At 53.2% G+C, this 56633-nt stretch carries 57 protein-coding genes and 1 other RNA gene (2 of these 58 cut by a window edge); 26 read left to right on the top strand and 32 right to left on the bottom strand.

The window, feature by feature from the left end; translation table 11 throughout:
* The 3 genes in view from ACOXYR_RS01470 to ACOXYR_RS01460 are tightly spaced (at most 2 nt apart) and all read left to right on the top strand, a layout consistent with a single transcriptional unit that may run on beyond the window.
* Positions 1 to 150, top strand: the 3' portion of a protein-coding gene (locus ACOXYR_RS01470; RefSeq protein WP_015962914.1) for an ElaB/YgaM/YqjD family protein. It extends 156 nt beyond the left edge of the window; 150 of the gene's 306 nt are visible here — the last part of the coding sequence; its start codon lies beyond the left edge, outside the window; its stop codon occupies positions 148 to 150.
* Positions 151 to 152: 2 nt separating this feature from the next.
* Positions 153 to 551, top strand: coding sequence for a phage holin family protein (locus ACOXYR_RS01465; RefSeq protein ID WP_421355405.1), 399 nt, complete (start codon positions 153 to 155; stop codon positions 549 to 551).
* Complete coding sequence (locus tag ACOXYR_RS01460) at positions 544 to 825, top strand: YqjK-like family protein (RefSeq protein ID WP_108475145.1); 282 nt, start codon at positions 544 to 546, stop codon at positions 823 to 825. The genes ACOXYR_RS01465 and ACOXYR_RS01460 overlap by 8 nt, the downstream gene beginning before the upstream one ends.
* Positions 826 to 937: 112 nt before the next feature.
* Here the strand turns inward: ACOXYR_RS01460 and ACOXYR_RS01455 are convergent, their stop codons facing one another.
* Entirely contained in the window at positions 938 to 1090 is a 153-nt protein-coding gene (locus ACOXYR_RS01455) for a hypothetical protein (RefSeq protein ID WP_373300366.1), read from the bottom strand.
* A 261-nt stretch (positions 1091 to 1351) separates the two neighbouring features.
* On the opposite strand from ACOXYR_RS01455, the gene ACOXYR_RS01450 reads away from it, so the two are divergent.
* From ACOXYR_RS01450 to ACOXYR_RS01440, 3 genes are all read left to right on the top strand, one after another.
* Entirely contained in the window at positions 1352 to 1744 is a 393-nt protein-coding gene (locus ACOXYR_RS01450) for a DoxX family protein (RefSeq protein ID WP_015962910.1), read from the top strand.
* Positions 1745 to 1812: 68 nt separating this feature from the next.
* On the top strand, positions 1813 to 2799 hold the full coding sequence (locus ACOXYR_RS01445) for a glutathione S-transferase family protein (RefSeq protein WP_421355406.1): 987 nt from the start codon (positions 1813 to 1815) through the stop codon (positions 2797 to 2799).
* A 127-nt stretch (positions 2800 to 2926) separates the two neighbouring features.
* A complete protein-coding gene (locus ACOXYR_RS01440; RefSeq protein ID WP_108475028.1) occupies positions 2927 to 3292 on the top strand; it encodes a DUF805 domain-containing protein in 366 nt (121 codons plus the stop codon).
* Between the two features lie 166 nt (positions 3293 to 3458).
* Here the strand turns inward: ACOXYR_RS01440 and ACOXYR_RS01435 are convergent, their stop codons facing one another.
* Entirely contained in the window at positions 3459 to 4355 is an 897-nt protein-coding gene (locus ACOXYR_RS01435; RefSeq protein WP_015962907.1) for a LysR family transcriptional regulator, read from the bottom strand.
* A 105-nt stretch (positions 4356 to 4460) separates the two neighbouring features.
* Here ACOXYR_RS01435 and ACOXYR_RS01430 point away from each other — a divergent pair, with 105 nt between their 5' ends.
* Entirely contained in the window at positions 4461 to 5162 is a 702-nt protein-coding gene (locus ACOXYR_RS01430) for a pirin family protein (protein ID WP_108475027.1), read from the top strand.
* A 24-nt stretch (positions 5163 to 5186) separates the two neighbouring features.
* The gene (locus tag ACOXYR_RS01425) at positions 5187 to 5348 is read left to right on the top strand and encodes a hypothetical protein (RefSeq protein ID WP_167405934.1); all 162 of its coding nucleotides are present in this window, start codon (positions 5187 to 5189) and stop codon (positions 5346 to 5348) included.
* Between the two features lie 31 nt (positions 5349 to 5379).
* Here ACOXYR_RS01425 and ACOXYR_RS01420 read toward each other — a convergent pair whose 3' ends face one another.
* The 14 genes from ACOXYR_RS01420 to garP all read right to left on the bottom strand — a co-directional run bounded on the left by ACOXYR_RS01420 (position 5380) and on the right by garP (position 22612).
* Positions 5380 to 6693 carry an L-cysteine desulfidase family protein gene (locus tag ACOXYR_RS01420; protein WP_113858932.1) on the bottom strand — a complete coding sequence of 438 codons (1314 nt, stop codon included), beginning with the start codon at positions 6691 to 6693 and terminating at the stop codon, positions 5380 to 5382.
* A gap of 23 nt (positions 6694 to 6716) precedes the next feature.
* Entirely contained in the window at positions 6717 to 8048 is a 1332-nt protein-coding gene (locus ACOXYR_RS01415; RefSeq protein WP_113858931.1) for an SLC5/6 family protein, read from the bottom strand.
* Positions 8049 to 8355: 307 nt separating this feature from the next.
* Entirely contained in the window at positions 8356 to 9720 is a 1365-nt protein-coding gene (tdcG, locus tag ACOXYR_RS01410) for an L-serine ammonia-lyase (RefSeq protein ID WP_407731647.1), read from the bottom strand.
* A gap of 67 nt (positions 9721 to 9787) precedes the next feature.
* Positions 9788 to 10183 (bottom strand): enamine/imine deaminase, encoded by a 396-nt coding sequence (locus ACOXYR_RS01405; RefSeq protein ID WP_108475023.1) that lies wholly within the window; start codon positions 10181 to 10183, stop codon positions 9788 to 9790.
* 14 nt (positions 10184 to 10197) lie between these two features.
* On the bottom strand, positions 10198 to 12492 hold the full coding sequence (gene pflB / locus ACOXYR_RS01400; protein ID WP_189624197.1) for a formate C-acetyltransferase: 2295 nt from the start codon (positions 12490 to 12492) through the stop codon (positions 10198 to 10200).
* 33 nt (positions 12493 to 12525) lie between these two features.
* Positions 12526 to 13734, bottom strand: a complete 1209-nt coding sequence (tdcD, locus tag ACOXYR_RS01395) for a propionate kinase (RefSeq protein WP_421355407.1) — start codon at positions 13732 to 13734, stop codon at positions 12526 to 12528.
* 31 nt (positions 13735 to 13765) lie between these two features.
* Positions 13766 to 15097 (bottom strand): threonine/serine transporter TdcC, encoded by a 1332-nt coding sequence (gene tdcC / locus ACOXYR_RS01390; RefSeq protein ID WP_108475020.1) that lies wholly within the window; start codon positions 15095 to 15097, stop codon positions 13766 to 13768.
* Positions 15098 to 15190: 93 nt separating this feature from the next.
* Entirely contained in the window at positions 15191 to 16180 is a 990-nt protein-coding gene (gene tdcB / locus ACOXYR_RS01385) for a bifunctional threonine ammonia-lyase/L-serine ammonia-lyase TdcB (protein ID WP_108475019.1), read from the bottom strand.
* A 112-nt stretch (positions 16181 to 16292) separates the two neighbouring features.
* Positions 16293 to 17216: a transcriptional regulator TdcA gene (gene tdcA, locus ACOXYR_RS01380; protein ID WP_108475018.1), complete on the bottom strand. Its 924-nt coding sequence runs from the start codon at positions 17214 to 17216 to the stop codon at positions 16293 to 16295.
* Between the two features lie 689 nt (positions 17217 to 17905).
* An RNA gene (rnpB, locus tag ACOXYR_RS01375) (RNase P RNA component class A) lies at positions 17906 to 18286 on the bottom strand.
* Between the two features lie 32 nt (positions 18287 to 18318).
* Positions 18319 to 19464: a glycerate 2-kinase gene (gene garK, locus ACOXYR_RS01370; protein ID WP_108475017.1), complete on the bottom strand. Its 1146-nt coding sequence runs from the start codon at positions 19462 to 19464 to the stop codon at positions 18319 to 18321.
* 96 nt (positions 19465 to 19560) lie between these two features.
* Positions 19561 to 20451: a 2-hydroxy-3-oxopropionate reductase gene (garR, locus tag ACOXYR_RS01365; RefSeq protein ID WP_108475016.1), complete on the bottom strand. Its 891-nt coding sequence runs from the start codon at positions 20449 to 20451 to the stop codon at positions 19561 to 19563.
* A 30-nt stretch (positions 20452 to 20481) separates the two neighbouring features.
* Positions 20482 to 21252, bottom strand: coding sequence for a 2-dehydro-3-deoxyglucarate aldolase (gene garL, locus ACOXYR_RS01360; RefSeq protein WP_421355408.1), 771 nt, complete (start codon positions 21250 to 21252; stop codon positions 20482 to 20484).
* 28 nt (positions 21253 to 21280) lie between these two features.
* The gene (gene garP, locus ACOXYR_RS01355; RefSeq protein WP_108475015.1) at positions 21281 to 22612 is read right to left on the bottom strand and encodes a galactarate/glucarate/glycerate transporter GarP; all 1332 of its coding nucleotides are present in this window, start codon (positions 22610 to 22612) and stop codon (positions 21281 to 21283) included.
* Between the two features lie 415 nt (positions 22613 to 23027).
* Between garP and garD the strand changes: the two genes are divergently transcribed.
* Complete coding sequence (gene garD / locus ACOXYR_RS01350; RefSeq protein ID WP_108475014.1) at positions 23028 to 24599, top strand: galactarate dehydratase; 1572 nt, start codon at positions 23028 to 23030, stop codon at positions 24597 to 24599.
* A 50-nt stretch (positions 24600 to 24649) separates the two neighbouring features.
* On the opposite strand, the gene ACOXYR_RS01345 is transcribed toward garD, so the two are convergent.
* Positions 24650 to 25456 (bottom strand): DeoR family transcriptional regulator, encoded by an 807-nt coding sequence (locus ACOXYR_RS01345; protein WP_108475013.1) that lies wholly within the window; start codon positions 25454 to 25456, stop codon positions 24650 to 24652.
* Between the two features lie 243 nt (positions 25457 to 25699).
* On the opposite strand from ACOXYR_RS01345, the gene kbaZ reads away from it, so the two are divergent.
* The 8 genes from kbaZ (at position 25700) to kbaY (ending at position 33035) form a co-directional block, all read left to right on the top strand.
* Positions 25700 to 26986, top strand: coding sequence for a tagatose-bisphosphate aldolase subunit KbaZ (kbaZ, locus tag ACOXYR_RS01340; RefSeq protein WP_421355409.1), 1287 nt, complete (start codon positions 25700 to 25702; stop codon positions 26984 to 26986).
* Between the two features lie 27 nt (positions 26987 to 27013).
* Positions 27014 to 27487: a PTS N-acetylgalactosamine transporter subunit IIB gene (gene agaV, locus ACOXYR_RS01335; RefSeq protein WP_108475011.1), complete on the top strand. Its 474-nt coding sequence runs from the start codon at positions 27014 to 27016 to the stop codon at positions 27485 to 27487.
* An 11-nt stretch (positions 27488 to 27498) separates the two neighbouring features.
* Positions 27499 to 28278 carry a PTS N-acetylgalactosamine transporter subunit IIC gene (gene agaW / locus ACOXYR_RS01330; RefSeq protein WP_108475010.1) on the top strand — a complete coding sequence of 260 codons (780 nt, stop codon included), beginning with the start codon at positions 27499 to 27501 and terminating at the stop codon, positions 28276 to 28278.
* The gene (gene agaE / locus ACOXYR_RS01325; protein WP_421355410.1) at positions 28268 to 29146 is read left to right on the top strand and encodes a PTS N-acetylgalactosamine transporter subunit IID; all 879 of its coding nucleotides are present in this window, start codon (positions 28268 to 28270) and stop codon (positions 29144 to 29146) included. The genes agaW and agaE overlap by 11 nt, the downstream gene beginning before the upstream one ends.
* Positions 29147 to 29161: 15 nt before the next feature.
* Positions 29162 to 29596: a PTS galactosamine/N-acetylgalactosamine transporter subunit IIA gene (gene agaF / locus ACOXYR_RS01320; protein ID WP_421355411.1), complete on the top strand. Its 435-nt coding sequence runs from the start codon at positions 29162 to 29164 to the stop codon at positions 29594 to 29596.
* Positions 29593 to 30723 (top strand): N-acetylglucosamine-6-phosphate deacetylase, encoded by a 1131-nt coding sequence (gene nagA, locus ACOXYR_RS01315; RefSeq protein WP_421355412.1) that lies wholly within the window; start codon positions 29593 to 29595, stop codon positions 30721 to 30723. The genes agaF and nagA overlap by 4 nt, the downstream gene beginning before the upstream one ends.
* A 278-nt stretch (positions 30724 to 31001) precedes the next feature.
* The gene (locus ACOXYR_RS01310) at positions 31002 to 32156 is read left to right on the top strand and encodes an SIS domain-containing protein (RefSeq protein WP_113858921.1); all 1155 of its coding nucleotides are present in this window, start codon (positions 31002 to 31004) and stop codon (positions 32154 to 32156) included.
* A gap of 12 nt (positions 32157 to 32168) precedes the next feature.
* Complete coding sequence (kbaY, locus tag ACOXYR_RS01305; protein WP_189624208.1) at positions 32169 to 33035, top strand: tagatose-bisphosphate aldolase subunit KbaY; 867 nt, start codon at positions 32169 to 32171, stop codon at positions 33033 to 33035.
* A 193-nt stretch (positions 33036 to 33228) separates the two neighbouring features.
* Here the strand turns inward: kbaY and rsmI are convergent, their stop codons facing one another.
* On the bottom strand, positions 33229 to 34092 hold the full coding sequence (rsmI, locus tag ACOXYR_RS01300; protein ID WP_113858919.1) for a 16S rRNA (cytidine(1402)-2'-O)-methyltransferase: 864 nt from the start codon (positions 34090 to 34092) through the stop codon (positions 33229 to 33231).
* Positions 34093 to 34155: 63 nt separating this feature from the next.
* Here rsmI and ACOXYR_RS01295 point away from each other — a divergent pair, with 63 nt between their 5' ends.
* Genes ACOXYR_RS01295 through dolP form a run of 4 tightly spaced genes read left to right on the top strand, consistent with a single transcriptional unit; the run spans position 34156 to position 37792 of the window.
* Positions 34156 to 36243 carry a penicillin-binding protein activator gene (locus ACOXYR_RS01295; RefSeq protein WP_421355413.1) on the top strand — a complete coding sequence of 696 codons (2088 nt, stop codon included), beginning with the start codon at positions 34156 to 34158 and terminating at the stop codon, positions 36241 to 36243.
* Complete coding sequence (locus ACOXYR_RS01290) at positions 36201 to 36587, top strand: YraN family protein (RefSeq protein WP_108475002.1); 387 nt, start codon at positions 36201 to 36203, stop codon at positions 36585 to 36587. Before ACOXYR_RS01295 ends, ACOXYR_RS01290 begins: the two co-directional genes overlap by 43 nt.
* A 29-nt stretch (positions 36588 to 36616) precedes the next feature.
* The gene (diaA, locus tag ACOXYR_RS01285; protein ID WP_015962885.1) at positions 36617 to 37207 is read left to right on the top strand and encodes a DnaA initiator-associating protein DiaA; all 591 of its coding nucleotides are present in this window, start codon (positions 36617 to 36619) and stop codon (positions 37205 to 37207) included.
* A gap of 9 nt (positions 37208 to 37216) precedes the next feature.
* Positions 37217 to 37792: a division/outer membrane stress-associated lipid-binding lipoprotein gene (gene dolP / locus ACOXYR_RS01280; protein ID WP_108475001.1), complete on the top strand. Its 576-nt coding sequence runs from the start codon at positions 37217 to 37219 to the stop codon at positions 37790 to 37792.
* A 51-nt stretch (positions 37793 to 37843) separates the two neighbouring features.
* On the opposite strand, the gene ACOXYR_RS01275 is transcribed toward dolP, so the two are convergent.
* Positions 37844 to 38488 carry an NAD-dependent epimerase/dehydratase family protein gene (locus ACOXYR_RS01275; protein ID WP_108475000.1) on the bottom strand — a complete coding sequence of 215 codons (645 nt, stop codon included), beginning with the start codon at positions 38486 to 38488 and terminating at the stop codon, positions 37844 to 37846.
* A gap of 102 nt (positions 38489 to 38590) precedes the next feature.
* Between ACOXYR_RS01275 and ACOXYR_RS01270 the strand changes: the two genes are divergently transcribed.
* Complete coding sequence (locus ACOXYR_RS01270) at positions 38591 to 39109, top strand: type 1 glutamine amidotransferase domain-containing protein (protein WP_108474999.1); 519 nt, start codon at positions 38591 to 38593, stop codon at positions 39107 to 39109.
* On the opposite strand, the gene ACOXYR_RS01265 is transcribed toward ACOXYR_RS01270, so the two are convergent.
* Positions 39089 to 39532 (bottom strand): YhbP family protein, encoded by a 444-nt coding sequence (locus ACOXYR_RS01265; RefSeq protein WP_421355414.1) that lies wholly within the window; start codon positions 39530 to 39532, stop codon positions 39089 to 39091. The two genes, ACOXYR_RS01270 and ACOXYR_RS01265, sit on opposite strands and share 21 nt — an antisense overlap.
* A 54-nt stretch (positions 39533 to 39586) precedes the next feature.
* Between ACOXYR_RS01265 and ACOXYR_RS01260 the strand changes: the two genes are divergently transcribed.
* Positions 39587 to 39871, top strand: a complete 285-nt coding sequence (locus tag ACOXYR_RS01260; protein WP_189624211.1) for a GIY-YIG nuclease family protein — start codon at positions 39587 to 39589, stop codon at positions 39869 to 39871.
* Here the strand turns inward: ACOXYR_RS01260 and ACOXYR_RS01255 are convergent.
* Both ACOXYR_RS01255 and ubiT read right to left on the bottom strand, forming a co-directional pair.
* Positions 39858 to 40361, bottom strand: coding sequence for a GNAT family N-acetyltransferase (locus tag ACOXYR_RS01255; protein ID WP_108474996.1), 504 nt, complete (start codon positions 40359 to 40361; stop codon positions 39858 to 39860). The two genes, ACOXYR_RS01260 and ACOXYR_RS01255, sit on opposite strands and share 14 nt — an antisense overlap.
* Entirely contained in the window at positions 40355 to 40879 is a 525-nt protein-coding gene (gene ubiT / locus ACOXYR_RS01250; protein ID WP_108474995.1) for a ubiquinone anaerobic biosynthesis accessory factor UbiT, read from the bottom strand. The genes ACOXYR_RS01255 and ubiT overlap by 7 nt, the downstream gene beginning before the upstream one ends.
* A 205-nt stretch (positions 40880 to 41084) precedes the next feature.
* On the opposite strand from ubiT, the gene ubiU reads away from it, so the two are divergent.
* The 3 genes from ubiU to ACOXYR_RS01235 all read left to right on the top strand — a co-directional run bounded on the left by ubiU (position 41085) and on the right by ACOXYR_RS01235 (position 44119).
* Complete coding sequence (gene ubiU, locus ACOXYR_RS01245) at positions 41085 to 42080, top strand: ubiquinone anaerobic biosynthesis protein UbiU (RefSeq protein WP_015962877.1); 996 nt, start codon at positions 41085 to 41087, stop codon at positions 42078 to 42080.
* Positions 42081 to 42088: 8 nt separating this feature from the next.
* Positions 42089 to 42967, top strand: a complete 879-nt coding sequence (locus tag ACOXYR_RS01240; protein ID WP_421355415.1) for a U32 family peptidase — start codon at positions 42089 to 42091, stop codon at positions 42965 to 42967.
* A gap of 144 nt (positions 42968 to 43111) precedes the next feature.
* Entirely contained in the window at positions 43112 to 44119 is a 1008-nt protein-coding gene (locus ACOXYR_RS01235) for a luciferase-like monooxygenase (RefSeq protein WP_108474993.1), read from the top strand.
* 80 nt (positions 44120 to 44199) lie between these two features.
* Here the strand turns inward: ACOXYR_RS01235 and mtr are convergent, their stop codons facing one another.
* The 10 genes from mtr to nusA all read right to left on the bottom strand — a co-directional run.
* Complete coding sequence (gene mtr, locus ACOXYR_RS01230; protein ID WP_421355416.1) at positions 44200 to 45444, bottom strand: tryptophan permease; 1245 nt, start codon at positions 45442 to 45444, stop codon at positions 44200 to 44202.
* Between the two features lie 145 nt (positions 45445 to 45589).
* Positions 45590 to 47524: a DEAD/DEAH family ATP-dependent RNA helicase gene (locus ACOXYR_RS01225; protein ID WP_421355417.1), complete on the bottom strand. Its 1935-nt coding sequence runs from the start codon at positions 47522 to 47524 to the stop codon at positions 45590 to 45592.
* Positions 47517 to 47597 (bottom strand): protein YrbN, encoded by an 81-nt coding sequence (gene yrbN, locus ACOXYR_RS01220; protein WP_100249910.1) that lies wholly within the window; start codon positions 47595 to 47597, stop codon positions 47517 to 47519. Before yrbN ends, ACOXYR_RS01225 begins: the two co-directional genes overlap by 8 nt.
* A 105-nt stretch (positions 47598 to 47702) precedes the next feature.
* Positions 47703 to 48587, bottom strand: coding sequence for a lipoprotein NlpI (gene nlpI / locus ACOXYR_RS01215; RefSeq protein WP_015962872.1), 885 nt, complete (start codon positions 48585 to 48587; stop codon positions 47703 to 47705).
* Between the two features lie 111 nt (positions 48588 to 48698).
* Positions 48699 to 50834 (bottom strand): polyribonucleotide nucleotidyltransferase, encoded by a 2136-nt coding sequence (gene pnp, locus ACOXYR_RS01210; RefSeq protein WP_108474990.1) that lies wholly within the window; start codon positions 50832 to 50834, stop codon positions 48699 to 48701.
* Positions 50835 to 51180: 346 nt separating this feature from the next.
* Positions 51181 to 51450, bottom strand: a complete 270-nt coding sequence (gene rpsO / locus ACOXYR_RS01205) for a 30S ribosomal protein S15 (protein WP_015962870.1) — start codon at positions 51448 to 51450, stop codon at positions 51181 to 51183.
* Between the two features lie 149 nt (positions 51451 to 51599).
* Entirely contained in the window at positions 51600 to 52544 is a 945-nt protein-coding gene (gene truB / locus ACOXYR_RS01200) for a tRNA pseudouridine(55) synthase TruB (RefSeq protein WP_108474989.1), read from the bottom strand.
* Complete coding sequence (rbfA, locus tag ACOXYR_RS01195; protein WP_049848849.1) at positions 52544 to 52945, bottom strand: 30S ribosome-binding factor RbfA; 402 nt, start codon at positions 52943 to 52945, stop codon at positions 52544 to 52546. Before rbfA ends, truB begins: the two co-directional genes overlap by 1 nt.
* A gap of 160 nt (positions 52946 to 53105) precedes the next feature.
* Positions 53106 to 55793, bottom strand: a complete 2688-nt coding sequence (gene infB, locus ACOXYR_RS01190; RefSeq protein ID WP_108474988.1) for a translation initiation factor IF-2 — start codon at positions 55791 to 55793, stop codon at positions 53106 to 53108.
* 24 nt (positions 55794 to 55817) lie between these two features.
* Positions 55818 to 56633, bottom strand: partial view of a transcription termination factor NusA gene (gene nusA, locus ACOXYR_RS01185; protein WP_108474987.1) — the 3' portion only. It continues 672 nt past the right edge of the window; only the last 816 of its 1488 coding nucleotides appear in the window; the start codon falls outside the window, past its right edge — the gene reads right to left on this strand; the stop codon is at positions 55818 to 55820.

Raw genomic sequence — 56633 nt, 5'->3', positions numbered from 1 at the left:
CGTCTGGGTGAAACCAGCGATGCGCTGGCTAAACAGACCCGCGAAGCCGCCGCGCGTGCCGATGGCTACGTGCGTGAAAACCCGTGGACCGGCGTCGGCATTGGCGCGGCGGTTGGTCTGGTTCTGGGTGTGCTGCTGACGCGTCGCTAATAATGGCGGATTATCAACACACACAAGGCCCAGGGAAAAATATCCTCGGCATCGGCCAACGCCTGGTGACCGTACTGGTGCAAATGGTGGAAACGCGGGTGCGCCTGGCGGTGGTGGAGCTGGAAGAAGAGAAAGCGAATATCTTCCAGCTACTCCTGCTGGTTGGCTTAACGTTGCTGTTTGCCACTTTCGGCCTGATGAGCCTGCTGGTGCTCATTATCTGGGCAGTCGATCCGCAGTATCGGCTGAACGTGATGATTGGCACCACCGTGACCTTACTGGTGCTGGCATTAATCGGCGGGCTCTGGACGCTACGAAAAGTGCGGCACTCAACCCTGCTGCGTCATACGCGCCATGAGCTGGCCAATGACCGGGCATTGCTGGAGGATGACCGTGAGTAACCGAAAGGAGCGTGAGGCGCGTAAGGCGTATTTGCTGAGCCAGATTCAGCAACAGCGGCTGGACTTAAGTGCGGGCCGACGCGACTGGCTGGAACTCACTCAGGTCTACGACCGCAAATGGGCGATGCTGCTCAGCCTGCGAACCTGGGCGCTGGCCGGTAGCGGCGTGTTCGCCGTCTGGGGCCTGCGCCAGCCGAACAGACTGGTTCGCTGGGCTCGGCGCGGGTTCAGTCTCTGGAGCGCATGGCGACTGGTGAAAACGACGCTACGTTAATCTGATACAGGCCCGGTACACAATACCGGGCCTTGTTTTCAGGCGAGTGCTTCTATCTCGGCAACAGTCAGGCCGGTGGTTTTGGCGATGATTGGCACGTCGATATCGCTGGCTAATAGTGCCTGGGCGATTTGGCGTTGCGTTCGCCCTTAGCAAACCCTTTATCAAGACCTTTACTGAAACCTTCGCGGCGGCGAATATGCTTTTGCAGAAATTCCAGCACCGCCATTCGCCTATGCGTGGCGATCTCATCGTCTGACAGCACCGTGATTTCCTGCGCCAGGTATCCTGCCGATTGCCCTCGACGTCAGCAGGCAATTCACCACTCCCCCGATCCGCCTCGACAAAAATATTCATCTTGCATTGCATTACTCAGAATTTTTGAAGAAATTCGACAGTTTTCCTTGCTAACAATTGATCCAGGCCGCGGGTATTCTTCTTTCCATCGACAGCAGGCACACGGCATCAACGTGTATTTGCACAATAAATAACATTGTTCGCCCGATGGGTTTCCTGGAGTTTTAAGATGAAAAAATTAGAAGATGTTGGTGTACTGGTAGCGCGCATTCTGATGCCAATTCTGTTCATTACCGCAGGTTGGGGAAAAATCACCGGTTATGCGGGTACACAGCAATATATGGAAGCGATGGGCGTCCCTGGCTTTATGCTGCCGCTGGTTATCCTGCTTGAGTTTGGCGGCGGTCTGGCAGTGCTGTTTGGCTTCCTGACCCGTACCACCGCGCTGTTTACCGCGGGCTTTACCATCCTGACCGCATTCCTGTTCCACAGTAACTTTGCGGAAGGCGTAAACTCGCTGATGTTCATGAAAAACCTCACCATCGCAGGCGGTTTCCTGCTGCTGGCCATCACTGGCCCGGGCGCATTCAGCATCGACCGTGTGCTGAATAAAAAATGGTAATCGCACTATACTGAATGAATTAAAGCGAGGAGACATCTCCTCGCTTTTGCTATCTGAAGGAGAGAAAAATGGGACAACTGATTGACGGCGTCTGGCATGATACCTGGTATGACACCAAATCCACCGGGGGAAAATTTCAACGTTCGGTCTCGGCATTCCGTAACTGGCTCACTGCGGATGGCGAAGCAGGCCTATCGGGCGTCGGCGGGTTTGCCGCTGAGAAAGATCGCTATCACCTGTACGTGTCGCTCGCCTGTCCGTGGGCGCACCGCACGCTGATTCTGCGCAAGCTGAAAGGCCTGGAACCGTTTATCTCCGTGTCCGTGGTCAACCCGCTGATGCTGGAAAATGGCTGGACTTTCGATGACAGCTTCCCGGCGGCAACCGGCGATGCGCTGTATCAGCATGAATTCCTTTATCAACTCTACCTGCACGCCGACCCGCACTACACCGGTCGTGTCACCGTGCCGGTTCTGTGGGATAAGAAAAATCATACTATCGTCAGCAACGAATCCGCTGAAATCATTCGTATGTTCAATACGGCCTTCGATGGTCTGGGCGCGAAAGCGGGTGACTACTACCCCGTTGCCCTGCGTGAACAGATTGACGAACTGAACGGCTGGATCTACGACACCGTGAATAATGGCGTCTACAAGGCCGGTTTTGCCACCAGCCAGGAGGCCTACAGCGATGCGGTAGAGAAAGTGTTTACCTCGCTGGAACGTCTGGAACAGATCCTCGGCCAGCATCGTTACCTGACAGGCAATCAGCTTACTGAAGCCGATATTCGCCTGTGGACGACGCTGATCCGCTTTGATCCGGTTTATGTGACGCACTTTAAGTGCGACAAACACCGCATCAGCGATTACCTGAATCTGCACGGTTTTATGCGCGATATCTATCAGATGCCGGGGATTGCCGAGACGGTGAATTTCGACCATATCCGCAACCACTATTTCCGCAGCCATAAAACCATTAACCCAACGGGAATCATTTCCATTGGGCCGTGGCAGGATCTTGACGAGCCGCACGGGCGTGATGAGCGCTTCCGCTAATGACACAGGGCATCCTCCGGGATGCCCTATTAATTGGTGACACCAATATTTACCACCATTTCATTCACGGCTATTCTTAATTCGATCGCTTAGAAAACAAGTGATTAACGCATAGCTGAGGCAAAAAATGGATTGGTATCTCAAAGTTCTACGAAATTACATCGGTTTTGGGGGCCGCGCGCGCCGTAAAGAGTACTGGATGTTTATTCTGGTCAACGTCATCTTTACGCTGGTGCTGGGTATTCTTGATAAGATGCTGGGCTGGCAACGCGCCAGCGGTGAAGGCATTCTGACAACAATTTATGGTGTGCTGATTTTCCTGCCCTGGTGGGCCGTTCAGTTCCGCCGTCTGCATGATACCGACCGTTCGGCATGGTGGCTGTTGCTGCTGATCATCCCGATTATCGGCTGGCTGGTGATTATCATTTTCAACTGCCAGTCAGGCACGCCGGGTGAAAACCGCTTTGGGGCGGATCCGAAGTTGAATTCGTAGGGCGATTTTCCCCCTCACCCCGGCCCTCTCCCACAGGGAGAGGGAGAAAACCAGAGCAGGGGCCCTCTCCCACAGGGAGAGGGAGAAAACCAGAGCAGGTTTTTCAGTTCTGCACGGTCAGTTCCCTCTCCCTGAGGGAGAGGGTTAGGGTGAGGGGGGGAAAACACTACTTAACCGCCAGCAGCTTCTGAATTTCCCGCAGACACCACGACTTCGCTTCGCCCATGCTGTCGCGACGCCACGCCATGATGATTTCCACTTCGTTGGTATATTCCGGGCTGACTACCCGTAAACGCCCCTCGGCAATATCTTTTTCCACCAGCGGATACGGCATCGTTGCCACGCCTAAACCGGCCAACAACGCCTGGCGCTTATCTTCCATCGACGTGACCGTCAGGCGGGGCTGTTTATCCAGCAACTGCACCGTCAGCACCGGGCGTTCACGCGCGGTATCGGCCACCGCTACGCCGCGGTATTTCACGCGCGTCACTTCAGAGAGCGGTTCAGGCTCCTGATGAATCGGGTGATCCGGCGCGGCAACGTAAACATTCATCACCGAATAGAGTTTGCGTGAGTTAATTTCCGACGACGAACGGAAATGCATATCCGGCGCAATCACGATATCCGCCCGCCCCTGCTCCAGACGCTCCCACGCGCCGGCCAGCACTTCGGTGATAATTGACAGTTGTGTGTTCGCTTTCGCCGCCAGCTTTTCAATCAGTGGATAGAGCGTGGGTGTCGGAATGAGCGCTTCGGTGACAATCGTCAGATGCGTTTCCCAACCGCGTGCCAGCGCCTCGGCATCCGTCGTCAGTTTATCCGCCGCTTCCAGCAGTACGCGCCCGCGTTCAAGAAGCATGCGCCCGACATTGGTGAATTTTGTTCGATGACCTGAGCGGTCGAACAGCACAACGTCCAGTTCTTCTTCCAGTTTTTGCATGGTGTAGCTTAATGCCGACGGAACACGTCCAAGCTCATCAGCCGCAGCGGCAAAGCTGCCGCGACGGTCGATTGCATCCATCACCCGCAGGGCTTCCAGCGTTAATGCTCTCTCTTTAGCCATCGTTTTATCATTCAGGAAATTTGAATATACCGGGCAGAATATCTGGCTAACAATGCAGCGTCCATACCTTTACCATTGATTTAGTGTAAAGAGAGGTCAAAAACTATGATTACTACCCGAACAGCCAAACAGTGTGGAAAGGCGGACTTCGGCTGGCTACAGGCTCGCTACACTTTCTCCTTTGGACACTACTTTGACCCAAAACTGCTGGGATACGCCTCTTTGCGTGTCCTGAACCAGGAAGTGCTGGCACCAGGGGCCGCCTTTCAGCCGCGAACTTACCCGAAAGTGGATATCCTCAATATCATTCTCGAAGGGGAAGCGGAGTACCGTAACAGCGAAGGCCATCATGTCCAGGCGAAAGCAGGCGAAGCGCTGCTGATTTCGACCCAGCCGGGCATCAGCTACAGCGAACATAATGTCAGTAAGGATAAGCCGCTCACCCGAATGCAGCTCTGGCTGGATGCCTGCCCGGAACGCGAAAATCCATTGATTCAGAAAGTGGACATTGCAGATACATCGCGACAACTGCTTGCTTCACCTGATGGCGCAGACGGTAGCCTGCAACTGCGTCAAAAGGTATGGATCCACCATATTGAGTTGAAAAAAGGCGAGAAAGCCAGTTTTCTCATCAATGGCCCGCGCGCTTACCTGCAGTCGATCCACGGAACCGTGCATGCCGAGACGCAGGCGCTGGAAAAAGGGGCGCTCACCTGCGGCGATGGCGCATTTATTCGTGACGAAGATAACATAACGCTGGTTGCCGATACGCCACTACGCGCTTTGCTGATAGATTTACCAGTGTAATTTCAGGATGAAAAGAGTGAGCAGATGAGTAAGAAAAGCCAGAAGAAGCCACAGGCGAAAAAGCCGTTAACCCCTCAGGCCGTCACTTCAACGCCGGTGAATTTCGGATTTGAAGAGATGCTAGGCGAACTCGAAGCAATTGTCGCAGATGCCCAAACCCGCCAGTCGGAAGAGGAAGCGGCATAAAAAAATCCCCGGTGATACCGGGGATTTTTGTTTAAACGGTCGCCTTGTGGGACATAATCTCAATGATTTGTCGGTCTGTATGCTGCATTGCATGACGCGCCAACGCACAGAGATTCGCGATTGAATGCTCGACGTCACATCCCACAATGCCATCGTTGCCACTCACCGCCGAACCATCTAATGCCAACAAAACGGCTTTCCACGCAGATGACACGCTGGTAGAGACCTTCATCGCGCAGCTGTTAGAAGCCCCATCGCAAATCATTCCGCTTACGTCTCCTATCATGCTGGCGATAGCCATTGAGATCACGGCGTAATCGCCCCCCGCAAGCAAGGCCATCCCCGCCGCAGCACCCATGGCCGCCGTCGTGGTCGCACAAAGCGCGGAAAGTCGCGGGAGTTGGTTATGAATGTATATGGCGCTAAGGTGCGACAGTATTAACGCTCGCGCCAGCTTCTCATCATCTACCGCAAAATGCTCCGCAACCGTTAACACCGGAAGCGTAGCCGTAATCCCCTGATTACCTGAGCCAGAATTGGTCATAGCAGGAAGCGACGCGCCCCCCATTCGGGCATCTGACGCCGCGCTGGTGCGGATTAAAATAGCCGTCGAAATATCATCAGCCAACAATCCACGATGCTGCTGTTTTTCCAGCGTTCGGCCAATATGTAATCCCCATTCGCCTTGCAAGCCCAGCCTGGAGAGTGCATCGTTCATCTGGCCTGCTTCGAGGATAAAGCGAATCGCCTCAAAGGGAACCTGTACAGCGAAATCGACAATCTCTTCAAGGGTAGCCGATGCCAGACTTTCCAGAGGATTGGGTGAAAGCGTTTCGCGACTGTTTTCAGCAAGGGAAAACAGAATGCCATCCTGCGTTTCAATGCTGACGATGCGCGTGTGCTCGCCAACAATGGTCACGCTGCACCACCGTTCGCCAGCGCTAAGCCTGGCCTTTGCGTAGAGAATATCTTCGCACGGCGATTGCAACACGATGCGTACCTGCCCATTCTCCAGCATCGCTTTCGCAGCCGTAAGGTGGTGCACGGCGCTGTTTTTCAGTACTTCCAGCCCAGCCTTAGGGTCACCCCCCAGAGCCCCCAACGCCGCTGCGATAGGTAAGCCCACCATCCCGGTTCCCGGAACGGTCACGCCCATGCCATTTTTCATCAGATTAGGCGAAACCCACGCGTCAATACGTTCAATGTTTTCCTGTAAATACGACGCCGCAACAGCCGCTGCCAGTGCCAGAGAGACAGGCTCAGTACAACCAAGCGCCGGTTTTACCTCCTGCTTTACCGCAGCGAGAAAAACATCCCATTTGGGGTTTATTTCATTCTCAAACATAACAACAACCTTTTATAACGATATCAGGCAAATGCCAGGAATGGCGAAACACATAGCAGAAGGCCGGTGACAATAATGATCCACAGGGATAATCCCTTATATTTATGCAACGCAGGCACTTTATAGACCAGCCAGGCCGGAATTAAACATCCAACCATGCCGAAAATAGGACTACAAATTGAGGTGAAACTGAGCACCGGTGCATTAAGTACAATGGCACTCCATGCCAGGAGAACCGCAAAAATCATGATGCCGCGCTGTACCATTTTTTCATTGATAGCATCAGCAGAAAACTTACGCCGCAGCACGTTCATGACAATACCCTGAGTTGCTTCACGGAAGCCTAAATAGACGCCAAAGAAGGCAGTCATCACCGCGAATATATTCAGAATCACACTGACAATCTTCACCCATCCCGCCCCTGCACCACTAATAAACTGTGCAGCAATAGCCAGTGCGGATATATTCTGCTCATAGGCTTTAACAGCCTCGTCATGCCCCATCGCCAATGTAAATGAGACGGCATAAAAGAAAACGGTGACAAACAGAATCCCAAATGCAATATTCATTGCCCGCAATGCTTTGTAGCGTGCAACTTCAATTGATTTTTCCCGTGAGCGATAGGAAATCACCATCGGACTCAGCGTTTGTATAAAGAGAATGGAGGTCAGTGTAAAAGGTAACGTAATGATCGCATTTTTAACCAGCAGGCCTAATGGAGGTAATGCGCCAATATTATAGAGACGCCACATGCCTATCATCGAAAGCCCCAATGCGGCGACAACCAGAAGCTTAGTCAGCACCATCCCGGTTGAGATCTTAAACAGCATTTTCTCTCCACGCGAGGAGATAGCTACTAACACGCAAATAAGCACGAGCCCATAAAAGGGATTCTCGGAGAGCAGCCCATCCGTAACGCCGAAAGTTTGCAAATAAGAGGCGCTATCATTTGTAATAGCAGTGGAATAGACAAACATCCAAATGACTAACATCACAAAATAGAGAGCGCCCAACAGGATCCCCCAGTTTTTACCCAGATAGCCGCTAATCACGCTGGGATAGTCTTTACATTCTGGTGATTCAGCGAGGGTATTAATAAACAGTCGCTGAAAGAGATACATCGCCGGATAACCAATAATCGAGGAGAGTAAAAAAACCCAGAGGCCCATTAACCCAACCTGTACGGGTAAAAAAACGATGCCCGCACCAATTGCCATACCGATACTCATTATAACCCATCCAGTATCGGTACTATCGAACTTGATGGCTTCTTTCCAGGCTTGCTCACTCATATTTTTCCGAGAAAGAGGTACAGCACTTTCCCGAGCAACACTATTTGTTGTCACCGTTTCCATAACGTAATCACTCTGTATATAGGTAAGATGTTTATTATTTATCTCGTCGCTACAAAGGCGATATGCAACGTATTTTTGGGCAGGCTTATTATTAATATGAAGGCATCATACTCGTGGAGAGAGAGAAATATTTCACAATATTCAGATGAATAGAGGATGTTATTGGTAAAAATTTTCTCCAACAGGGAAAATAAAAAGAAAAATATACTACCAGAAATGTATGTTTGAACACCATCACATTTTTATTCAGGGATAAAAGGATAAAAAAAAGCTCCGGCATGCGGAGCTTCTTCATTACTGGAGAGGGTTAACTGCACACTACCTTTATCGCCAGCCCGCCGCGGGACGTTTCACGATATTTGTCGTTCATATCTTTACCCGTTTCATACATTGTCTCGATCACTTTATCGAGGGAGACGCGTGCTTCGCTGGTACGCTGAATCGCCATGCGCGCCGCGTTGACCGCTTTCACCGCGTTGATAGCGTTACGTTCGATACAGGGGATTTGCACCTGCCCGCCGACCGGATCGCAGGTCAGGCCCAGGTTATGCTCCATGGCGATTTCCGCCGCCATGCACACCTGCTGCGGGCTGCCGCCAAGCAGCTCCGTCAGCCCTGCCGCCGCCATTGAGGCCGCAACCCCCACTTCCCCCTGGCAGCCCACTTCCGCACCGGAAATCGAGGCATTCTGTTTATACAGGCCGCCAATTGCCCCGGCAGTCAGTAAGAAACGCGCCACGGAGTTGCCATTCACCGTACGACGGAATTTGTCGTAATAGGCCAGCACCGCCGGGACGATGCCGCAGGCGCCGTTGGTGGGTGCGGTGACGACACGCCCACCCGCCGCATTCTCTTCACTGACTGCCAGGGCGAACATGTTGATCCAGTCGATCACGTTCATCGGATCGCTGGAGGTGCTGTCACTGGAGACGAGGATCCGTCTTAATGCCACCGCGCGACGCGGAACATTCATCGGCCCTGGCAATACGCCCTCCGTATTCATGCCGCGTTCGATCCCCGTGCGCATAACGTGCCAGATCCGCGCGAACCCTGTATCGATCTCTTCTCTGCTCCTGAGCGCCAGCTCGTTTTGCATCATCAGGCCCGAGATAGACAACCCGTTTTCCGTACACTGTTTCACCAGCTCACTGGCAGAGCGGAACGGAAACGGTACCGGTTGTTCGACCTCATGCGCCTGGCCGAACTTTTCCTCTTCGACAATAAAACCGCCGCCCACCGAATAGTAGGTTTTACTCAGTAAAATCTGGTCGCCCTGACGCGCGGTGAAGCGCATGCCGTTCTCGTGGCGCGGCAGGGTTTCATCATGAAATACCACATCATCAGTGACAGAGAATGGCACCACGGCGGTGCCCTGCGCCACCGGTAGACGCCCGCTGCGCTGAACGGCGCGAATAAAGGCTGGAATGGCATCGATATCGACGCTATCCGGGCGATTGCCCGCCAGCCCCATAATGACCGCAACATCCGTTGCGTGGCCTTTACCAGTGAGAGAAAGCGAACCGTAAAGATCGACCGTCAAACCGGTCACAAGCGGTAGCGCCCCACTCTGCTGGAGTTCATCAATAAAGGATTTCCCGGCATTCATCGGCCCAACCGTGTGCGAGCTGGATGGCCCAACGCCGATTTTGAACATATCGAATGTGCTAATCATATCCGTGACCTCGATACGACTTCAGAGACGGGCTGCCGGATAGCAGCCCGGTGTGGCTACAAGCGAATTACAGGCTATCTCCCCGAACGGCAATCGCTTCAATTTCCAGCTTCACATCCTTCGGCAATCTCGCCACCTGTACGCAACTGCGCGTCGGATAGGTAGCATGATGATCGTCGAAGAACTGCTGATAAACCTGGTTGATGGTCGCAAAATCATTCAGATCGGTAATAAAGACCGTCGTTTTCACGATACTGCCCACCTCAAGACCCGCCGCGGTGATAATCGCTTTAACATTTTCCAGGCTCATGCGCGCCTGATCCGCCACATCCGCCGGGATCTCGCCGTTTTGTGGATTCACCGGGATCTGCCCGGAAGTGAAGATCATTTTGCCTAAATCGATCCCTTGCACATAGGGGCCAATCGCCCCCGGTGCACGGGTGGTTTCAATTAACTTTTTCATACTCTCTCCAGTTCTCAAAGGGCCTGGGTAAAGGTTCGGGAAATCACGTCCTGCTGTTGCTCACGCGTCAGCGCATTAAAGCGCACCGCGTAGCCCGAGACGCGAATGGTTAAGTTCGGGTAATTTTCCGGATGCGCGATGGCGTCCAGCAGCATGTCGCGGTTCATCACGTTGACGTTAAGATGCTGCCCACCTTCCACCGAGGCTTCATGATGGAAGTAACCATCGAGCAGGCCGACGAGATTGGTCTTGCGCACCGCATCCTCTTTACCGAGCGCTGCCGGAACAATCGAGAAGGTGTAGGAAATCCCGTCTTTGGCATAGGTGAACGGCAGCTTCGCCACTGATGTCAGCGAGGCAACCGCACCTTTGCGATCGCGCCCGTGCATCGGGTTGGCACCCGGCGCAAACGGCGTGCCCGCGCGGCGACCGTCCGGGGTATTCCCGGTTTTCTGGCCGTACACCACGTTCGAGGTGATGGTCAGAATCGACTGGGTCGGCACGGCGTTACGATAAGTTGGCAGCACTTTAATTTTCTTCATAAAGCGCTCAACCAGATCGCAGGCAATGCTGTCGACACGTTCATCGTTGTTGCCGTATTGCGGATATTCACCCTCGATTTCAAAATCGACCGCCAGCCCGTTTTCATCACGAATCGGTTTTACGCGGGCATATTTGATAGCCGACAGGGAATCTGCCGCCACCGACAGCCCGGCCATACCGCAGGCCATCGTGCGATAAACATCGCGGTCGTGCAGCGCCATCAGCGAGGCTTCGTAGCTGTATTTGTCATGCATGTAATGAATGACGTTCAGCGCACTGATGTACTGCACCGCCAGCCAGTCCATAAAGTGGTCGAGGCTTTCCATAACGGTGTCGTAGTCCAGCACGTCATCCATCAACGGCGCGGTTTTCGGCCCGACCTGGATTTTCAGCTTCTCGTCCACCCCGCCATTGATAGCGTACAGCAGCGTTTTGGCGAGGTTGGCGCGTGCACCGAAGAACTGCATCTGCTTGCCAATGACCATCGGGCTGACGCAGCAGGCGATAGCGTAGTCATCACTGTTAAAATCGGCACGCATCAGGTCGTCGTTTTCATATTGCAGTGATGAAGTGACGATTGAGACCTGCGCCGCATACTGCTTGAAGGCTTTTGGCAACGCTTCCGACCACAGAATAGTCAGGTTAGGTTCCGGTGCCGGGCCCATCGTGTGCAGGGTATGCAGGTAACGGAATGAGTTTTTGCTTACCAGCGTGCGGCCATCCAGCCCCATTCCGCCGATCACTTCCGTCGCCCAAATCGGATCGCCAGAGAAGAGCGAGTCGAATTCCGGGGTTCGCAGGAAGCGCACCATGCGGATCTTCATAATGAAATGGTCGATCAGCTCCTGCGCCTGCTGCTCCGTTAGTTCGCCGGCTTGCATATCGCGCTCAATATAGATATCAAGGAACGTCGCCGTACGGCCCAGCGACATCGCGCCGCCGTTCTGCGATTTCACCGCCGCCAGATAGGCGAAATAGAGCCACTGCACCGCCTCCTGCGCATTACGCGCCGGGCGTGAGATATCGCAACCGTACTTCGCCGCCATCTCCTGCATTTGCAGCAGCGCGCGACGATGCTCGGCCAGCTCTTCGCGCAGACGAATGGTGGCTTCCAGGTTTTCTCCCCACTCCAGTTTGTTTTGTAAGTCCGCGAACTGCAGCTCGCGCTCGCGCACCAGATAACGGATGCCGTACAGTGCCACGCGACGGTAATCGCCGATAATACGCCCGCGCCCGTAGCCATCCGGCAGGCCGGTCAGCACGCCCGATTTGCGGCAGCGCAGCATATCCGGCGAATAGGCATCAAATACGCCCTGGTTATGGGTTTTACGCAGTGACGTGAACTGGTATTCGAAATCCGCATCCATTTCGCGGCCATAGGCTTCGAAGGAGCTTTTGATCATATTGATGCCGCCGAACGGATGCAGCGCGCGTTTCAACGGCTTATCCGTTTGCAGACCGACGATTTTTTCCAGATCTTTCTCGATATAACCCGCATCATGCACGGTAATGGTGGTCGCGACATTAGTATCAAAATCGACCGGGGCATGGGTGGCATTCTCGGTACGAATACCTTCCATCACTTTTTCCCACAGTGCGGTCGTCGCCGATGTCGCTTGTGCAAGGAAAGATTCATCACCTTCATACGGCGTGTAGTTCTGTTGAATAAATTCGCGAACGTTAATTTCATCTTTCCATTCGCTACCGTTAAAACCGCGCCATGCATCGGCAAAATGCATATCGTTAAGATCGATATTTACCTTCATGAAACTCTTCTCTCAATTTTAAAAGCGATTAACTCAGGCGTATTCCGCTACCGTATTAATATTTCCTAAACGGATAGCGTCCAGTGCAATCATTTTTTCTTCATTGGTCGGAATAACGGCGCAGACGACATGAGAACGTTCGTCAGAAATAATACGTTCGCCGCAGGAATTAGGCTGGTTATTCATTTCACGACTCATCACCACGCCCAGTACGCGTAAATGTTCCATCACCATTTGCCGGATAAGCACCGAGTTTTCACCGATACCGCCGGTGAAAATGATGCCATCCAGTCGGGTCAGGGATGCCGCGTGCCCGGCAATATGGCGCGCAATGCGATGGACAAAGGTTTTGATCGCCAGCTGCGCGCGCACATGCCCCTCGTGCCACGCTTTTTCCAGGGTGCGCAGGTCTGAAGACAACCCAGAAATACCCAGCAGGCCAGACTCTTTATTGACGATGCGCTCCAGGTCGCTCATCGTCTGGTGAGTCTGACTGGCAATCCACGCCATCGCGCCAAAATCAACGTCACCGCTGCGGGTGCCCATCATCAGGCCCTCCAGTGGCGTCATGCCCATCGAGGTATCCACGCTCTGCCCGTTGTGTACCGCGCAAATAGATGCCCCGTTGCCCAGGTGCGCAATCACCAGCCCGGAGTCGGCTTCCTGTAACCCCAGCAGTTCATACGCCTGTTTTGCAACATAACGATGAGAAGTGCCGTGGAAACCGTAGCGCCGTACGCCCAGTTCTTCAGTGTATTTCCATGGTAAACCATAGAGATACGCCTCTGGCGGCAGCGTCTGATGGAAGCTGGTGTCAAACACCGCTACCTGCTGTACCCCCGGGAAAAGCTGGCGGGCGGATTCTATTCCGCTCAGATTGGCGTAGTTATGTAACGGTGCCAGCGGCGAGACTTTACGGATACTGTCAATGACCTCATCGGTAATTAAAACAGACTGGGTAAAGATATCGCCACCGTGGGCGATACGGTGGCCAATTAAGGCCACGCTGTCCATTAAATCGCGTTTTTCAAGTTCAAAAGAGATAGCACTTAATGCCGCTTCATAAGTGGGTTGGGACAGCGGCGAAATATCGCCGCCGTTGACCGTTAAACTCGCCTGCTCAGTATTAATACCCTCCGCGATACCCACCAGTAATACATCACAGGTATCAACATCCAGTACTGAAAATTTAATAGACGATGAACCGCTATTAATCACCAATACAACCGGGAACTCATTCATATTACGACTCCGCTCATCCTGAGCATATTAATTAAAACAGTTTGTAGACGATGTTCAGAATGGTCAGCAGACCAATCGCGGTAACGAAGACGTTATCCAGCTTGCCACGGTATTTCGCCAGCGACGGCGCTTTACGGATGGCATACATCGGCAGCAGGCAGAGCAGAGACGCAATAATCGGCGCGCCCATGGCTTCAATCAGATCCAGAATGTTCGGGTTGGCGTAGGCCACGACCCAGGTGGAACCCATGATGAAGATCATGCTGATAGTATTCAGCTTGCCGGTGGAAACTTTGGTTTTGTCGCCTTTGTAGCCGAACTTCAGAATCAGGCCGTTCAGCCCTTCCAGCGTGCCCAGGTAGTGGCCGAAGAAGGATTTGAAGATAGCAACCAGCGCGATGATGGAGGCCCCATACTCAAGCGTGGTGGCAAACGTCGATTTCTGACCCGCCATTGAAGAGAAGTGGTTCGCCAGATAAGACAGTACCGGAATGTTCTGCGCTTTCGCTTCCGCCATGTTGGCCGGAGAGAGCGTGAACAGGCAGCTGAAGGCGAAGAACATCACCACTGCAACCATCAACATACTGGCGCGGGAGATAATTTTAGAGCACTTACGCTCGGTGAAATCACGGCCAAATTCGCCTTCATACTCTTCACGTTTGGAGACCACGAAGGAAGAGACAATCGGTGAGAAGTTAAAGGAGAACACCATGATGGAAATCCCCAGCCATACGGTGACCAGAATGCCATCGTGGCCTGTCAGCGAAATATCGCTCAGGCTGACCTGGTCAATGACCGCTGAGTTCCAGTAAGGGATCAGAGAAAGCGAAATCAGCACCAGGCTCGCGATGAACGGGAACACCAGGAAGCTCATCACTTTCACCATCAGGTCTTTACCGAAGTAGATGACGAACGCCATCAACAACAGCAGGAAGAGCGCCACCAGGCCACGGTTCAGCGCGGGCATCTGGAGCTGGTTTTCCCAGAAGGTCATAAAGGTGTTGGTAATGGTCACGCCATAAATCCACAGCAGCGGACAGATTGCAAAGAAGTACAGGAAGGTGATCACCACCCCACCGGTTTTACCAAAATGCTCCTCTACCGTTTCGGTAATGTTCCCGGACGGGTTAGATCCCGAAAGGCACAGACGCGCCAGCGCGCGGTGGCAGTAAAAGGCAATGGGATAAGCCAATAACAACATTAATAATATTGGGATCAGGCCGCCGTAGCCTGCGCGAATTGGGAAGAATAATACCCCGGCACCAATCGCCGTACCGAATAATCCCAACGTCCATGTGGTATCCGATTTACGCCAGGAGGCTTCTTTAGAATGGCTTACATTAATACTTTCTGTCGTACTCATATCTTATCCTTTGATTAAAGTACCCGTCATTCTTTAAATACCAGGCCACCGCCGTTAAGCGCGCGGCCCGTAAATAATGATCAGGAAAATGGATTAAGCACCAACATACCCTGTAATTTGGGAAACACGAGAAAGGTCGATATTCCCGCCTGAAATAATACTGACCGTTTTACGGCCACGAATATAATCATCAAGTTTACCGCTTAGGAGGGCCGCCGACGCTAATGCGCCCGCACCTTCCGTCACCACTTTATTACGCTGAATTAACGCAATCATGCTGTCGCGAATTTCGTCTTCGGTGACCAGCACAATATCGTCAACCAGTTCACGCACGATTTCGAAGGTCAGGTTGCCCGGACGCGCAACGTCGCAGCCGTCGGCCAGCGTCGTACAGGTGCGGTGATTGGTGATTTCACCGGCATAGAACGATGCCGCCATACCGTGTACGTTTTCCGACTGCACGCCGATGATTTTGATTGTCGGGTTAATCGATTTGATCGCCGTGGCGATCCCGGCAATCAGGCCGCCACCGCCAATCGGCACAATGACGTTATCCACATCATAGAGATCTTCAAGGATTTCCAGGCCGATGGTGCCCTGCCCGGCAATCACCAGCGCATCGTCGTAAGGGGGGATAAAAATGCGGCCTTCGGTTTCAACAATTTCGCTCACTTTGGCAATCGTGTCGTTGAAGTTATCGCCGTGAAGAATCACTTCCGCAGAGTAGTCCTGCGTCGCCGCGACTTTCGATTTCGGCGCGCCTTTTGGCATCACGACCTTGCCGTCAATGCCGAGCATCGCGCAGGAAAGCGAGACGCCCTGCGCATGGTTGCCCGCGGAACAGGCGACCACGCCTTTACGGCGCTCTGCTTCCGTCAATGCGCTCAGTTTGTTAAAGGCACCGCGAATTTTAAAGGAGCCCGTACGCTGCATGTTTTCAAACTTCAGAAATATTTCGCCTTTGCAGCGTTCGCTAAGATAATTTGAGCGCGGCATCCCGGTTTTATAAATTTTTCCGGCCAGTCTTTTTTTCGCTGTTTGAATATCATCAAGGGTTACAGGCAGATCGTAGGTAATATGCATCATATCCTCTTATCAGAATGACTTTCTGACGTTTAGACAAAATCAGGGTATCAGAGTATTTAATGACTCTGGGTTTCGTTTTCGTTATTAGCTGTTCTTAATAAACAGACTGTTAATTCATTTCTGCCTTCCCGGCCTTTGACGAATATTCTTTCGCCAAATCAACCAATACTGAGGCAGATTTTTTAATTCGATAATTTTTAGACCACACGGCTGCATAGCGCGCTACCGGTAATACATCTTCAACCTTTAGCGTAATAAATTCTTTAGAGCCAAACGGCGCAATCATATCTCTCGGGATTACCGTCAGGAAACCGGCGTTCAGCACCAGGTTGTAAATAGTGACGACAGAATCGGTTTTTACAATATTTTCAGTGCTGATGTGATGATGATGGAGGGTGGTGAGAAGTTCTTTGTAGTAACCCATGTCCGTTTGCGGCATAACCCACTGCTCGTTCGAGAGCGACTCTAGCGTGACCGTTGACGTATACGTTCGCGATTTCGACGCGACGACCACAAATTCCGACTCGAACAGCGGCTCGACCTGCAAATCCTGGAGCTGCATTTCATCACTTAATGTCCCAATAGCAAAATCTAAGCGGCCATCGCGCAGGGCCGGTAAAAACGACGAGAGCTGTGCTTCAAACATGGTGACCTGCGCCGCCGGGAACACCGTTTTAAAGGTTTTAATCATCTCAGGTAAGAAGGTGAAACCGATAAGCGATGGATAACCAAATGAGACATCAACCACGCTGTTGCAGCTCAGGCTGTTCATCTCGTTGACCATGTTTTTCATTTCACGGGTGATGGATTCGGAGTAGCTCAGCAATACCTGACCTGCGCTGGTCAGCGTGACGCCGGTATTTTTACGCACCATCAGCTCGATACCAAAGTTAGACTCAATGTCGTTGATAATTTTACTGACCGCCGGTTGGGTAAGCCCAAGCTGCTTGGCAGCTGAGCCAAAAGAACCACTTCTAATGACTTCCTGAAACACCACTAGCTGTTGTGTTTTTGGCAGAAGAACATTATCCATTTTTCTCTCCCCCTTTATTTCCATTTGGCGAGATGGATTCTAATAAATACAGGAGAGTAAGATGTGTGCTATTACTCACAATTTACTTTAAACCTATATAAACATAGGTCACAAAACAAAAGAAAAACATTAAAAATCATATAGTTGATATTTTCATAAAGTGATTTTTGCCTGACTTTTATCAACAAAAATAAGGTATATAACTTTATTTTATGGCGATAAATAAAGCACCTTTACACATATAAAAAACCCCATCAAAAGATCACCTTTCAACCAATTTCAGGATGAATTTTACCCTAACGTGCGAAATAACATTCTTTTTAATATATAAAATAAACTGCTAAAAAAGACTGTTATTTGAAAAATTCTTCGGACAGCGTCACAGATATCCAGGACAAACATACATTCACGTTAATATGTTTAGATCATCATTATTAACATACAAGCAACCAATATGAAACAAAGGCAATAATTTAAAACCCTGTTTTTAATTTATTTTTCGGGAAAATAATCAAGACAAAAGCTCAATAAGCAGCATAAAAAACCACTAAATTTCACCTAATGAGTGTTTTGTGCATCACGTCGCAATTCTGCAAAAAGGCATCCGTTTGCACAGGAAGAAGGGAAGGAAATGTCAGTTGGAGTGGCTGAAAAGCAAAAACCCGCCGAAGCGGGTTTTTGCCTGAAAAAAGTGAAACTGACCGATAAGCCGGGTTCTGTCGTGGACAGTCATTCATCTAGGCCAGCAATCGCTCACTGGCTCAAGCAGCCTACCCGGGTTCAGTACGGGCCGTACCTTATGAACCCCTATTTGGCCTTGCTCCGGGTGGAGTTTACCGTGCCACGGACTGTTGCCAGCCGCGCGGTGCGCTCTTACCGCACCCTTTCACCCTTACCTGATCCCACTTGCGTGGGCCATCGGCGGTTTGCTCTCTGTTGCACTGGTCGTGGGTTGTTACACCCCCCAGGCGTTACCTGGCACCTTGCCCTATGGAGCCCGGACTTTCCTCCCCTCCGCCCGTCTCCCCCGAAGAGGACGACGACGAAGCGGCGACTGTCTGGTCAGCTTCGGCGCGAAGTATAGAGGGTTTGCGCGCCCTTGTCACCCCGCGCTGCGCATTCCGACCGCAAGCGTGGCCGCAATGTTGCGCGAAGCGCGGTAAATATTGTCGAATGCACCGCGAAACGCCTCTTCCAACGAACCGATACTGGTCAGCACGCTAAATACCGCATCGATGCCATATTGATGCACCACACCCACGTCGCGCGTCAGGCTGCCAGCGATACCAATGACCGGTTTATGATACTTTTTCGCCACGCTCGCCACGCCAACCGGCACTTTGCCATGAATACTTTGGCTGTCGATGCGCCCTTCCCCGGTGACCACCAGCGTACAATCGTGAATATGCTCTTCCAGGTTAAGCGCCGTGGTGACAATCTCAATGCCGCTTTTCAGCTCCGCGCCAAGAAACGCCATCAGTGCAGCCCCCATTCCCCCCGCCGCGCCCGCACCGGGCACCTCTTTAACATCTACGCGTAGCGATGTCTTAATGACATCGGCATAGTGCGACAGGTTATTATCGAGTTCGCGGATCATCGCCTCATCAGCCCCTTTTTGCGGGCCAAAGATTCGTGATGCGCCGTTTTTGCCGATGAGCGGGTTAGTGACATCACAGGCGACACGAATAGTGCAATGCTGAATGCGCGGATCGAGCCCTGAAAGATCTATCGTATTCAGGCTATCAAGGCTGCCGCCGCCAAACCCGATCTCAGTGCCGTTGGCATCCTGAAGTTTTGCCCCCAGCGCCTGTACCATGCCTGCACCGCCGTCATTGGTGGCGCTCCCCCCAATGCCGATAATAATATTGGTTGCGCCGCTTTCCAGCGCTTGCAGAATAAGTTCACCGGTGCCGCGAGAGGTCGTCACCAGCGGATTACGCTTTTCCGGAGCAACCAGCGCCAGCCCACTGGCCGCCGCCATTTCGATAAACGCGGTTTTACCGTCGCCGGACATTCCCCAGCGGGCATTCACCTTTTCGCCCAAAGGCCCGGTGACCCACGCTTGATGTTCAGCCCCTTGCGTGGCAGCAATCATCGCTTCAACGGTTCCTTCGCCGCCGTCAGCAACCGGAACAGAAACATACTGCGCATCAGGAAAGATTTCCCGAAATCCTTTTTCTATCGCCTGAGCTACCTCAGAGGCAGAAAGGCTTTCTTTGTAAGAGTCTGGGGCGATTACGATTTTCATAGTGATAGCCTGTTGCTGCACAACGCCGGATGGCGTTTCACTTATCCGGCCTACAATGTAGGCCCGGTAAGCGAAGCGCCACCGGGCACAACGTCATTAGCGAGTGACTTCCACCTTCGCCAGTTTTTCGTAGTAGCACGCCAGGGCGCTATGGTCCGCGGTTCCCAGGCCATCCGCACGCAGCGCCTGCATCATTTCCATGACAGCGGCAGTAAGCGGCAGCTGTGCGCCTACGCCGTGAGAGGTGTCCAGCGCATTGGCCAGATCTTTAATATGCAGGTCGATACGGAAGCCAGGTTTGAAGTTTCTATCCATCACCATTGGCGCTTTGGCTTCCAGCACAGTGCTGCCCGCCAGGCCGCCGCGAATCGCCTGGAATACCAGCTCCGGATTAACGCCCGCTTTGGTTGCCAGCGTCAGCGCTTCAGACATTGCCGCGATATTCAGCGCAACGATCACCTGATTTGCCAGCTTGGTGACATTCCCTGCGCCGATTTCACCGGTATGCACCACAGAACCCGCCATCGCTTTCATCAGGTCGTAGTATTTATCGAAGATGGCTTTATCGCCGCCGACCATGACGGAGAGCGTGCCATCGATGGCTTTCGGCTCACCGCCACTGACCGGCGCATCCAGCATATCCACGCCTTTCGCTTTCAGCGCGTCGCTGATTTCACGGCTGGCCAGCGGCGCAATGGAACTCATGTCGATCAGAACCGTGCCAGGCTTCGCGCCTTCAATGATTCCCCCCTCACCCAGCGCAACCTCTCTCACATGCGGGGAATTTGGCAGCATGGTGATAATCACATCGCACTGCTCGGCAATGGCTTTGGCGGTGCTTGCGGTTTCTGCGCCTAAGGCGATCAGTTCTGCAATCACTTCCGGGTTACGATCGGAAACCACCAGCGAATATCCGGCTTTAATGAGGTTTTTACTCATTGGTTTACCCATGATGCCCAGGCCAATAAAACCAACTTTCATCGTCATAATTGTGTCTCTCTCTTGTTGCGGTGGTGGTTATTTTTTAAAGGAATCAGCCAGTTTCTGCGTGGCATAACGGAAAACGCCGAGGTCGCTGCCGACGGCAACAAAGGTCGCACCCCAGTCAAGATAACGACGCGCATCCGCTTCCACCGGTGCCAGAATGCCGCTCGGTTTGCCATGCGCTTTTGCTCGCGCAAAGATGTGTTGAATCGCTTTCTGCACATCCGGATGGGAAGCATTTCCCAGATGGCCTAACGCTGCCGCCAGGTCGCTTGGGCCAACGAAGATGCCGTCCACGCCTTCGGTAGCGGCGATAGCATCAACGTTATCAACGCCCTGCTGGCTTTCGATTTGCACCAGGATGGTGATGTTCTTGTTGGACTGCGCGAAGTAGTCCGGTACGGTGCCAAACATATTGGCGCGGTGGGAAACGGAGACGCCGCGAATGCCTTCAGGCGGATAGCGCGTCGATGCCACAGCCTGTACCGCTTCTTCTTCGGTTTCCACAAACGGGATCAGGAAGTTATAAAAACCGATATCCAGCAGACGCTTAATAATCACCGGCTCGTTAGTCGGCACACGCACCACCGGTGCGCTACTACTGCCCTTCAGCGCCATCAACTGAGGAATAAAGGTGGAGATATCGTTTGGCGCATGTTCGCCGTCCAGTACCAGCCAGTCGAATCCGGCGAGGCCCAGCACTTCGGTACTGATTGGGCTTGCCAGCGCAGACCAGCAGCCAATTTGAATCTGTTTGGCGGCCAGCGCGGCCTTGAATTTATTCGGGAAGATATCGTTATTCATCGCTTTAACCTTGTCTCTTAACCGTTAATTATTTCTGCAATTCCATACGCTTGATGTCGCCGACGACAAACAGGTAGCAGAACATCGCCATCAGTGCCGAACAGCCGACGAAGACCAGCGCGGCGTTGAAGGAATGCAGTTCACTAACCAGATAGCCAATCACCAGCGGCGTCACGATAGAGGCTACGTTGCCAAACACGTTAAATACCCCGCCGCACAGGCCCACAATTTCTTTCGGCGCGGTGTCGGAAATAACCGGCCAACCCAGCGCGCCAAATCCTTTCCCGAAGAAAGCGAACGCCATCAGCGTGACCACCAGCGCAGTGTTGTCGGTGTAGTTACACAGGATGATGGTCGAAGCCAGCAACATTCCCAGTACAATCGGTAACTTACGCGCTAACGTAATGGTGGCTCCGCGTTTAATCAGGTAATCCGAGAAGACGCCGCCCAGTACGCCGCCGGCGAACCCGCACAGTGCCGGAATCGACGCCACCAGGCCCACTTTCAGAATCGACATCCCTTTTTCCTGCACCAGATAAATCGGGAACCAGGTGAGGAAGAACCAGGTGATGGTGTTGATAAAGTATTGCCCGAAGAACACACCCAGCATCATGCGATTGGTCAATAACTGTTTGATGTAGTTAAGTTTTGGCCCCTGCATCGTGCTGCCCGGCTTTTTGTGGTCCATATCAACCACCGCGCCATTTTCTGAGATGAACTTCAGCTCTTCCGCCGACATACGAGGGTGATCGGTCGGGTTATGAATCAGTTTGATCCACAGCCCCGTCAGCACAAAACCAATCACGCCCATCACGGTAAAGACATGCTCCCAACCCCAGGCGAAGGTCAGCCAGCCCAGCAGCGGCGAGAAAAGCGCGAGCGAGAAGTACTGCGCCGAGTTAAAGATAGCGGACGCGGTGCCACGCTCTTTAGTTGGGAACCAGGCCGCAACAATACGCGCGTTGGCCGGGAACGATGGCGCTTCCGAAAAACCAAGCATAAAACGCATAAAGAACATGGAGATACCTGCCCAGGCGAGCGGGAACATGTCCACAAAGCCCTGCAGGAACGTAAACAGTGACCAGAAGAAGAGGCTGTAAGAGTAAACCTTCTTCGATCCGAATTTATCGAGCAGCCAGCCGCCGGGGATCTGCATCAGCAGGTAAGCCCAGCCAAACGCCGAGAAGATATAGCCCATTGAGACTGCGCTCAATTGCAGCTCTTTCGCCACTTCCGTACCAGCGATCGATAACGTGGCGCGGTCCGCGTAGTTAACGGCGGTAACAATAAAGATGATTAATAAGATTAAATATCGGGTTGGTACACCTTTTTTCGATTCGACAGCAGTATCCAGCATCATTTAATTTATCCTCGGGTACAGGATGCCTTATATTATTTATTTTTTACTAAGGCATATTTCACTGATTATTTATCGACAGCAGGAATATCGGATAGCTAACCAGACACAATGAAATCGTGATTCAGTATAATCAGCATCACTGTTCTACACACTGTGCAATCCCACAATTTAAATATTTTAATATTGCATACCATTGAGCATTTGCACATCTCTTTGGGCGCTGATGCACAGAATTACGTATTACCCGTCATAGCTGGCGTGGCAGCGGATTAAGAGGTGATCTACGTCACATTTTTACCGCGAAACTCCTGACATTCTTTATGTCATCACGCGATGTAATAATTTTGCTTCGTCAGAAAGCGATACCCTTTATTGTAATTTTTAGGTTTACCACCTAGCTGGAGAATACTGGACAATGGCTAACATCGAAATTCGCCAAGACGCGCCGAAAGCTTTTTATATAAAAGTGCACGACACGGATAACGTGGCGATTATTGTTAATGATAATGGCTTAAAAGCAGGAACACGTTTTCCTGACGGGCTGGAGTTAATTGAACATATTCCACAAGGCCATAAGGTGGCATTGGTGGACATTCCCGTTAATGGCGAAATCATTCGCTATGGTGAAGTGATTGGTTATGCGGTGCGCGACATCGTCAAAGGCAGTTGGATCGACGAATCCACCGTGTTGCTGCCTGAAGCGCCGCCGCTCAATACGCTCCCCCTGGCAACTAAAGTACCGGAACCACTGCCTGCACTTGAGGGTTACACCTTTGAAGGTTATCGCAACGCCGACGGCAGCGTGGGGACGAAAAATCTGCTGGGGATCTCCACCAGCGTCCACTGCGTGGCGGGTGTGGTTGATTATGTTGTCAAAATTATCGAACGCGATCTGCTGCCGAAGTATCCCAATGTGGATGGTGTCGTCGGCCTGAACCACCTCTACGGCTGCGGCGTGGCGATTAATGCGCCTGCCGCTATCGTGCCTATCCGCACCATTCACAACATCGCCCTGAACCCCAACTTTGGCGGCGAAGTGATGGTGATTGGCCTCGGCTGCGAAAAACTCCAGCCAGAACGTCTGCTGGAAGGTACGCCGGATGTGAATACTATCCCGGTCGACAGCGCCAGCATTGTCCGTTTGCAGGATGAACAGCACGTCGGCTTTAAATCGATGGTTGATGACATTTTGCAGGTCGCCGAACGTCACCTGAAAAAATTGAACGCGCGCCAGCGCGAGACTTGCCCGGCATCTGAACTGGTGGTTGGGATGCAGTGCGGCGGCAGCGATGCGTTTTCCGGCGTGACGGCGAACCCGGCGGTGGGCTACGCGTCTGACCTACTGGTACGCTGCGGCGCAACCGTGATGTTCTCTGAGGTGACGGAAGTACGCGACGCTATCCACCTGCTCACACCCCGCGCCATCAATGAAGAGGTAGGTAAACGCCTGCTCGAAGAGATGGCCTGGTACGATAACTATCTCGATATGGGTAAAACCGACCGCAGCGCCAACCCGTCCCCCGGCAACAAAAAAGGTGGGCTGGCGAACGTCGTCGAAAAAGCGCTCGGCTCAATTGCTAAATCAGGTAAAAGCGCCATTGTTGAAGTGCTCTCTCCCGGCCAGCGCCCGACCAAACGCGGACTGATCTACGCGGCTACGCCTGCCAGCGATTTCGTCTGTGGCACGCAACAGGTGGCGTCAGGGATTACAGTGCAGGTGTTCACCACCGGGCGCGGCACGCCTTACGGTTTGATGGCTGTACCCGTTATCAAGATGGCAACCCGAACCGAACTGGCGAACCGCTGGTATGACTTAATGGATATCAATGCAGGCACTATTGCCACTGGCGAAGAGACGATTGAGGATGTGGGCTGGAAATTGTTCCAGTTTATCCTTGATGTGGCGAGCGGGAAGAAGAAGACCTTCTCGGATCAATGGGGGCTGCATAACCAATTGGCGGTGTTTAACCCGGCGCCGGTGACCTGATAGTCCCCAGGAATAGCTATATAAAAACATGGCCTTAGCGCCATGTTTTGTTATTCCGCCACTACAACAACGTCGATTCCCGTTTTGCGCAGCCCTTCCAGACTCTCCTGCGGAATACCATCATCAACAATAATGGTATGGATCCGCTGCGTATCGATGATTTTATGCAGGCTCGAACGATTAAATTTACTGGAGTCGGTAACCACAATAATACGTTCAGCAACCTCACACATTTTCCTGTTCAGCCGCGCTTCATCTTCGTTGTGAGTGCTCACGCCACGCTCAAGATCAATCGCATCAACGCCCAGGAAAAGCATATCAAAATGGTAGTTTTGCAAAGACTGTTCAGCCTGATCGCCGTAGAAAGAGAGTGACTGACGGCGCAAATGACCGCCAGTCATCAGCAATTCAACACCTTCGGCTTCCAGTAACGCATTCGCGACGTTAATCCCATTCGTCATGGCGATAACGTTCTGATGATGACGCAACTTTCTGGCAATCTCATAAGTCGTGGTACCGGAGTCCAGAATCACCCGATGACCCGGTTGAATCAGCTCCGCAGCAACCTGAGCGATACGTTGCTTAAGGCCGGTATTAAGCGCACTTTTATCCTCCAGAGTGGGTTCTACGTTTGTTGCCCCCGTTTCACAAATCAGCGCGCCGCCATACGCACGTACCGCGATCCCCTGCTTTTCCAGGAAAGCCAGATCGTTACGAATCGTTACGGTTGATACTCCGAAAAAGTGAGAGAGATCATTAACCTGAACACTTCCCTGCTGGCGCAGTCGCTGAATAATCTGCTCACGTCGCTCGCTGGTGCCAGTCATACGTTTATCCGCAGAAGTCGAGTCGCTCATCGATATTCCTTTTCTTAATCTTTCGTTTTATTTCGTTTCGCCTATTAACCCTTTTCTTTTACTAAAAAGCAAGCCAGAAGCAGTCCAGAGACCGGTTTCTTAGCCAGATCAGAACCTTTCGTTATATTTCTTTTGTGAAACAGATCGTAATTCTATTATCTTTCGTTTTGTTTTTACATCACCTTAATACACTATCAAATGAAACAAACCGAAAGATTTAAAGACAGAGAACCCTACCGGGAGATGAAAGTGAAACATCTGATGCACGTCGTGGAGCAACATAAAAAAGGGGTAGCCAAAGGGATTTACGCGGTCTGTTCCGCGCATCCTGTTGTACTTGAAGCCGCCATCCGCTTTGCCCGTGAAATACAAACTCCGCTTCTGATCGAAGCGACTTCAAATCAGGTCGACCAATTTGGCGGCTATACGGGCATGACGCCTGCGGATTTTCGCCACTTCGTGATGGAGCTTGCGAATAAATGGCATTTCCCTTCCGAGAACGTGATCCTCGGTGGCGATCATTTGGGGCCAAACCGCTGGCAAAACGTATCCTCCGCCATTGCCATGACTCACGCGGAAGATCTGATAAAAAGCTACGTTCAGGCTGGATTCAAAAAGATCCATCTCGATTGCAGCATGTCCTGTGCCGACGATCCGGTTCCCCTGACCGACACCATTGTCGCCAACCGTGCGGCGCGGCTGGCGACAATTGCCGAAGAGACAGCTATCGCTATCTATGGTGAATCTGATCTTGTTTACGTCATTGGCACTGAAGTCCCCGTACCTGGCGGGGCTCACGAAACGCTAAATACACTCGAAGTAACGACACCTGCTGCTGCGCAAGCGACGTTACGAGCGCATTACGATGCCTTTGAACAACATGGGCTCACCGCCATTTGGCCAAGAATTATCGGTCTTGTCGTCCAACCCGGCGTCGAATTCGACAATACACAGGTTATCGATTACATACCTGAGAATGCCACCGCACTCAGTCACATGATCGAAGACTACGACACGCTCATTTTCGAAGCTCACTCGACCGATTATCAGAACCCGGCCTCACTGCGACAGTTAGTATGCGATCACTTCGCTATTCTCAAGGTGGGGCCGGCACTCACTTTCGCGCTACGGGAAGCGCTGTTTGCCCTGAGTGCCATAGAAGAAGAATTGATCCCTTCACGTACCAGCGCCAGCCTTCGTACGGTGGTAGAAAATGTCATGCTGGAAAAACCAGAATACTGGGAAAGCCACTACCGCGGTGACAACGCATTACGCCGCCTGGCCCGGGGCTATAGCTATTCCGACCGCATTCGTTACTACTGGCCCGATCAATGCATTGATGATGCTTATCATCAGTTGGTACGAAATCTGGAGCATGAAACCCTCGCGCTTCCTCTCCTCAGTCAATATTTACCGCTGCAATACGCACATGTCCGCGAAGGTAAGCTCACCGCGACGGTGCATGAATTGATCATCGACCATATTCAGGACGTGCTGCGCCAGTACCACGCTGCCTGCACGCCGCAATAACAAAGAAGAAAAGAAAGGATAAATGTTATGCCAAATATTGTGTTGAGTCGGATTGATGAACGCCTGATTCACGGGCAGGTAGGTGTGCAGTGGGTGGGGTTCGCTGGCGCAAATCTGGTACTGGTCGCGAATGATGAAGTGGCAGAAGACCCCGTTCAGCAGAACCTGATGGAAATGGTACTGGCAGAAGGCATTGCCGTGCGCTTCTGGTCACTGCAAAAAGTGATCGACAACATTCACCGCGCCGCTGACAGACAGAAAATTCTCCTGGTATGTAAAAACCCAACGGATTTTTTAGCGCTGGTCGAAGGCGGCGTTCCGATCAACCGGATTAATGTCGGCAACATGCACTACGTTAACGGCAAACAGCAAATCGCAAAAACGGTCTCCGTCGATACCCAGGATATCGCCGCATTTAACGGGTTGAAGGCAAAGAACGTCGCTTGCTTTGTCCAGGGCGTCCCGACAGAACCCGCACAGGATCTGTTTAAGCTTCTCTGAAGGAGAGTGTCATGGAAATCAGTTTATTACAGGCTGTAGCACTGGGAATCCTGGCATTTATTGCCGGCCTGGATATGTTCAATGGCCTGACTCACATGCATCGCCCGGTAGTGCTCGGGCCGCTGGTAGGGCTTATTCTGGGCGATCTGCACACGGGGATTCTGACCGGTGGGACGCTGGAATTAGTCTGGATGGGGCTGGCGCCTTTGGCAGGCGCGCAACCGCCAAATGTAATCATTGGCACCATCGTGGGCACTACCTTTGCGATTACAACGGGGGTTAAGCCTGAGGTTGCTGTGGGTGTTGCCGTTCCTTTTGCCGTCGCCGTACAAATGGGGATTACCTTTCTGTTTTCCGTCATGTCCGGGGTCATGGCTCGCTGTGACAATATGGCCGCTAACGCGGATACCCGAGGCATTGAACGCGTCAACTATCTGGCACTTCTGGCGCTGGGGACGTTCTACTTTTTGTGTGCGTTCCTGCCTATCTATTTTGGCGCTGAACACGCTAAAACCGCCATTGATGTTCTGCCAACACGCCTGATTGATGGCCTCGGCGTGGCGGGCGGCATCATGCCAGCGATCGGCTTCGCGGTTCTGTTAAAAATCATGATGAAGAATGTCTACATTCCCTACTTTATCCTCGGTTTTGTTGCCGCGGCCTGGCTGAAATTACCGGTACTGGCCATTGCCGCCGCCGCACTGGCAATGGCGCTCATCGATTTCGTTCGTAAAGATCCCGAACCCAAAACTGCACCGTCACAGCAGGAGGAATTTGAAGATGGCATCTAATCACACCACGCTGACCCAAGTTGCAGACAAAGAGGAAACCCTGCTGACCGGTGTAAACGAAAATGTTTACGAAGACCAATCCATAGGGGCTGACCTGACGCGGCAGGATATTAATCGTGTGGCATGGCGCTCAATGCTTTTACAAGCCTCATTTAACTACGAGCGTATGCAGGCATCTGGCTGGTTGTATGGTCTGCTCCCTGCGCTAAAAAAAATTCATACGAACAAGCGTGACCTCGCACGGGCAATGACAGGACATATGGGATTTTTTAACACCCATCCTTTTTTAGTGACTTTTGTTATCGGCATCATTCTGGCGATGGAACGTTCTAAGCAGGACGTTAACAGCATCCAAAGTACCAAGATAGCCGTCGGCGCACCGCTGGGAGGGATTGGTGATGCAATGTTCTGGCTCACGCTTCTTCCCATTTGCGGCGGGATTGGCGCAAGCCTGGCGCTTCAGGGATCTATCCTCGGCGCGGTTATTTTTATTGTCCTCTTCAACGTCGTGCATCTGGGTTTGCGCTTCGGCCTGGCGCATTACGCATACAGAATGGGTGTCGCAGCGATTCCGCTCATAAAAGCCAATACCCGTAAAGTGGGGCATGCCGCTTCAATTGTCGGCATGACGGTCATCGGTGCGCTGGTGGCAACCTATGTGCGTCTGGCGACAACGCTCGAAATTACCGCAGGCGACGCGGTGGTGAAACTTCAGGCGGATGTCATTGATAAGTTGATGCCTGCGTTTTTACCTCTGATCTACACCCTGGCGATGTACGGTCTGGTTCGACGCGGCTGGAGCCCATTGCGCCTTATCGGTATCACCGTGGTGCTGGGTATTGTCGGCAAATTCGCCCACTTCCTCTGAGTATAAGGAAACATAATGTTAAGCATTATTTTGACCGGACACGGCGGCTTCGCCAGCGGAATGGAAAAGGCGATGTTGCAGATTCTCGGTGAGCAGGCACAGTTTGTTGCCATCGATTTCCCGGAAACGTCTTCCACTGCGATGCTCACCGCACAGCTTGAAGAGGCGATACAAACCTTACCGGCAACCGAAGGCATCATTTTTCTTACAGACCTGTTAGGCGGGACGCCCTTCCGTGTGGCTTCAACCCTTGCGATGCAACGCCCTGAGTATGAGGTTATCACCGGCACCAACCTGCAATTGCTGTTAGAAATGGCGATGGATCGCGATGAGCTGAGCGGCAAAGATTTTCGCCAGCAGGCACTCGAATGTGGCCACCGGGGCTTGACCAGTCTCGCCGATGAGCTTGTCCGCAATCGCGAAAGTGAACCGGTTGAGGAAGGCATATGACACAAATCATCCGTGCCCGGCATGTATTGACCGGGCAAGGCTGGTGTTACGACAGGTTGCTCCGCATTGAAGAGGGAATCATTACCGCCATCGAGCCTATACCGATTGGGACTCCCTTCCGCGAAGCTGAGTTACTCTGTCCGGCCTATATCGACCTGCATGTTCATGGCGGCGATGGCGTAGATGTTATGGATTGCGATCCTGGCGCGCTCGATCGATTAGCCATTTTTAAAGCGCAACAAGGGGTGGGTGCCTGGCTGCCCACAACGGTTACCGCACCAATGGCAGAGATTCATCAGGCGCTGGCTCGCATTGCTCAACGTTGCCAGTCTGGGGGGCCCGGAGCGACGGTACTGGGTAGCTACCTGGAAGGGCCATTTTTTACGCCAACGAACCGTGGCGCGCATCCGGCGGCATTATTTCAGGAGATAGACCACAACGAACTGGATCGTTTAATCGCTGCGTCACACCAGACCTTACGCATCGTCGCGCTTGCGCCAGAGAAGCCTGGAGCGCTGGAGGCCATTACGTATCTTAAACAACGGGGCGTTCTTGTCATGCTCGGCCATAGCGCCGCGACATGGGCACAAACACAGCAAGCACTTGATGCTGGCGCCGACGGTCTGGTGCATTGCTTCAATGGCATGACGGGATTACATCATCGTGAACCCGGTATGGTAGGAGCGGGGCTTACGGATGATCGCGCCTGGCTGGAGCTTATTGCTGATGGCCATCATGTTCACCCGTCGATACTCGCGTTGAGCTGTACCTGTGCCAGCCGGCGCATCATTCTGATTACCGATGCGATGCGTGCCGCAGGTATGCCTGACGGGCGTTACGATATCTGCGGTTGTGCTGTCGACATGAAACAAGGCGTGGTACGCACTGCAGAAGGTGGGCTGGCAGGCAGTACGCTGTCACTGGATGCCGCCGTTCGCAATATGGTGCAGTTCTGCGACATCAGTTCAGAAGAGGCTATCAAAATGGCCTCGTTACACCCTGCCAAACTGCTGGGTATTGACGACGAATTGGGCACTATCGACATAGGGAAACGCGCGAATCTTATCGCTCTGGATAGTCATTTACAGGTTGAGAAAACCTGGGTGAATGGCATCGTAACAATTTAACGTCTTTCGTTATGTTTCCAACTGGCTTACTGAGATTCTCGGTAAGCCGGTTCCTTTCACTTTCCTTTCAGCAAAGAAAATAAAAGCTAAAAATTCAATAGGTTAAATCTAACTCCGCGTATATCTCACAAATTTCGTTTTATTTCTTTTTATCACATTGACCTTTCATTTTCTTTTCTATAGATTTTAAGAAAAGAAACGAAAGAAACAGTGAAATGAAATGAAAGACTCATTCCCTCACTGTTATTTCCTGAATGACTACTGCTAAGGATGATGTGATGAGTGAAACACTGGATATCAACGCAACGGCGACCCCCACCTGGACGGAGGAAGAGATTCGCCAACAACCAGAGGCCTGGCTGAAAGCGCTTAAGAATCTTGATAAACAACGCTGTGAGATCGACGCTTTTCTGCAGCCTGTTCTGAACGCAGGGAACACCAAAATTATTCTCACGGGAGCCGGAACCTCAGCCTTTATTGGCGATATTATTGCGCCCTGGCTGGCTCGCCATACTCAGCTTGACATCGTTGCCGTGCCGACCACCGATATCGTAAGTAATCCAATGGATTATTTCAGTAAAGGTCGCACAACGCTGCTGGTCTCTTTTGCGCGATCCGGCAACAGCCCGGAAAGCGTAGCGGCCGTCGAATTGGCCAGTCAGATGATCGATAACAGCTACCATTTGATGATCACCTGTAACGATGCTGGCGCGCTTTACCTGGATGCCCATAACAATCCTCGGGCATACGCGCTGTTGATGCCCCCTGAAACACACGATCGCGGCTTTGCCATGACCAGCAGCATTACGACCATGATGGCAAGCTGCCTCGCCGTTTTCGCCCCAGAAGTCATTAATCTTGCCAGCTTTAGCGCCGTCTCTGAACGCTGCCAGCAGATTATTGACTCTCTGGGCGATTTCCACTCCCATCCCTTTGGCGATCTTCCTTTTAAACGCATCGTCTATCTTGGCAGCGGCGGACTACAAGGGGTAGCACGCGAATCAGCGCTAAAGGTTCTTGAGCTTACCGCGGGCAAGCTGGCGGCCTTCTACGATTCCCCTACGGGTTTTCGCCACGGGCCAAAATCGTTGGTCGACGGGGAAACGCTGGTGATTGTGATGATTTCAAGCCATCCGTACACCCGTCAGTACGATCTGGATCTACTGACAGAATTGCGTAATGACAAGCAAGCGATGCGCGTCATCGCGATCGCTGCCGAGCGGCATCCGGCGATCGACGCGGGCCCACATTTCTACCTTCCTCCCGCTCGCCATTTCCATGACGTTGAGCAGGCCTTTTGTTTCCTTATCTACGCGCAAATCTTTGCACTTTCCGAATCGTTAAAAGCGGGGATCACCCCAGACTCACCCTCGGCTAACGGTACCGTAAACCGCGTAGTTCAGGGCGTTATTATTCATCCCTGGAACGCATGAGAGGTCTGACAAATGGCAATTATCTCAACGAAATACCTGCTTCAGGACGCCCAGGAAAAAGGGTATGCGATTCCTGCATTCAATATTCATAATGCCGAAACCATTCAGGCTATTCTTGAGGTGTGTAGTGAACTTCGATCGCCAGTTATCCTGGCCGGCACGCCAGGGACATTCAAACATATCGCTTTTGAAGAGATTTACGCACTGTGTGAAGCCTACTCAGCAAGTTACGACATCCCCCTGGCTCTTCATCTCGATCATCATGAAAAACTTGATGATATCCGCCGCAAAGTCGACGCGGGCGTGCGCAGCGCAATGATCGACGGTAGCCACTATCCATTCGAAGAGAATGTTCGTTTAGTGAAATCAGTGGTCGATTTCTGCCATCGCCACGATTGCAGCGTTGAAGCTGAGCTTGGTCGCCTGGGTGGTGTCGAAGATGATATGAGCGTCGATGCAGAAAGTGCTTTCCTTACCGACCCACAAGAGGCGCGTCGGTTTGTGGAGCTGACCGGAGTAGATAGCCTGGCCGTGGCGATCGGAACGGCGCATGGCTTGTATAAACAGCGTCCCAAAATTGATTTTGCCCGGTTAGCTGAAATCCGCAAGGTGGTTGATATTCCACTGGTTCTTCACGGGGCGAGCGATGTGCCAGACGAGTATGTCAGACGCGCCATTGAACTGGGTATTTGCAAAGTCAACGTTGCAACAGAACTGAAAATTGCGTTTGCTGCGGCAGTGAAAAAGTGGTTTAGCGAAAATCCTGATGGCAATGATCCTCGCTATTATATGCGCGTAGGGATGGATGCGATGAAGGAAATCGTCAGAAACAAAATTACCGTATGTGGATCAGCACATAAGCTGGTATCAAACAGTTAAGCCCGATGAGTTTGGTATTACACCAGGACTGAAGGGATCGTGAACGGCATATGCCAAAAAGGATAACTACGCCAACACCTGCTTCATTGCTGTGGTTGCATAAGAAATTGACGTGTCTGGTTGATGAGTTAATCGCAAGATAGAACGCTAACGTGTTGCGGCATCATCTAAGCCGCAACACAGTCAATTCGTTTTAATCCCCCTGCTGCTCCAGCGCATACTTATACAGCGCATTTTTCTTCACGCCGTGAATTTCCGCGGCCAGCGCCGCCGCTTTTTTCAGCGGCAGTTCTGCCTGTAACAGCGTCAGCGTGCGCAGGGCATCGGCGGGCAGGTCGTCTTCCTGCGCTTTATGACCTTCGACAATCAGCACCATCTCGCCTTTGCGACGGTTTTCATCCTCTTTCACCCACGCCAGCAGTTCGCCGACCGGCGCGCCGTGAATAGATTCCCAGGTTTTGGTCAGCTCGCGCGCCAGCACCACGTAGCGGGATTCGCCCAGTACCGCGACGATATCTTCCAGGCTATCTAACAGGCGGTGGGTCGATTCATAAAAAATCAGCGTCCGCGTCTCTTCTTCAATGGCTTTCAGCGCATCGCGACGGCCTTTTGATTTGGCCGGCAGGAAGCCTTCATAACAGAAACGGTCCGAAGGCAGACCGGCGGCGCTCAATGCGGCGATAGCGGCACACGGGCCTGGCAGCGGAACGACGCGGATACCCGCTTCGCGACAGGTACGCACAAGATGGTAGCCAGGATCGTTAATCAGCGGCGTACCCGCATCAGAAACCAGCGCAATGTTTTGCCCCTCTTTCAGCTTCGCCACCAGCGTTTCCGCTTTTTGTTGTTCGTTGTGGTCGTGAAGCGCAAACAAACGGGCGTTAATCGCGAAGTGTTGCAACAGTAAACCGGTGTGACGCGTGTCCTCTGCGGCAATTAAATCAACGGCTTGTAATACGTTTAATGCACGTTGGGTGATATCAGCCAGATTCCCGATAGGAGTGGGTACAATATAGAGCTGACCTTCAGAATTCTCAGCTGATTCGTGTTGTTTCATTGTTTCATCCGTATTGCCGATTTAATATTGAGCATTGAGCCAAAAAAATATCACTGGATACATATGGTACCGTCAACATTTCTTCGTTCTAAAGCCGCGCGCTGCCTGCCTGTTGTTCTGGCGGCATTACTTTTCGCCGGTTGTGGCACCCAGCAAACACAGGACCAGAGTGCATCCCATTTAGAGGGAACCGCACAAGCGGACTCTGGTTATTACCTGCAGCAGATGCAGCAGAGTGCGAATGATAGCAAGACCAACTGGCAATTACTCGCCATTCGTGCACTGCTGAAGGAAGGTAAGAGCCAGCAGGCAATGGAACTGTTCGGCCAGTTACCGAAAGAGCTTAACGATGAGCAACGTCTGGAACAGTCGCTGCTGGCCGTTGAGATCAAACTGGCACAGCAAGATTTCAAAGGCGCGGAAGCGCTGCTGGCGAAAATCGATCCGAATGGTCTGAGCAATAATCAGCAAATCCGCTTCTGGGCCGACGGCATCGCCTCGCAGCAAGGGAAACCCACCCTCACGCTACTGCGCGCGTTAATCGCGCAGGAACCCCTGCTGAAAGCCGTACCGGAAAAACAAAAAAATATCGATGCCACCTGGCAGGCGCTTTCTGCAATGACGCAGGAACAGGCCAACGCGCTGGTGATCAATGCCGATGAAAACGTGTTACAGGGTTGGCTCGATCTGCAGCGTGTCTGGTTCGATAACCGTAACGACGTCAGTATGATGAAAGCCGGGATCAAAGACTGGCAGACCCGCTATCCGCAAAACCCAGGTGCAAAACTGCTGCCGACCCAACTGGTGAACGTCCAAAGTTTTAAACCTGCTTCAACCAATAAGATTGCCCTGCTGCTGCCGTTAAATGGCCAGGCAGCGGTGTTTGGTCGCGCCATTCAGCAAGGTTTTGAAGCGGCGAAAAACGGGATTTCGCCGGTAAGCGGTAGCGCGGTACCAGAACAGGTTGCACAGGCGGCATCGACAAATAACGTGGTGAGCCCGTCTCAGGCCGAAATCACCGATTTGACGACGCCACAGACGCAGCCCGTTCAGGCTCCAGTTCCTGCACAGGCACCGGTACAGTCCGTCACCACGACGCCACAGCAACAGGAGCAGGAACAAGCGCCAGCGACAACGGCTCCAGCAACACCTGCGGCCCAGCCGGCTGCTGCGAATCCATCCGCCGAGCTGAAAATTTATGACACCACCACGCAGCCTATGAGCCAGATTCTTTCGCAGGCACAGCAGGATGGCGTCACGCTGGTGGTCGGCCCGCTGTTGAAAAACAACGTTGATGATCTGCTGAAAAGTAATACGCCACTGAACGTACTGGCGCTTAACCAGCCGGAGTCTGTCAGCAACCGTGCGAACATCTGCTACTTCGCACTCTCGCCAGAAGATGAAGCGCGCGACGCCGCCCGTCATATTCATGATCAGGGCAAACAGGCTCCGCTGCTGCTGGTACCGCGCAGCGCGCTGGGCGATCGCGTGACGCGCGCCTTCGCAGATGAGTGGCAATCACTGGGCGGTGCGACGGTGCTGCAGCAGAAATTTGGTTCCCTGTCTGAGCTGCGCGGCGGCGTGAACGGCGGTTCCGGTATTGCGCTGACCGGCAGCCCGGTCACTACCAGCCAGAATCAACCGCAAAGCGTGACGATTGGCGATTTAACCATTCCGGCACCGCCGAGCGATGCGCAAATCAGCAGCGGTGGTAAAGTAGACGCCGCGTACATTGTGGCAACGGCGCAGGAAATTGCATTCATTAAGCCGATGATCGCCATGCGTAACGGCAGCCAGGGCGGCGCAACGCTGTATGCCAGCTCGCGCAGTGCGCAGGGCGTCGCCGGGCCCGATTTCCGTTTAGAGATGGAAGGCTTACAGTACAGTGAAATTCCGATGCTGGCAGGCAGCAATCCGTCCCTGATGCAGCAGGCACTGCGTGCGGTGAATAACGACTATTCCCTGGCGCGCCTGTATGCCATGGGCGCAGATGCCTGGTCGCTGGCGAATCATTTCTCGCAAATGCGCCAGGTGCCAGGTTTTGAGCTGAACGGCAACACCGGCGATTTGACGGCAACTCAGGATTGCGTGATTAACAGGAAGTTATCATGGCTCAAATACCAACAGGGTCAGGTCGTCTCAGCAAACTAACCGCTAAACAGACTGGCGACGCGGCGGAACTGCGTGCGCGTCGCTGGCTGGAACATCAGGGGCTTACCTTCATCGCCGCCAACTTTCGCGATCGCGGCGGCGAAATCGACCTGATAATGCGCGATGGCACGGTAACGGTTTTTGTGGAAGTCCGTTATCGTACTTCCGGGGCGTATGGCGGCGCTGCCGCAAGCGTAACCCGGAGCAAGCAACATAAATTATTACACACTGCTCAATTGTGGCTCGCCCGTCACAATGGGAGTTTTGATACTGTGGATTGCCGTTTCGATGTGGTAGCCTTCACTGGCAATGAGATCGAATGGCTTAAAAACGCATTTAGCTAATAGCAACATCAAGAATTTAAAGGGAAATCGTGCTCGAAAGAATTAAAGTTTGCTTCACTGAAAGCATTCAAACGCAAATTGCAGCGGCAGAAGCCCTCCCGGATGCTATCTCCCGAGCCGCTATGACCCTTGTGCAGTCACTGCTCAACGGCAACAAAATTCTCTGTTGTGGTAACGGATCCTCCGCCGCCAACGCACAGCATTTTGCTGCCTGCATGATCAATCGTTTCGAAACGGAGCGCCCTGGTTTACCGGCGATTGCACTTAATGCAGATAACGTGGTCTTAACGGCGATCGCGAACGATCGCTTACACGATGAGATTTACGCCAAGCAGGTTCGCGCGCTGGGTCATGCCGGAGATGTGTTACTGGCGATTTCCACGCGAGGCAACAGCCGCGACATCGTCAAAGCTGTAGAAGCTGCCGTGACGCGTGATATGACCATTGTGGCATTAACGGGCTACGACGGCGGTGAGCTGGCCGGTTTACTCGGCCAGCAGGATGTGGAAATTCGCATCCCTTCTCACCGTAGCGCGCGCATTCAGGAAATGCACATGCTGACGGTGAATTGCTTATGCGATCTGATTGATAACACGCTTTTCCCACACCAGGACGATTAAGGAGTACATATGAAGGCATTCTCGCCCGTCGCAGTCCTTATTTCCGCGCTGCTGCTTCAGGGATGCGTCGCCGCTGCCGTGGTTGGCGGCGCTGCGGTTGGCACGAAAGCGGCAACCGACCCGCGTACTGTGGGGACACAGGTTGACGATGGCACGCTGGAGCTACGCGTCAACACCGCGCTGTCGAAAGATGAACAAATTAAGAAAGAGGCGCGCATCAACGTGACGGCATATCAGGGCAAAGTGCTGCTGGTAGGTCAGGCACCGAATACTGCGCTGGCGTCTCAGGCCAAGCAAATAGCCATGGGCGTGGACGGGGCCACCGAAGTGTTCAACGAAATTCGCCAGGGTACACCGATCAGTCTGGGTACCGCGTCAACGGATACGTGGATCACCACGAAAGTGCGTTCCCAGTTGTTGACGACCGATCAGGTGAAATCGTCGAACGTGAAAGTCACCACGGAAAACGGCGAAGTGTTCCTGATGGGGCTGGTAACGGATCGTGAAGGCAAAGCCGCCGCCGATATCGCCAGCCGCGTTAGCGGTGTGAAACGCGTCACCACGGCGTTTACCTATATTCAGTAACCGCTCAGGCCTGCGTTAAGCGCAGGCCTGATAAGCGTAGCGCCATCAGGCCTACACGGCTCGCCGCGCGATTTCGCGCAACTCTGCCGACTTCAAAATGGTGACGGGCTCTCGCTCCGGTGATAACGCTTCCGTCAGCATTGCCTGCGCCACATCGCGCGCTTTAATCGACTTCCAGTTTCCCGGTAAGAAACCAAACAGCGGTGCCAGCAACGACTCGTTGAGACGTCTTTTGTGGCGTTCCCCCACCAGCATGGACGGCCTGGCGATGGTCAGACGCGGCCACTGCTGCGCAATCAGCGCATCTTCCATTTCACCTTTGACGCGGTTATAGAAAAAGGGTGAATGCGCGTTGGCCCCCATCGCGCTCACCACCAGCATATGCTTCGCCCCCAGTCGCAAACCGGTAAGCGCCGTGTCGACCACTAATGTGTAGTCCGACTGAATAAACGCCTCTTTTGATCCCGCTTCACGCATTGTCGAACCCAGGCAACAAAAGACGATATCTATCGGCGTAGTGACCTGCGCAAGCGCGTCGCTTAGCTGTGGGTCGTGGGGGTTAAAGACTTCGGGAAATCCGTCAAGCGGACGGCGCGTAGGGGCGGCAATCGAGTAAATACGCGGCTCCTGAAGCAGAAGATGCAGTAAGTGCCCACCAACTAATCCGGTCGCGCCGGTTATCAATACCTGACTCATTCATATCCCCTTTACGGATTTTTCACCCTTGTAATCTCGTCGTCCTGCCCCACACTTTATAGTTCGCAGGAATTTTTCTGAAGCCAAAACCATGGAGGAATCATGAGCAAGAAAATAGCCGTCTTGATCACCGACGAGTTTGAAGATTCAGAGTTTACCTCTCCGGCCGACGCGTTTCGTAAAGCCGGTCATCAGGTTATCACCATTGAGAAGCAGGCCGGTAAAACCGTAACGGGCAAACGCGGCGAAGCGAAAGTGAAGATTGACGCCGCCATTGACCAGGTCAGCCCGGCAGAGTTTGATGCACTGCTGCTACCCGGCGGGCACTCGCCTGACTACCTGCGCGGTGACGATCGTTTTGTCACCTTCACCCGCGATTTCGTCAACGCCGGCAAACCGGTGTTTGCCATCTGTCACGGGCCGCAACTGTTAATCAGCGCCGATGTGGTACGCGGACGCAAGCTCACCGCCGTGAAACCTATTGTAGTGGATGTGAAAAATGCCGGGGCGGATTTCTACGACCAGGAAGTGGTGGTCGATAATGACCAACTGGTGACCAGCCGGACGCCAGATGATCTACCGGCATTTAACCGGGAAGCATTACGCCTGCTGGGTGCCTGATTCCCGTAACCAATGCAGTTTTTTACCGAAGCCCAGCGTGTTGTCAGTAAACTTGAGTTCATCAAGGCGAATTTCCCACACGGGTGCTGACAGCATTCTGGCGACCGGGAAGCGGCGAATATATTTCGCGCGCTTCTCGTCGCCCTCTTCACCTTCCAGCAGCCGAATCTCCCCTTTGAACTGCACGCCACGAATTAACGCCACCGTTTTCGGCTGGCCGTTAACCGTTCCGGCAACGGGTGCTCGCGTCCCCGTCATCTGCCCGTGACGAGTGGTGGTATCGCTGAGAAGATAAAATGCGACACGCTCAGCGTCATAGACGAAGAAGGCATTCGCACACCAGAGTTCGCCTTCACGCGCCACACACCAGCTTACAACGTGTTGTTTTGTCAGCCAGCGGCTAATGGCAGCAAGCGTTTCCATCTTTTCTCTCCGTTATGCTAAGGTGCGTTCACGTTACTATACAGGTTTCAACTCGTGCCCTGGTTTCTTTATCTGGTCCGCTCGGCGGATAACAAACTCTACACCGGGATCACCACCGACGTAGCGCGTCGCTTTCAGCAGCATCAAAGCGGAAAAGGCGCAAAAGCGCTACGCGGCAAAGGTGAACTGACGCTGGCATTTGCTGGCGAAGTTGGTGAACACTCACTGGCTTTGCGGCTGGAATACCGCATTAAACAGCTAACGAAGCGCCAGAAAGAGCGCCTCGTCGCTGGGGAGGAGTCGTTTGAAGCCCTGCTAAGCGGCCTTAAAAACGATTAAAGTGATCGGAATACTCGACCAGACCGTGCACGCCGTTCAGCGCATCATCCGCCAGACGATGAACCATAAACGCCTCTTCTGTACCCGGCCAGCGGCAGCGTAAGTCGTACTGTGCGGCGCGTTCGAAGCCAAAACGGCTGTACAACGCGGGCTCGCCCAGCGTGACGACGGCGGCATAACCGAATTCATTAAGGGAATCGAGACCTTCATAAACCATCTGGCGCGCCAGACCTTGCCCGCGATAGCTTTCATCTACCGCCAACGGTGCCAGCCCGACCCACTGCAGTTCCTCACCTTCAACGCTTACCGGGCTAAACGCCACGTAACCCACCACGTGACCTTCGTCATCCGTCGCCACCAGGCCGAGGGTGATCAGACCGTCTTCACGCAGCTCGCGCACAAGATCGGCCTCCCCGTCCCCGTTGAAGGTGCGACGCAGCAGGGAGTCAATCCCCGGTGCATCAATCCCAATTTCCACTCGAATCAGCATGGCTCACCTACCGATGTGTGTTTAGAGTCTGATGGCGTTTTCAGCCCGGCTTCCACGAAGTCCGCCAACTGCATCAGCATGACACGAAGCGCTTTCGGCATCTGTTCAAGCTCAATGGCATCCATCAGGTTTTTAACGTATAAGCCCAGTTCCGTATCGCCTTCAATGACCAGTCGACGCTGGAAGAAGAGCGTGTCAGGATCTTGTTTACGCGCGGCGATCATCAGCAAATCGCTGGCGTCGGCACTAAAGCTCACATCTGCCTGCGCCGATTCGCTCACAATCAGGCGATCGTTCTCTACGGAGGTAAACCATTGCAGGCCAATATCACGCACCTCAATGCTTAACCAACGACCTTCGAGAAACTCAAGCTCACCCTCGGCCAGCGCCTGGCGGAATTGCCAGCTGAGCATCTGCTGCAATACCTGACGTTTAAGGGCGAACGGCGTGAACTTCACCGGCACGCTCATCAGCGTTGGGGCCACATGAACCAGACGTGAACGCAGTTTATCCAACACAAGCTTTACTCCCTGAATGCAATAGTCCTGTTATTTTGCCATATCAGATAAACGACATAGCGGCGTAAATCAACAATTATGTGGTAAAGACTAACCATTATTGGTGCCATCAATACGCTTTTGTCTGCCTCAAATCAAAAATAATCGCCGCCAGGTTAACTAAAATCCCACCTCGTTAACATTATCGCTATCTGCAGGAAGAATTATGGAGCTGCTCTGCCCTGCCGGAAATCTCCCGGCGCTGAAGGCGGCCATCGAGAACGGTGCCGATGCTGTCTATATCGGGCTGAAAGATGACACCAACGCCCGCCATTTTGCCGGTCTGAATTTTACCGAGAAAAAACTGCAGGAAGCCGTCAGCTTTGTGCACCAGCATAAGCGTAAGCTGCATATCGCCATCAATACCTTTGCGCACCCGGACGGTTACGTTCGCTGGCAACGCGCGGTAGACATGGCCGCACAGCTTGGCGCTGATGCGCTGATCCTCGCCGACATCGCTATGCTGGAGTATGCGGCAGAACGCTACCCGCACATTGAGCGCCATGTCTCTGTTCAGGCTTCCGCGACCAATGAAGAAGCGATTCGCTTCTATCATCGCAACTTTGATGTCGCCCGCGTGGTGCTGCCGCGTGTGCTTTCCATCCACCAGGTGAAACAGCTGGCGCGCGTCACGCCCGTTCCGCTGGAAGTGTTCGCGTTCGGTAGCCTGTGCATTATGGCGGAAGGCCGCTGCTATCTGTCGTCTTATTTGACCGGTGAATCTCCGAATACCGTCGGCGCGTGTTCTCCGGCGCGCTATGTGCGCTGGCAACAAACGCCGCAGGGGCTGGAGTCGCGCCTCAATGAAGTGCTAATTGACCGCTACCAGGACGGCGAGAACGCCGGGTATCCGACCCTGTGTAAAGGGCGTTATCTGGTCGACGGCGAGCGCTATCATGCGCTGGAAGAGCCGACCAGCCTGAATACGCTGGAGCTGCTGCCGGAACTGCTGGCCGCCAATATCGCCTCGGTAAAAATTGAAGGTCGCCAGCGTAGCCCGGCCTATGTCAGCCAGGTGGCGAAAGTCTGGCGTCAGGCCATCGATCGCTGCATCGCGGATCCGCAAAACTTTGTGCCACAGGCAGCATGGATGGACACTCTCGGCTCCATGTCCGAAGGTACACAAACCACGCTTGGCGCGTACCACCGCAAATGGCAGTAGGAAAGACCATGAAATATTCATTAGGGCCGGTGCTGTACTACTGGCCAAAAGAGACGCTGGAAGAGTTCTACCAGCAGGCCGCCACCAGCAATGCCGATATCATCTATCTGGGCGAAGCGGTATGCAGCAAGCGCCGCGCCACCAAAGTGGGCGACTGGCTGGATATGGCGAAATCGCTGGCGGGCAGCGGCAAGCAAATTGTGCTGTCAACGCTGGCGTTGGTGCAGGCTTCTTCTGAACTGGGCGAGCTGAAGCGCTACGTTGAAAATGGCGACTTCCTGCTGGAAGCGAGCGACTTCGGCGTGGTGAATATGTGCGCCGAGCGCAAGCTGCCGTTTGTCGCCGGGCATGCACTGAACTGCTATAACGCGGTAACGCTTCGTCTGCTGGCGAAACAGGGCATGATTCGCTGGTGTATGCCGGTCGAACTGTCTCGCGACTGGCTGGCAAATCTGCTGACGCAGTGCGAAGAACTGGGCATCCGCAATCAGTTTGAAGTGGAAGTGTTGAGCTACGGTCATCTGCCGCTGGCCTACTCCGCGCGCTGCTTTACCGCGCGTTCGGAAGATAAGCCAAAAGATGAGTGCGAAACCTGCTGTATTAAATATCCGAACGGGCGCAGTATGCTGTCGCAGGAAAACCAGCAGGTCTTCGTGCTAAACGGTATTCAGACCATGAGCGGCTATGTCTATAACCTCGGCAACGAACTGGCTTCAATGCAGGGGCTTGTGGATATCGTGCGCCTGTCGCCGCTGGGCACCGAGACGTTCGCCATGCTGGATGCCTTCCGCGCCAACGAAAATGGCCAGGCACCGCTGAACCTCACCGCCAACAGCGACTGTAATGGTTACTGGAAACGCCTGGCGGGTCTGGAACTGCAGGCCTGATAAAAAAGCTCACTTTGTTAACAACAGTCATCAGTTTTTAATGCAGTATTAAAGATGCAGCTTTTCTGGCCGACAGCGCGCTGTGCTGCCAGGCTGGAACAAGACCTTCAATCTGATGATGACGCTGTAACAAAGTGAGCCTTTATGACTGACAAACCTGTTTCTTTCTCGGTGCTCGATTTGGCCCCGATCCCACAAGGGTTTAAGGCTAAAGACGCCTTCGACCGCTCTCTCGATCTCGCAAAACTTGCCGAAAAACGTGGCTATCACCGCTACTGGTTAGCGGAGCACCACAACATGACCGGCATCGCCAGCGCGGCGACATCGGTGCTGATTGGCTATCTTGCGGCGAATACCACGACCTTGCATCTGGGTTCCGGTGGTGTGATGTTACCAAACCACTCCCCGCTGGTGATTGCCGAACAGTTCGGGACGCTCAATACGCTGTATCCTGGACGCATTGATTTGGGGCTAGGCCGCGCGCCGGGCAGCGATCAACGCACCATGATGGCATTACGCCGCCATATGAGCGGTGACGTGGATAATTTCCCGCGCGATGTGGCGGAACTGGTCGACTGGTTCGATGCCCGCGATCCGAATCCGCACGTACGCCCTGTTCCCGGCTACGGCGAAAAAATTCCGGTATGGCTGTTGGGGTCAAGCCTCTACAGCGCACAGCTTGCCGCACAGCTCGGTCTGCCGTTTGCGTTCGCCTCACATTTCGCACCAGATATGCTGTTTCAGGCGCTGCACCTTTATCGCACCAACTTTAAACCCTCCGCGCGGCTGGAAAAACCGTACGCGATGGTGTGCATCAACATTATCGCCGCAGACAGCAATCGCGATGCGGAATTCCTGTTCACCTCCATGCAGCAGGCCTTTGTGAAGCTGCGTCGTGGCGAAACCGGGCAGCTACCGCCGCCGATTCAAAACATGGATCAGTTCTGGTCACCGTCCGAGCAGTATGGCGTACAGCAGGCGCTGAGTATGTCGCTGGTTGGCGATAAAGCGAAAGTGCGTCACGGGCTGGAGTCGATTCTGCGTGAAACCGACGCGGATGAAATTATGGTTAATGGCCAGATTTTCGATAGCGAGGCACGGCTGCATTCGTTCGGGCTGGCGATGGATGTGAAGGAAGAGTTGTTGGGGTAAGTGCGATTGTGTTGCCCCTCACTCCGGGCAGTCCCTCTCCCGATGGGAGAGGGTTAGAGTGAGGGCATCAGGCCGCACAATTACTGATAAACCGGCAACATATTAAAGCTCGACAGAATGTGTACCAGCGCGTTGCCGATACCGAAGACCAGAATCAGAGCAATCATCGGCTTGCCACCCCAGACGCGGAATTTCGGGCTGCCGAAGCGTTTGCGGGATGCGCGGGCCAACAGTGCTGGCACAATCGCCGCCCAGATAGTCGCGGCCAGCCCGGCATAACCGATGGCATACAGAAAGCCATTCGGCCACAGCAGACCGCCGATAACTGGCGGAGCAAACGTCAACAGTGCCGTTTTAAAACGCCCCAACGCACTATCATCAAAGCCAAACAGATCGGCCAGGTAATCAAACAGACCCAGCGTTACGCCCAGGAATGAACTCGCTACCGCGAAGTTAGAGAACACCACCAGCAGCAGATCCAGGCTACGGCTGTTCAGCACGCCACTCAACGCCTGCACCAGCACATCAATGTTCCCGCCTTTCTGCGCAATGCCGATAAATTCCGGACGCGGGATATTGCCCATCGTGCCCAGCAACCAGATGACATACAGACCCAGGGCCAGCAGCGTGCCGTAGACCAGACACTTCACTATGGTCTTTGGATCTTTACCGTAATACTTCATCAGGCTTGGCACGTTACCGTGATAACCAAACGAGGCCAGACAGAACGGCAGCGTCATCAGCAGATACGGGGTGTAAGACGCGTTACTTTCTGCAACGTTAAACAGCGTTGTCGGTTCCACGTGTCCTAACAGGCTGCCGAACGTCAGGAAGAAGGTGATGACTTTCGCGCCTAATACGATAGCCGTCATGCGGCTAACCGCTTTGGTGCTCATCCAGACAATAAACGCCACCAACAGCGCGAAGGTAAAACCGCCTACGCGTGCCGGTACGTTCAGCGACATTTCCGCGAATGTGTGGTGCAGAATTGAACCGCTCGCGGAGATATACGCATAGGTCAGGATGTAGAGTACAAAGGCAATTGAGATGCCGTTAATAACGTTCCAGCCTTTTCCAAGGAGATCTTTGGTCAGGGTGTCGAAACTCGCGCCGATACGGTAGTTGAGATTCGCTTCAAGGATCATCAACCCGGAATGCAACATGCAGAACCAGGTGAAGAGCAGCGCCGCCAGCGACCAGAAAAACCAGCTACCGGCCATCACCACCGGCAGCGAGAACATGCCCGCGCCAATAATGGTTCCGCCGATGATCACCACGCCGCCAAAGAGTGACGGGCGTGAAGCTGTAGTGGTAAGTGTCGCCATTTGCCGATATCTCCAGTGAATCGTTCTTTGCTATACGTTAGCATGGCGCTAATGTACCAGTACATGAGTACAAAGGAAATAAAAAAAGCCCCGATTTCGCAACCGGGGCTGTATATTTTACTTTACGCTAACAAGCGGCGATTTCTTACGCATCACCACCGAAACGGCGACGGCTGGAAGAGTCATCACGACGTGGAGCAGAAGCATCATCACGACGCGGCGCACGGCCACCGTCACGGCGCTCACCGCTAAAACGACGCTCACCGCGGCCGCCTTCACGACGCTCGCCACCGAAGCCACGGCCACCTTCACGGCGTTCGCCGCCAAAGCCACGACCATCACGACGCTCGCCACCGAAACCACGACCACCGCTACGCTCAGGACGCGGTTGTGCGTCGCCCAGCAGCTGCATGTTCATTGGTTTGTTCAGAATGCGGGTACGAGTAAAGTGCTGCAGTACTTCGCCCGGCATACCTTTCGGCAGTTCGATAGTAGAGTGGGTACCAAACAGTTTGATGTTACCGATGTAACGGCTGCTGATATCGCCTTCGTTAGCGATCGCGCCAACGATGTGACGAACTTCAACACCATCATCACGGCCCACTTCAATGCGATACAGTTCCATATCACCGGCATCACGACGTTCGCGACGCGGACGATCTTCACGATCGCCACGCGGGCCACGATCGTTACGATCGCGCGGGCCACGGTCATCACGGTCACGGAATTCGCGTTTCGGACGCATCGGTGCATCTGGCGGAACGATCAGAGTACGTTCGCCCTGTGCCATTTTCAGCAGTGCTGCGGCCAGGGTTTCAATATCCAGTTCTTCACCTTCAGCAGTCGGCTGGATTTTCGCCAGCAGGCCACGGTAGAGATCCAGATCGCTGCTTTCCAGCTGCTGCTGTACTTTCGCGGCGAATTTTTCCAGACGGCGTTTGCCCAGCAGTTCTGCGTTCGGCAGTTCTACTTCCGGAATGGTCAGCTTCATGGTGCGTTCGATGTTGCGCAGCAGACGACGCTCGCGGTTCTCAACGAACAGCAGCGCGCGGCCAGCACGACCCGCACGACCGGTACGACCGATACGGTGAACGTAAGACTCTGAATCCATCGGGATATCGTAGTTTACGACGAGGCTGATACGCTCAACGTCCAGGCCACGGGCCGCAACGTCGGTTGCAATCAGGATGTCCAGACGACCATCTTTCAGGCGTTCCAGCGTCTGCTCACGCAGCGCCTGGTTCATGTCGCCGTTCAGCGCGGCGCTGTTGTAGCCGTTACGCTCAAGGGCTTCAGCCACTTCCAGAGTCGCGTTTTTGGTACGAACGAAGATAATCGCCGCATCAAAATCTTCCGCTTCCAGGAAACGAACCAGCGCTTCGTTTTTACGCATGCCCCACACAGTCCAGTAGCTCTGGCTGATGTCAGGACGCGTCGTCACGCTGGACTGGATGCGCACTTCCTGCGGCTCTTTCATAAAGCGGCGGGTAATGCGACGAATCGCTTCCGGCATGGTGGCAGAGAACAGCGCGGTCTGATGACCTTCCGGGATCTGCGCCATAATGGTTTCAACGTCTTCGATGAAGCCCATGCGCAGCATTTCGTCAGCTTCATCCAGAACCAGACCGCTCAGTTTAGAGAGGTCAAGGGTGCCGCGTTTCAGGTGATCCAGCAGACGACCCGGCGTACCGACAACGATCTGCGGCCCCTGACGCAGGGCGCGTAACTGCACGTCATAACGCTGGCCGCCGTACAGGGCAACCACGTTTACGCCGCGCATATGTTTAGAGAAATCCGTCATGGCTTCAGCAACCTGAACCGCCAGTTCGCGGGTCGGTGCCAGCACCAGGATTTGAGGTGCTTTCAGCTCAGGATCAAGATTGTTCAGCAGTGGCAGGGAAAACGCTGCGGTTTTACCACTACCTGTCTGGGCCATGCCCAGCACGTCACGACCGCCCAGCAGGTGCGGAATGCACTCAGCCTGGATCGGAGATGGTTTTTCGTAACCCAGATCGTTAAGGGCTTCAAGGATAGGAGCCTTCAGGCCCAGATCTGCAAAAGTGGTTTCGAATTCAGCCATGTAGTACAAGTGCCTCGATATTAATGGCGGCCAGTCTACATAACTCATCATGAAATTGATCTGCAATTTTCATTGAAAAGTGTGAACCGGCTCAAAGTAGGTGTATTAACGAACAACAACGCCCTCACCCGCGAAGGTGATGGCAATCAAAAAGATTACGGGCTGATGTAGTCGTCAGCTATTGCTGGTCCGATTCTGCCAGGTCATCTTGGTCCTGGCCCAGGAGCGATAATTCCAACAATGCGTATCGGTGCTCAACATAGTTATGAACGTTGTTAGCAACCGCCAGTTTGAACAGTGCCGTAGCGCTGTCCTTGTCCCCAAGACTTAGGTAATACTTACCTAAATAGAAGTTGGTTTCACTGAGATGCTCAGCGAGCGAGGTGTTATCCGTTGCGTCCGCCTTCAGGCGCTCCATTAACGTTTTTTCGTCAATGTTGCCTAAGTAGAACTCGACAATGTTCCATCCCCATTGTTCTTTATCCGATTTATCGAAGCGTTGTTTCAACGCCTCTTTTGCCTGCTTCTCATCGAGCTTCTGCTCAGCGAGGAAAAGCCACAGGCTACGGAAGGGATCATTGGGATCGTCTTGATAAAACGCCAGCAGATCATCTTGCGCTAATTTTGCACGGCCACCGTAGTAAAGCGCGATGCCGCGGTTCAAGTGCGCATAATTGTAAGTTGGATCAAGCTCAAGTACAGAATCAAACGCTTCATAGGCAGCATCAAAATTGCCTGCCTGCGTTAAGTAAATGCCTAAGTAATTGAATACTTCAGGCATATCTGGTCGGATTGCCAGCGCTTGCGAAAAATCGTTACGCGCTAGTGCCCTCAGACCGAGACTATCATACAACACTCCGCGCTCATATAAAAGCTGTGCGCGTTCGTCATCGGTTAAAGCCCGACTGGCAAGAATTTGTTCCATGCGTGCCAGAATCACTTCTTGCTGTAAAGTCGGTTGCAATGGTACCGCGAGGACCTCACTCTTTCGCCAGGCAGAATTACTGCATCCTGCCAGCGTGAGTGCTGTCGCTACGAAACACCAGCGCAAAAAAGGCTTCATTTCCCACTCCCGAAGACAACAATTGGATGAACGTCCTGTCCCCCGGCTGCAAACAGGCATCCCGCCAGGTAAAATTGCCCCCTGCTTGCGCAGAGGGCAAAACGGCAAACCTTACTCGCCTTGTTCCGCAGCCGGAGCTTCCGGTGCGGCAGCAGGCTGAGACTGCTCGGTTGCTTCTTTGATGCTCAGACGGATACGGCCCTGACGGTCAACTTCCAGAACCTTAACCGGTACTTCCTGATTCATCTGCAGGTAATCAGTGACTTTCTCAACGCGCTTATCAGCGATCTGAGAGATGTGCACCAGACCTTCTTTACCGCCGCCGATGGCAACGAATGCGCCAAAGTCTACGATACGGGTCACTTTACCGTTATAGATACGACCCACTTCGATTTCTGCGGTGATCTCTTCGATACGACGGATAGCGTATTTCGCTTTCTCACCGTCAGTCGCTGCGATCTTCACAGTACCGTCATCTTCGATTTCGATGGTGGTGCCGGTTTCTTCGGTCAGGGCACGGATAACAGAACCGCCTTTACCGATAACGTCTTTGATTTTGTCCGGGCTGATCTTAATGGTGTGGATACGCGGTGCGAACTCAGAGATATCGCCACGCGGCGCGTTGATCGCCTGTTCCATCACGCCCAGGATGTGCAGACGCGCACCTTTAGCCTGGTTCAGCGCAACCTGCATGATCTCTTTGGTGATACCTTCAATTTTGATATCCATCTGCAGTGCAGAGATACCGTCGCGGGAACCCGCTACTTTGAAGTCCATATCGCCCAGGTGGTCTTCGTCGCCCAGGATGTCAGACAGAACAACAAAGTTGTCGCCTTCTTTCACCAGACCCATCGCGATACCCGCAACGGCGGCTTTGATCGGCACACCTGCGTCCATCAGCGCCAGAGAAGCACCACACACGGAAGCCATGGAAGAAGAACCGTTAGATTCGGTGATTTCAGAAACCACGCGAACGGTGTACGGGAATTTGTCCAGTTCCGGCATCACGGCCAGCACGCCACGCTTCGCCAGACGGCCGTGACCAATTTCACGACGCTTCGGAGAACCGACCATACCGGTTTCACCTACGCAGTACGGAGGGAAGTTGTAGTGGAACAGGAAGTTGTCAGTACGCTCGCCCATCAGTTCGTCGAGGTTCTGCGCATCACGGGTGGTACCCAGAGTAGCAGTAACCAGCGCCTGAGTTTCACCACGGGTGAACAGCGCGGAACCGTGAGTACGCGGCAGAACGCCAGTGCGCACGTCCAGACCACGGATCATGTCTTTTTCACGGCCATCGATGCGCGGTTCGCCTGCCAGTACACGGCTACGAACGACGTTTTTCTCGATAGCGTGCAGGATTTCGCCCAGTTCGTTAGCGTCCAGGGTTTCGTCTTCTGCCGTAAGCGTTGCGATGGTTTCAGATTTGATCACGTCAACCTGAGCATAACGCTCTTGTTTGTCGGTGATGCGGTACGCGTCGCTCAGGCGCGCTTCTGCCAGGGCTGCAACGCGTGCGTTCAACGCGTCGTTTACCGCTTCTGGCTGCCAGTCCCAACGTGGTTTACCGGCTTCTTTAACCAGCTCGTTGATTTCACGGATAACAACCTGCTGCTGTTCATGACCGAACACAACTGCGCCCAGCATCTGATCTTCACTCAGCAGTTCCGCTTCAGATTCAACCATCAGAACAGCCGCTTCGGTACCGGCAACAACCAGATCCAGCTTGCTTTCTTTCAGTTCGTCCTGAGTCGGGTTCAGTACGTACTGGTCATTAATGTAACCCACGCGAGCGGCGCCGATTGGGCCGTTGAATGGGATACCGGACAGAGAGAGCGCAGCGGATGCGCCAATCATTGCCACGATATCCGGGTTAACCTGCGGGTTAACGGACACAACGGTCGCGATAACCTGAACTTCGTTGACGAAGCCTTCCGGGAACAGCGGGCGAACCGGGCGGTCAATCAGACGCGCGATCAGGGTTTCGCCTTCGCTTGGACGGCCTTCACGACGGAAGAAGCTGCCCGGGATACGACCAGCAGCGTAGGTACGCTCCTGATAGTTAACGGTCAGCGGGAAGAAGTCCTGGCCTGGCTTGGCTTTTTTCTGGCCGACAACGGTAACGAATACCGCGGTGTCATCCATGCTAACCATAACAGCGGCAGTTGCCTGACGCGCCATCATGCCGGTTTCCAGAGTTACGGTGTGTTGGCCGTACTGGAATTTACGAACGATCGGATTAAGCAAAATTCTATCCTTTCTTAATAAGTGGCAGCACACCTTCAGGCGTGCCGACATAGGAACTCGATCTTCGTTGCATCCTCGCGACTAATGACAACCCTAACCCTTCATGGGTGAAGCCTCTCATTAGCCGCGCGAACCTCTGCAATGAAGAACATGTACAACAACAATACATTATACCCGTTATCTTTCAAAATACCGCTGCGTTAGCAACGTGCGTTGTAAATTCATTTACGTGACACACAGGCTTTCGCTTAAGCGCTATTTTTTTCGGGTACCTTTTCTCTTAACTCGCTGACATCTGGTGGAAAAAAGGGGCCATAAAGGCCCCTCTTTCTGAAACTCGCCAGAATTAGCGACGCAGACCCAGACGCTCGATCAGCGCGGTGTAGCGTGCAACATCTTTACGTTTCAGGTAGTCCAGCAGTTTACGACGCTGAGAAACCATGCGCAGCAGACCACGACGGCTGTGGTGATCTTTTTTGTGCTCTGCAAAGTGACCCTGCAGGTGGTTGATCTGTGCAGTCAGCAGAGCAACCTGAACTTCGGTAGAACCGCTGTCGTTCGCATCGCGACCGAACTCAGAAACGATTTGTGCTTTAGCTTCAACGCTTAGAGACATTTTGAACTCCAAATTTAAAAGAATGAAAGGGTGCCGATCTCTAATTCAGCAGCCCTGAGATAACGCTTGCCAATTGTTAAACAATTACGCAGACGTTAAGCCGCAACATTCTACTCGCAGCGGCCTGTTATCGCAAGAGAGGCAATGCCTCACTCGGGGTACTCCACCACCAGGCGACGCGGTGCGACGCGGCCTTCATCGTCAATTTCAGCCATACCGATAAATTTAGCGTCGTCGCCTTCCGTGACACGGACTAATCCGCTGGCTGGCGCCTGAGAGGCGCGCACAGGCTGGCCATTCTTAAAGTACGCCGCCACGACGGAAGGAATATTAACGACCGGGAAGTCCGACGCCGGGCTGTCCATCGGCATCAGCAGCGGATCCAGCAGCTGCGATGCGGGAATACCCTGCTGTTCAGCCTGTTCGACATACTCACGCAGTTGTTCAAGCGTCACCATGCGTTCAACAGGGTATTTACTCACGGCCAGACGGCGCAGGAAAATCACGTGCGCGCCACAGCCGAGTTTTTCGCCCAGATCATCAATGATGGTGCGAATGTAGGTGCCTTTTGAACAGTGAATTTCCAGCTCCAGTTCATTGCCTTCATGGCGAATAAACAGCAGCTCATACACGGTAATCGGGCGCGCTTCACGGGGCACTTCAATCCCCTGGCGAGCGTATTCGTAGAGTTTTTTGCCCTGATACTTCAGTGCCGAATACATGGACGGCACTTGTTGAGTATCGCCACGAAAACTCTCCAGCGCCTCAGCCAGTTGCGCATCGGTGAACGTCACCGGGCGCTCTTCGACAATCTGACCGTCGGCATCGGACGTATCGGTACGTTGACCCAAACGCGCGATGACGCGATAACGCTTATCGGAATCCAGCAGATACTGGGAAAACTTGGTCGCTTCCCCAAGGCAAATTGGCAGCATGCCGGTTGCCAGAGGATCCAGCGCCCCGGTATGCCCGGCGCGGTTCGCGTTATAGAGGCGCTTTACTTTTTGCAGCACGTCATTGCTGGATGCACCCTGCGGTTTATCCAGCAACAGTACGCCGTGGATATCACGACCGCGACGACGAGGACGACTCATTAGTCCTCCTTGCTGTCGTCCGGGTTTACACGACGTTCTTCGTCATGCTTAACCACGTTAGTCACCAGGTTGGACATGCGCATCCCTTCAACTAACGAGTTGTCGTAGAAGAATGTCAGTTCCGGCACGATACGCAAACGCATGGCTTTACCCAGCAGAGAGCGGATAAACCCAGACGCTTCCTGCAGAGCTTTGATGCCGGCTTTTACGGCAGCTTCATCTTTGTCGTTCAGGAAAGTGACGAACACTTTGGCATAGGCCAAATCGCGAGACATTTCCACGCCGGAAACAGTCGTCATCATGCCCAGACGCGGGTCTTTAATTTCGCGCTGCAGGATGATTGCTATCTCTTTTTGCATTTCCTGCGCCACGCGCTGCGGGCGACCAAATTCTTTCGCCATAATAAATTCTCCAGACAAAAAAGGGGCCAAAAGCCCCTTTTAAAATTAATCTCAGGTGGAAAGGGCTGTTCACCAGGCCTGATAAGACGCCCGAGCGTCGTATCAGACAACGGCTGCCGGATGCGGCGTAACGCTTTATCCGGCCTACACCCGATCAACCTTAGGCAATCGTACGCTGAATCTCGATGATCTCGAACACTTCGATCATATCGCCAACGCGAACATCGTTGTAGTTCTTCACGCCGATACCACATTCCATGCCGTTACGGACTTCGTTAACGTCATCTTTGAAGCGGCGCAGGGATTCCAGCTCGCCTTCATAGATAACCACGTTGTCGCGCAGAACGCGGATTGGGTTGTGACGCTTGATGATACCTTCGGTAACCATACAGCCCGCGATCGCACCGAATTTCGGTGATTTGAACACGTCACGCACTTCAGCCAGACCGATGATCTGCTGTTTCAGTTCCGGAGACAGCATGCCGCTCATCGCCGCTTTCACTTCGTCAATCAGGTTATAGATAACGGAGTAGTAACGCAGATCCAGGCTTTCTGATTCGATCACGCGGCGCGCAGAAGCGTCAGCACGGACGTTGAAGCCAACCAGGATGGCGTTAGATGCTGCAGCAAGCGTGGCGTCGGTTTCGGTGATACCACCGACACCGGAACCGATAATCTTCACTTTCACTTCGTCGGTAGACAGTTTCAGCAAGGAATCGGAAATCGCTTCTACAGAACCCTGTACGTCAGCCTTCAGCACGACGTTCACTTCGTGAACTTCGCCTTCGGTCATGTTGGCGAACATGTTCTCCAGTTTAGATTTCTGCTGACGAGCCAGTTTAACTTCACGGAATTTACCCTGACGATACAGTGCAACTTCACGCGCTTTCTTCTCGTCACGCACAACGGTCACTTCGTCACCGGCTGCCGGAACACCGGACAGACCCAGGATTTCCACCGGAATGGACGGGCCTGCTTCGAGCACTTCCTGACCCAGTTCGTTACGCATCGCACGAACACGGCCATATTCGAAGCCACACAGAACGATGTCGCCTTTGTGCAGAGTACCTTCGCGTACCAGAACGGTAGCAACCGGACCACGGCCTTTATCGAGGAAGGATTCGATAACCGCACCGCTCGCCATACCTTTACGAACCGCTTTCAGCTCCAGAACTTCAGCCTGCAGCAGGATAGCGTTCAGCAGGTCATCGATACCGGTACCGGCTTTCGCAGATACTGGGATGAACTGTGCTTCGCCGCCCCACTCTTCCGGCATAACGCCGTACTGGGAGAGTTCGTTCTTAACGCGATCGAGGTCAGCTTCTGGCTTATCGATTTTGTTCACAGCAACCACCAGCGGAACCTGCGCCGCTTTCGCGTGCTGGATAGCTTCGATGGTCTGTGGCATCACGCCGTCGTCTGCTGCAACAACCAGGACAACGATATCCGTTGCCTGCGCACCACGAGCACGCATAGAGGTAAACGCGGCGTGGCCCGGGGTATCCAGGAAGGTGATCATACCGTTGTCAGTTTCAACGTGGTATGCACCGATGTGCTGGGTAATACCGCCCGCTTCGCCAGAGGCCACTTTCGTTGAACGAATGTAGTCCAGCAGAGAGGTTTTACCGTGGTCAACGTGACCCATGATGGTCACGACCGGTGCGCGCGGTTCAGCCGCAGCACCTGTATCACGGTCGCTCATTACCGCTTCTTCCAGCTCGTTTTCACGACGCAGGATAACTTTGTGGCCCATCTCTTCGGCAACCAGCTGTGCGGTTTCCTGGTCGATGACCTGGTTGATAGTCGCCATGGCGCCCAGTTTCATCATCGCTTTGATGACCTGAGAACCTTTAACGGCCATTTTGTTCGCCAGCTCGCCAACGGTGATGGTTTCGCCGATGATAACGTCACGGTTAACGGCCTGCGCTGGCTTCTGGAAGCCCTGCTGCAGAGAAGAACCTTTACGCTGTTTACCGCCTTTACCGCCACGAACCGCAGCACGCGCTTCTTCACGATCCGCTTTAGATTCAGCGTGTTTGTTGCCTTTTTTCGCCGGACGCGCCGCTTTCGCGTTACGACCACGGCCACGACCACCTTCAACTTCACGGTCGTTTTCATCTTCAGCCTGGCGAGCATGCTGAGAAGTGGTGACGTGATAATCGCTGGTGTCCTCAGTTGGCTCAGCGTTATTCACACCATTTTTCTCGTTTTCTTCTGCCATACGGCGGGCTTCTTCCGCTACGCGGCGCGCTTCTTCTTCAAGCTTGCGGCGTGCTTCTTCTTCCGCTTTACGCTTCAGCTCAGCAGCTTCACTTTCACGGCGGGCTTTCTCAGCCTGGGCAGTTTTAGTCATATCGTCTTGTTGATTGCTCACTTTGTCTTTTTCCGCAGCTTCACGTTTCGCTTTATCAGCGGCTTCACGTTTCGCTTGTTCCGCGGCCTCACGTTCAGCTTTTTGTTGCGCCTCGCGTTTCGCTGCTTCTTCAGCTTCACGACGGGCTTGCTCTTCCGCTTCACGCTGCGCCTGCTCTTCCGCGGCAAGGCGTTCGGCCTCTTGCGGATCGCGTTTCACAAAGGTGCGTGTCTTGCGGACTTCGATTTGTACCGACTTACTTTTACCGCCGGTACCTGGGATATTGAGCGTGCTGCGCGTTTTGCGCTGCAGGGTCAATTTGTCCGGCGCAGAACCGTTTTCACGGTTCAGATGCGCCAGTAAAGTTTGTTTCTCTTGCGCGGAAACAGAGTCATCAGCAGACTTCGGGATACCAGCGTCAGCAAATTGCTGTACCAGGCGATCCACCGAGGTCTGTATCTCTGCGGCCAGCGTTTTTACGGTTACATCTGTCATGCTGTTCCTTCCTGCTACAGTTTATTACGCTTCGTCGCCGAACCAGCAAATGTTACGGGCGGCCATGATGAGCTCGCCGGCTTTCTCGTCAGTTAAACCTTCGATATCAGCCAGGTCATCAACGCCTTGTTCAGCGAGATCTTCCAGCGTACAAACACCACGAGCTGCCAGTTTGAATGCCATTGCGCGATCCAGCCCTTCAAGGTTGAGCAGATCGTCAGCCGGTTTGTTATCACCGAGGCTTTCTTCCTGGGCCAGTGCCAGAGTGGTCAGTGCGTTTTTAGCACGTTCGCGCAGTGCCTCAACGGTATCTTCATCAAGACCGTCAATTTCCAGCAGTTCTTTCATTGGCACGTAGGCCAGTTCTTCCAGCGTGGAGAAGCCTTCTTCAACCAGCACTGTCGCGAAATCTTCATCAATATCGAGATATTTGGTGAAGGTATCGATCGCCGCGTGCGCTTCAGCCTGATGCTTCGCCTGCAGGTCATCAACGGTCATCACGTTGAGTTCCCAGCCGCTCAGCTGCGAGGCCAGACGTACGTTCTGACCATTACGGCCAATCGCCTGCGCCAGGTTGCCCGCTTCAACAGCGATATCCATAGTGTGTTTATCTTCGTCGACCACGATAGACGCGACATCCGCCGGCGCCATTGCGTTGATCACGAACTGCGCCGGGTTATCGTCCCACAGAACGATGTCGATACGCTCGCCGCCCAGTTCCGTCGAAACGGCCTGAACACGCGCACCGCGCATACCCACACAAGCACCCACCGGATCGATACGCTTATCGTTGGTTTTCACGGCGATTTTCGCACGAGAACCTGGATCGCGAGCGGCTGC

The sequence above is a fragment of the Pseudocitrobacter faecalis genome (assembly GCF_965231525.1).
In the GTDB taxonomy this organism is placed as follows: domain Bacteria; phylum Pseudomonadota; class Gammaproteobacteria; order Enterobacterales; family Enterobacteriaceae; genus Pseudocitrobacter; species Pseudocitrobacter faecalis.
The sequence above is the reverse complement of the archived record's forward strand: the minus strand, read 5'-3'. Positions and strand labels throughout refer to the sequence as shown.

Excerpts from the sequence above, each read along its gene's own strand:
- ACOXYR_RS01465 (WP_421355405.1), top strand. The coding sequence starts at position 153 with ATGGCGGATTATCAACACACACAAGGCCCAGGGAAAAATATCCTCGGC.
- ACOXYR_RS01450 (WP_015962910.1), top strand. The coding sequence starts at position 1,352 with ATGAAAAAATTAGAAGATGTTGGTGTACTGGTAGCGCGCATTCTGATG.
- ACOXYR_RS01445 (WP_421355406.1), top strand. The coding sequence starts at position 1,813 with ATGGGACAACTGATTGACGGCGTCTGGCATGATACCTGGTATGACACC.
- ACOXYR_RS01440 (WP_108475028.1), top strand. The coding sequence starts at position 2,927 with ATGGATTGGTATCTCAAAGTTCTACGAAATTACATCGGTTTTGGGGGC.
- ACOXYR_RS01435 (WP_015962907.1), bottom strand. The coding sequence starts at position 4,355 with ATGGCTAAAGAGAGAGCATTAACGCTGGAAGCCCTGCGGGTGATGGAT.
- ACOXYR_RS01430 (WP_108475027.1), top strand. The coding sequence starts at position 4,461 with ATGATTACTACCCGAACAGCCAAACAGTGTGGAAAGGCGGACTTCGGC.
- ACOXYR_RS01425 (WP_167405934.1), top strand. The coding sequence starts at position 5,187 with ATGAGTAAGAAAAGCCAGAAGAAGCCACAGGCGAAAAAGCCGTTAACC.
- ACOXYR_RS01420 (WP_113858932.1), bottom strand. The coding sequence starts at position 6,693 with ATGTTTGAGAATGAAATAAACCCCAAATGGGATGTTTTTCTCGCTGCG.
- ACOXYR_RS01415 (WP_113858931.1), bottom strand. The coding sequence starts at position 8,048 with ATGGAAACGGTGACAACAAATAGTGTTGCTCGGGAAAGTGCTGTACCT.
- tdcG (WP_407731647.1), bottom strand. The coding sequence starts at position 9,720 with ATGATTAGCACATTCGATATGTTCAAAATCGGCGTTGGGCCATCCAGC.
- ACOXYR_RS01405 (WP_108475023.1), bottom strand. The coding sequence starts at position 10,183 with ATGAAAAAGTTAATTGAAACCACCCGTGCACCGGGGGCGATTGGCCCC.
- pflB (WP_189624197.1), bottom strand. The coding sequence starts at position 12,492 with ATGAAGGTAAATATCGATCTTAACGATATGCATTTTGCCGATGCATGG.
- tdcD (WP_421355407.1), bottom strand. The coding sequence starts at position 13,734 with ATGAATGAGTTCCCGGTTGTATTGGTGATTAATAGCGGTTCATCGTCT.
- tdcC (WP_108475020.1), bottom strand. The coding sequence starts at position 15,097 with ATGAGTACGACAGAAAGTATTAATGTAAGCCATTCTAAAGAAGCCTCC.
- tdcB (WP_108475019.1), bottom strand. The coding sequence starts at position 16,180 with ATGCATATTACCTACGATCTGCCTGTAACCCTTGATGATATTCAAACA.
- tdcA (WP_108475018.1), bottom strand. The coding sequence starts at position 17,216 with ATGGATAATGTTCTTCTGCCAAAAACACAACAGCTAGTGGTGTTTCAG.
- garK (WP_108475017.1), bottom strand. The coding sequence starts at position 19,464 with ATGAAAATCGTAATCGCCCCAGACTCTTACAAAGAAAGCCTTTCTGCC.
- garR (WP_108475016.1), bottom strand. The coding sequence starts at position 20,451 with ATGACGATGAAAGTTGGTTTTATTGGCCTGGGCATCATGGGTAAACCA.
- garL (WP_421355408.1), bottom strand. The coding sequence starts at position 21,252 with ATGAATAACGATATCTTCCCGAATAAATTCAAGGCCGCGCTGGCCGCC.
- garP (WP_108475015.1), bottom strand. The coding sequence starts at position 22,612 with ATGATGCTGGATACTGCTGTCGAATCGAAAAAAGGTGTACCAACCCGA.
- garD (WP_108475014.1), top strand. The coding sequence starts at position 23,028 with ATGGCTAACATCGAAATTCGCCAAGACGCGCCGAAAGCTTTTTATATA.
- ACOXYR_RS01345 (WP_108475013.1), bottom strand. The coding sequence starts at position 25,456 with ATGAGCGACTCGACTTCTGCGGATAAACGTATGACTGGCACCAGCGAG.
- kbaZ (WP_421355409.1), top strand. The coding sequence starts at position 25,700 with ATGAAAGTGAAACATCTGATGCACGTCGTGGAGCAACATAAAAAAGGG.
- agaV (WP_108475011.1), top strand. The coding sequence starts at position 27,014 with ATGCCAAATATTGTGTTGAGTCGGATTGATGAACGCCTGATTCACGGG.
- agaW (WP_108475010.1), top strand. The coding sequence starts at position 27,499 with ATGGAAATCAGTTTATTACAGGCTGTAGCACTGGGAATCCTGGCATTT.
- agaE (WP_421355410.1), top strand. The coding sequence starts at position 28,268 with ATGGCATCTAATCACACCACGCTGACCCAAGTTGCAGACAAAGAGGAA.
- agaF (WP_421355411.1), top strand. The coding sequence starts at position 29,162 with ATGTTAAGCATTATTTTGACCGGACACGGCGGCTTCGCCAGCGGAATG.
- nagA (WP_421355412.1), top strand. The coding sequence starts at position 29,593 with ATGACACAAATCATCCGTGCCCGGCATGTATTGACCGGGCAAGGCTGG.
- ACOXYR_RS01310 (WP_113858921.1), top strand. The coding sequence starts at position 31,002 with ATGAGTGAAACACTGGATATCAACGCAACGGCGACCCCCACCTGGACG.
- kbaY (WP_189624208.1), top strand. The coding sequence starts at position 32,169 with ATGGCAATTATCTCAACGAAATACCTGCTTCAGGACGCCCAGGAAAAA.
- rsmI (WP_113858919.1), bottom strand. The coding sequence starts at position 34,092 with ATGAAACAACACGAATCAGCTGAGAATTCTGAAGGTCAGCTCTATATT.
- ACOXYR_RS01295 (WP_421355413.1), top strand. The coding sequence starts at position 34,156 with ATGGTACCGTCAACATTTCTTCGTTCTAAAGCCGCGCGCTGCCTGCCT.
- ACOXYR_RS01290 (WP_108475002.1), top strand. The coding sequence starts at position 36,201 with ATGGCTCAAATACCAACAGGGTCAGGTCGTCTCAGCAAACTAACCGCT.
- dolP (WP_108475001.1), top strand. The coding sequence starts at position 37,217 with ATGAAGGCATTCTCGCCCGTCGCAGTCCTTATTTCCGCGCTGCTGCTT.
- ACOXYR_RS01275 (WP_108475000.1), bottom strand. The coding sequence starts at position 38,488 with ATGAGTCAGGTATTGATAACCGGCGCGACCGGATTAGTTGGTGGGCAC.
- ACOXYR_RS01270 (WP_108474999.1), top strand. The coding sequence starts at position 38,591 with ATGAGCAAGAAAATAGCCGTCTTGATCACCGACGAGTTTGAAGATTCA.
- ACOXYR_RS01265 (WP_421355414.1), bottom strand. The coding sequence starts at position 39,532 with ATGGAAACGCTTGCTGCCATTAGCCGCTGGCTGACAAAACAACACGTT.
- ACOXYR_RS01255 (WP_108474996.1), bottom strand. The coding sequence starts at position 40,361 with ATGCTGATTCGAGTGGAAATTGGGATTGATGCACCGGGGATTGACTCC.
- ubiU (WP_015962877.1), top strand. The coding sequence starts at position 41,085 with ATGGAGCTGCTCTGCCCTGCCGGAAATCTCCCGGCGCTGAAGGCGGCC.
- ACOXYR_RS01240 (WP_421355415.1), top strand. The coding sequence starts at position 42,089 with ATGAAATATTCATTAGGGCCGGTGCTGTACTACTGGCCAAAAGAGACG.
- ACOXYR_RS01235 (WP_108474993.1), top strand. The coding sequence starts at position 43,112 with ATGACTGACAAACCTGTTTCTTTCTCGGTGCTCGATTTGGCCCCGATC.
- mtr (WP_421355416.1), bottom strand. The coding sequence starts at position 45,444 with ATGGCGACACTTACCACTACAGCTTCACGCCCGTCACTCTTTGGCGGC.
- ACOXYR_RS01225 (WP_421355417.1), bottom strand. The coding sequence starts at position 47,524 with ATGGCTGAATTCGAAACCACTTTTGCAGATCTGGGCCTGAAGGCTCCT.
- yrbN (WP_100249910.1), bottom strand. The coding sequence starts at position 47,597 with ATGAAAATTGCAGATCAATTTCATGATGAGTTATGTAGACTGGCCGCC.
- nlpI (WP_015962872.1), bottom strand. The coding sequence starts at position 48,587 with ATGAAGCCTTTTTTGCGCTGGTGTTTCGTAGCGACAGCACTCACGCTG.
- rpsO (WP_015962870.1), bottom strand. The coding sequence starts at position 51,450 with ATGTCTCTAAGCGTTGAAGCTAAAGCACAAATCGTTTCTGAGTTCGGT.
- truB (WP_108474989.1), bottom strand. The coding sequence starts at position 52,544 with ATGAGTCGTCCTCGTCGTCGCGGTCGTGATATCCACGGCGTACTGTTG.
- rbfA (WP_049848849.1), bottom strand. The coding sequence starts at position 52,945 with ATGGCGAAAGAATTTGGTCGCCCGCAGCGCGTGGCGCAGGAAATGCAA.
- infB (WP_108474988.1), bottom strand. The coding sequence starts at position 55,793 with ATGACAGATGTAACCGTAAAAACGCTGGCCGCAGAGATACAGACCTCG.